We start from the raw sequence: 57,671 nt of genomic DNA on the forward strand, positions 1-57,671 counted from the left end.
CCTAAAGCTAATGACAGTGGGCTGTTTAGCGGTTATCGGCGCGTAAGCTATGGACGGAGCGGGGTTAAATCTATGTTATTTATGGCAGCTATGGCGGCCAGACGCTCTAACTCGTCATTGAAAACATTTTTTAATCAGCTTATTTCCGCTGGAAAGAAAAAAATGGTGGCATTAACTGCTTTAATGCGGAAAATCATTGTTATTGCTAATGCCAGAGTGAGAGATGCAGGAACGAAGTTAAATGTGTCAAATTAGGCAAATTTAAATCATTGAAAATATGTTCTGAAACATAGTTGATCTCCTGAAAACGGTATGGTACCAATATTTGGAGATCCTTCGCGCAAAAAGACGCGCTCAGGACGACGTGGAAGTCAGTTGTAATCCGCGGTCATCATCGCTTAATGGTATGCCATCACTGAGTAGCGCACCATGTTCTGTTTGCTCGCTTTGAACTTTTTGCTGGCGTACTGCCTGCCGGAACTCTGCTGTGCTATGTAAGGCTACAGGAACTGGCTCAGAAGCAGGGCCTGAGCCTGGATGTTCCGCTGCAAGCAAGGGTTCTCTTAATCGCTCTATCACGGGTTGGTCTATTCCAGGTAATTCTTGCACCGGCACTGGCTCATGTCGTTGCTCGCCTCTTTGCTGAGCATCAGGGATTTGTGGTGCTGCCGCATCAATACGATCAACTTTGACGTCAAGAATAGCGCGGTTAGCTGCATCTCTGATGTAATTGAGGCCGCTGGAGATCAGGTTGGTCAGCGGTTTTAAACCAAAACTGTTTTTAATTGCAAAACCTATTCCCTGGAGTGCGTAGGCTATGGCTGCGGCAAAATATTTTAGGGGATTGCAGCCCAAAGTGCCTAACATCTCATTTGCCCGACGCCCAATATCCTGAATGGCATGCCCTACGACGTATAATGCACTTCCGCCTACATGCCCCAGATTTCCGGCAAAGCTGATTGCTTCTTTTAACACGCTGAGAGTGGTATGAACCAGTGCAGACAATACCTCCCTCGTTAATCCTGGGTCTGAAACCTGATATCGGCGTCCATGTTTATTTAAGACCTTGCCTAACATGGGCACTAAATCAGAAGTGCTTGATGCTTTAAGCATTGCTATGAAGTGTTGCTCCAGTGCATCCAGAGCACGATGAAATTTTGTATTATCATCACCTGGATGATGGTTTACCAAACGCTGAATTTCATTGCGAATTTCTTTGGCGCGATCATATTCAGGCCTTTCACCTGCAAAGTTCGCTTCAGACTTATTTCTTTGATAATTAAAGGTGGCCCGGTACACATCCATTTCCAGTTGCGCTAATTTATTCATCTCTGGCGCGTATTGCCTGATCAGGTCGTTGGTTACCAAATTGGGGAACATTTGCTGAACTGTGGCGCAGGGTTCCAAAGAAGTCACTCCATTTGGTCCGATAACGCTGATTTGGTCTACCTGCTGAATCGGTCCTCTGGTCAGCTTCACATGGCCATCATCTACCAGTCGTTTGAATAATTTGGAATTGTCTCTTTTTAAAATAGCCAGTTCTGCTTCCACATCCTCTTTACTGCTGGCGCTGTCGTTGGGAAAGCGTAAATCAAAACGGTTTTTTTCGAATAAGTAATTAAACGCTTTAGGATAGGTAATTTTAAACAGTTCCCGTTCTAACTGATTGGTAAAAAAGTCAGAATTTTTAACATAAAAATGCAGGTGCTCGTTGATTGATCTCGGGGCTCTGGGAACCGGCATGCCATCAAAGAGTTTGGTTTTCATTCCTGATTTTAGAAAGTCAGCGCGCTGTTCATGGTTTTGGCTGAACAATTCAAGTAATTGCTGGGCTGATGGATTCGCAACCAAATCACTTGGAGCACCCTCACTGTAAACAATCTGGGGTTTGGCATCATCGGTAAAGCGAGTGCCGTGCTGAGTTAAAAACTGATGCAATGAGTGCCAGGCAATTTGTGGTCCGGCAGTCATGTCTTTATTTTTTATTTTAATTAAATCAGAATGATTGCCGTACATAGGCAGCATAGAGACTTTCGTTGTTTGTGGCGAGTCAATAACCAAACGGGTTATGTCCTGGGGTTTAAAATCACGTCGCATTTCATCCGTCTGAATCACGGTAACAACACTTTTAACATTGTCAGGAATGCGACGTCCATCCATTTTGCTTTTATCCGTCATACCAGCAACAGGATCCATAAGGAACAGGTTCAGGTTGATGTTTTGCAACTGGGTAAGGAGTTTTTTCTCTCCTGCGTCTAATTGCTTTCCTTCAAGCACTAATTGTTGTTCTTTCTCTGCCAGTTTTTTTTGTTCTTCTTTTAAATAATTCGCGATGTAAATAGAAGTAACTGAACCACGACTAAATCCCGCCAGATTGATGTTATGTGCATTGGCGTCTTGTCCTTTCAGCCATTCAATGATCTCATTAGCTCCTCTTCTGGCATTTGCTTCTACTTCAGTCCCTAAAAAGCCCGGGCCATCAATGTATGTTGATTCCCCTGGCCTGCAGGCCTTTGAAAATTGGGAAATGATATTATTGGTTTGAGCCTGACTTTCCCCGGTACCGTAACAAAAGACAGTGAAGGTTGCCATATTTTGTCCTAAGTAGTTACTTCATTTTATTATAGCCAAAATTTATGAAGGAAATATGACGTGTTTATGAAGGAATTATTACGTATTTTCCTTTCAACCTGGAGAGGTGCAACTCCGTAAATATAATGCGTCAAAATATGTACTATAATTTTGGTGAAAATCAAAAAAACGGAGATCTGGCATGTTCTGGAATCATGAAAAAGGAAATCCAGAGGATACTGAGTTGATTCATCAATATTACATGGACATTATTAACTGTGTCCCTGATATTGTTTATTGGGTTGATATTGATTGTAATTTGCTGGGATGCAATAACCATTTTGTAAAACTGCTGGGATTAAACGAATTACGCGATTTTAAAGGAACCCCTTATCAGCAAATGGAAAAACTGGCTCATTGGCCTCATGATCGGGTTGAGTCATTCAAACTGGATGACATGAATGCTCTTTTTTCTGGCAACGCCCGCTATGGTGTTGAAGAAAAACCGGTACAGAATAAAAATAAGAAAAACATTTATTTTAAAGCCAATCGCGTTCCCATTTACGACGAAAATAAAAAAATTGTTGGCCTGGTGGTGACTTTAACCGATATCAGTGCCACTAAAATGCAAGAGCAAAATGCAGTCCCCACCCTTATCGCAAAAGTAAACGAGATAACCAACACCGGGCATTTGCCTACGGTTTTAATGATAGAAGACAATGTTATTGCCCAAAATGTAGAGAAAGCACTGCTCACCGCTCTGAATTGTCAGGTAGATATCGCTGAATCAGGAGACAAGGCCTTGCAGTTATTTGGTCCTGGAAAATATGATTTGGTTTTAATGGATATTGGCCTGGAAGATACCTCTGGATATGTAGTTGCTAAACAATTGCGTAATATGGAAAAAGATACTGACCATCACGTTCCTATTATTGCCTTGACCGGTTATGAGGCCGATGTAGTTAAATACGATTGTGAGCAATATTTTATGGAAGGGGCAATTACCAAACCCTTAACCAGCGAACAGGCGGAACAAATCATAAAACATTATGTTTATCATATGGATATTCCGGTGAATGGTTTAAAAAGCAGTGTGTAAATCCAATTTCCTGTGCGCGGAAGTATGAAGTACAATTGAGTGTAAGCACAAAATAAGAACATTTACAAAGGATTACTATTTAAAAAGGATTACTAATGTACACACTATATACCTACGGTACCCCCAATGGTTTTAAACCGACCATTATGCTGGAAGAGTTGAAAGAACCTTATACGATTAAATTGATTGATATAACTCAAGGCGAACAATTCCAGCCGGATTTTCTCAGCATTTCACCAAATAATAAAATACCTGTTTTATATGATGCAAGTAATGATTTTTATCTGACCGAAAGTGTAGCTATTCTGCAGTATCTGGCAGAAAAGCACAGACAATTTTTACCAGAAGCATTAAAAGATAAATATGCGGTTGTCCAATGGTGCTATTTTCAGGCTGCACATATAGGTCCTATGCTGGGGCAGTTCGGATATTTTCATCGCTTTGCAACAGAGGATGTTCCCTTCGCCAAGAAACGTTATGCGGATGAAAGCCTGCGTCTTTTTGGGGTCTTGGAAAAACAACTGGCTAAAAATCCTTTTACGGGCGGCTCTGTTTATACCATTGCTGATATGGCAATCTGGCCATGGATTTGGTGCTTTCAGACCATCTATGAACAAACTGTCGATGCTGAATTGTTTCCCAATTTAATGGCCTGGTATAAGCGCGTGAATGAACGACCCGCCATTAAAGCGACTTTAGCAGCTTATGGCCGTTAATGGATTGTAGCCCGTATTAGCAGCAGTGTAATACGGGTTTAGCTTCATGGCAGTCCCCTTGTCCTTTGATTATTCTCAAATAAGATCCTATCATTATAAGTACAGTTTTGGTTCATTGTGGTCGCAAATAATCCATGATAGATAAGAAAGGAAAGTCCATGATGTCTATCCATTTAAATGATCAGCGATTGGATGTTGATCATTTAAATGAACATTATTATTTCGAACGCAAATTAATCAGTCGTCTGATAGAGTACTGTCATAATGATATTACGTTGCGTGAGCTGTGCCATTTTGCATTGGAGCAGCTGGCAAAGCATCCTTTATTAACCCATACTGCTACTGCTATTTGGCATTATGATGCATCCAATCTCAGTATTGTTGCCTCACATCATTTAAATTTCGATATTCAGGATGAGCTTAGCGAGCTGTCGACTTCATTAAAAGATTGGCCTTTATTAAAAATGAACTATGTATTGTTGGACGATTATTTTGTGGAGCACGTGAAAAGCCGTATTGATGTAAGTCTGGAATCATCACATGAAAGTCATTTTGCTGTCAGTTTCTGGCTTCATGCTACCGATCCTCCAATACACTTGTTAACTCCCTTTTTTAACGACTTTTTTGGCATTGTAACTTTATGTTTATCCAGATTAATCATTAAAAACAGAGAAAAATTGTTAAGCACAATTTTGGAACAAGCTGGTGATATTATTGAAATCACTAATGAAGAAGCTGTTATTCAGTACGTCAACCCGGCGTTTGAAAAAATTACCCTGTACAGTGCCTCAGAAGCAATCAACAAAACGGTTTCCTCTTTGTTACGCTCACCCAAAGAGAATATCAGATTATTTAGCCAAATCAGAGAGGATCTTGAGTCAGGAAAGACCTGGCGCGGCCAGATAAAATCAAAGAAAAAAGACGGTACGGACTGGATTGCTCAAACTACTGTAGTCCCCATAATGGACGAACAGGGTAATGTGATTCAGCATGTTGCCGTGAAACAGGATATTACAGAACAGGTTCAGCAATTTAACCAACTGAAAATCAGCGAAGAGCGTTATAGAAATCTGATGAATGCAGCAGCTGATGCAATTTTTATTCATGATTTACAAGGCCACTTTTTGGAAACAAACACGTCAGCCTGCCTGTCGCTGGGATATACCCGTGATGAAATTTGTAATTCCTATGTCTGGGATATTGAGATAGGGGCAACGCCGGATGCTTTAAATCAGATGTGGGCAGAGTTGCAGCATGGGCCCGTAAGGCTTGAGGGACGCCACAGGCGCAAAGATGGTTCTACCTTTCCCGTTGATGTACGTTTGGGTATATTTAATGCCACCGGCGAAAAGCTGGTATTGGCGATTGTCAGAAATATCACTCTCCAGAAACAATTTGAAGACACGATAAGAAAATTAACACGGGCACTGGAGCAAAGTCCGGTTTTAGTCATGATCACGGATAAATCGGGCACTATCGAATACGTTAATGCGAAAGTTCTTGAGCAAACCGGTTATTGTGCTGAAGAAATTCTCGGACAAAATACCCGTATTTTTCAATCGGGAAAAACACCAATAGATGTTTACAAAGCCATGTGGGATAAATTAAGTAATGGTCATGAATGGCGTGGTGAATTGCTGAATAAAAATAAAAATGGCGAACATTTCTGGGTATCTGCCATCATTTCTCCTATGCGTAACGATGATGATGAGACAACTCATTATTTAGCTGTAATGGAAGACGTGTCTCAGAAGAAAAGCTACGAAGAAATGCTTAAATATCAAGCAACTTATGATAACTTAACCAATTTACCCAATCGCGTTTTTGGCGTTAATAAGTTGGAACGTGCCATTTCAAAAGCTCATTTGGGAAAAAGGAAACTGGCTGTTTTGTTTCTGGATTTGGATGAGTTCAAGCAAATCAATGACTCGATGGGACATGCCGCTGGTGATTTATTATTGAAAGCCTTGTCTGAACGCTATCAGACTATTATCAGACAAACAGACACGCTGGCTCGTCTGGGAGGCGATGAATTCATGTTAATTGTGGAACATTTGAATCATACTGCTGATGCTGAGCGTATTGCGAAAAAATGTCAGGAAGCCTGCTTTAAACCATTCATGATTGAATCTCGAGAGTTATCTATTGCATCAAGTATAGGTATTGCTATTTTCCCGGATCATGGGCGTGATGCCAAAACGCTGATGCGTAACGCCGATACAGCCATGTATCAAAGTAAAATGAAAGGTAAAAACAGCTGGACTGTTTTTAACAATGCTATGGCTGGAGTGGCAACCAATCGTATTCGCATTAAATCAGAATTAAGGAATGTATTAAACCGTAATGAGTTGTCCTTGTATTACCAGCCCATTGTCGATGTGAAAAATAATAAAGTTATTGCTGCAGAAGCCTTGTTACGTTGGCATAGCTCTTCCTTAGGGTATGTCATGCCAGATCAGATTATTCCAATAGCTGAAGAAACCGGTTTGATTGTTCCTTTAGGTTACTGGATTTTGAAACACGTCTGTTCTCAGTTGAGGGAATGGCAAGCAGTCACAGGTAAGGATTTAAAGATTGCGATCAATATTTCTACGGTGCAATTGAAGCAAAGGGATTTTATCAATAAATTAAAATTGATTTTGCAAGAAGCAAAAATAGCACCGGAATCGCTTATTTTTGAAATCACGGAATCGGCATTCATCGATGATTCAAAATTGATTTTGTCTCAGCTTAATCAGCTTAATGAAATGAACATACATTGTTCTCTGGATGATTTTGGTATGAGTTATTCATCGCTGAGTTATATTCGTTCCTATCCCGTTAAAAGCTTAAAAATAGATCGTATCTTTATTCAAAGAATTAATTCGAATAATAATGATTTAAGTTTGATCAACAGTATTATCGCCATGTCCAGAAATTTGAAACTGTCGGTTATTGCCGAGGGAATAGAAACAGAAGAACAATTGGATTTGGTGCGTTCCATGAATTGTGACATGGTACAAGGATGGTATTTCTCCAAGGCTCTTCCCGGAGATGAATTTTTATCGTATCTGAATGATGAATAAGCTTATGGGTTGAATCCTCTCTTTGTTATACTCGCCCTTTTTATATAGGATTCTCTGAATGTATTCTCTAGACTGGCCGCGTATTTATGGCATTCCCAAATCAACTGCATGTTTCAAGCTTAGCCCAGAGGATTTTCAGGTTAATGAGTTTTTTGAGGGTGAATTCAGCGGGGAAGGGGAACATATCGTTATCAAAGTTGAAAAACGGGGTTTAACCACGGAGGAACTCATCAAGTCCCTTGCGCGTTTAGTTAACAAACCGATAAAGCTCATTAGTTATGCAGGATTAAAAGACCGGCAGGCATTAACTACTCAATGGCTGAGCATCCATGCCCCTGGAGAAGAAATAGCTGGGATAGAGACGCTTGAAGCACCAGGGTGGCGAGTTATTGAAAGCACGCGCCACAATAAGAAATTACGCCCCGGTTTTTTAACGGGCAATCATTTTATAATGAAATTAAGGGATATTTCTGATGAAGAGGATTTAGTCGCACGCATCGAGGCAATCAAGGTATCAGGCGTTCCTAATTATTTTGGCGAACAGCGATTTGGCCGTGAAGGCGGTAATTTGATAAAAGCCGAGGAAATGCTCGTTCAGGGGCGTAAAGTTAAAGACCGATTTTTGAAAGGGATGTATTGCTCCGCAGCACGTTCATGGCTGTATAATTTAATTTTATCAAAGCGGGTAATGAACCGGACATGGAATGTGCCAGTTGCTGGCGATGTTATGCAATTGGGTGGTTCTAATAGTATTTTTGTTATTGATGAAGTGGATGAGCACATACAGCAGCGCATCAAAGAAAGAGATATTTCACCTGCCAGTCCATTGCCAGGCAAGGGAAAAAATAGGGTGAAAGGAAAAGCCGCGGAGCTTATCAATGAGGTTTATGCTGACAGGATGCCGCTGATCAATGGCCTGATCCAGTTTGGCGTGGAGGAGGCCTGGCGATCTAATGTGCTCTATGCCGAAAATTTTGAATACACCATCAAAGATAAAGTAGCCGAATTGTCCTTCACCTTACCTGCCGGAGCCTACGCCACCGTAATTCTGCGCGAATTGACACTTTACTAACGCCATAACGCGTAGCCCGGTCTGCTTGCAGCCGGGATCGAAGTGGCAACGAACTTTAATATAAGCCCCGAGAGATTGTGCCAGCGTTACAACCCTGATCTTAAAAACTAAGATCAATCCCACCTATCGCGAAATATGGGGTAGTTACCTGAGCGCCATGATAGCACTCAAACAGAGGAATCCCCACTCCAAAGTAGGCTGATAGAGTAGATTTAACATTGGCTCTAATCCCGGGCATGATAAAAAGGGTTTTTCCTCCGCTATCGGGCTCAATGACTCCGTTTACTTTGTTGTACCCTGCAAATTCTCCAAGCAATTCAACGATGCCGTCTAAATTATAGCGTTCCTTTTTGTCGCTATAGACTTCAAGAGAAGCGGCAAAATTATAGTCAAATAATGCGCCTAATGTGGTTTGCTGTGATCCCTGTAAGGGGCGGGTATAAAGCAAATTACCGCCTAATAAAAATTTGTCCCAGCTTTTACTGACTATCAGGCCGCCAAAGGGAGTCCATCCCCCGGAACCCGGTTGATCTGCCGCAGATAAAAGCATGCCTTTTTTGTCACGTACTGTCGTTTTACCAGTCGGTGCATTGGTTCCTAACAATAAACCTGTAGAAAACAGTGATTGTTCCTCGCTCTTTATTTGTATTAATGAATACAACGTGGCATCACTGGTTCCAGAAACCCCTTGATTGAGAAAAGAGTAATCACTCATATCCTCAATATCAATTGCACGCAACCTGAACGTATAAGTGTAGGGAAGAGAAGCTCCCACTGTGATTTTTTCGCCCAGGCCGTAATTAACCATAAAATAATTAACAAAAGATCCCGTTTGGCTTTCTGCTGTAGGGTGCATGAGCAAGGTTAAATCGGATAGTGGTTTATTTGCATAATACTCAGATCGCTGGCTAACGCCCCATGTTCCTACGTCCATCACATCCGCTGTCGTGGTTGTAATCGGCGAGCCTACTCCTGTCGAGTAATTCAGTGACTGATGCTCCGGTGCTGCATAAACCTTGAAAAAGCAACAGCAGGTTAAACAGAGCAGGATTCTTGTTATTGTTTTCATTGCTGGCCTGAAACCCGGGCATTTTGATAAACCTGTCCCGACATATTAATCCGTAATCACTTGTTTATTCAAGGATATTGCCAAGGTCTTTTGACAGACACTGGATCACAGTGCTATTAAGTTAACGTGAGTTATGGAATTCCGCCGTCCCGCGGCTTGTCCGCGGGACGGCGGAGTAGCGCTTAACTTAATAGCAGTGACCTTAAATTACTCCCAGTTTTTTGGCATGAAAACGCAAATGGTCTTCAATAAAGGTAGCGATGAAATAATAATTATGGCCGTACTGTTCGTGCATTCTCAGTTGCAAAGGAACATGAGCCTCTTTACATGCTGCGACAAAAAGTTCAGGTTTTAATTGTTCCTCAAGGAAAGGATCGGCCATTCCCTGATCAATCAGAATTTCTCCATGTGGCCAGGGATGTTTTATTATGAGTTGACTGGCATCATAAACTCCCCAACCTTGTTCTTTATCACCTAAATATCCTTGAAATGCATTTTGTCCCCAGGGTGCCTGGGTTGGTGCGCAAATAGGTGAAAAGGCAGAAAGACTTCGGAATAATTCAGGATGCCTGATGCCTATGGTTAGTGCGCCGTGCCCCCCCATGGAGTGGCCAAAAATGCCCATCCTGTTTTTGTCTACTGGAAAATTTTCTGCAATAAAGTCAGGAAGTTCGCGACTAATATAGCTGTACATACGATAATGCTTTTTCCAGGGCATTTGGGTGGCATCCAGATAAAACCCGGCTCCTTCACCAAAATTGTCACGTTTTGAATCTTCCTGCTCAGTAACGCCGCGGGGGCTGGTATCTGGGGCAACAATGGCCAGACCAAGCTCTGCAGCCATGCGTTGCGCACCCGCTTTGGTTATAAAATTTTGTTCCGTACAGGTTAAACCAGATAACCAATAGAGCACTGGCACAGGTTTTTGTTCTGCTGCCGGTGGGAGATAAAGGGCAAAACGCATGTCACTCTGAGTTGATTCAGAAAAATGAGCATACACGTTTTGGTAGCCAGCGAAGCATCGATGCGTTTCTATCAGGCGAAATGACATAGGGTTTACTCCATGGTTTGTCTGGTTTAGAAGGTGAGAACAGAACGGATTGATTCACCTTTATGCATCAGGTCAAAAGCCTCATTGACCTGTTCTACAGGCATTACATGAGTGATCAGATCATCTATATTGATGCGGCCATCCATGTACCAGTCGACAATTTTGGGTACGTCAGTGCGTCCGCGGGCGCCACCAAATGCTGAACCTTGCCAGACACGCCCCGTAACCAGTTGAAATGGCCGTGTTGCAATTTCATGACCCGCTGGCGCTACGCCAATAATGGTTGATACACCCCAGCCTTTATGACAGGATTCCAGTGCCTGACGCATTAATTGCACGTTGCCAACACATTCAAAAGTATAATCAGCACCGCCATGAGTCAGTTCTATCAAATGGCCAACCAAATCTCCTTTTACTTCATCCGGATTAACAAAATCAGTCATACCCATTTTCATGGCCAGTTCTTTACGGCCAGGATTAATATCTACGCCTACAATTTGAGTGGCTCCAACCATGCGTGCACCCTGAATGACATTCAGTCCTATACCGCCCAGGCCAAAGACAATGACACGGCTTCCTGCTTCAACTTTTGCCGTAAAAAGTACTGCGCCAAGACCAGTTGTTACTCCACATCCGATGTAACAGACTTTCTCAAATGGAGCGTCGGGGCGTATTTTTGCCAGGGCAATTTCGGGTAATACGGTATAATTGGCAAAGGTTGAAGTGCCCATGTAATGATGGATGGGTTTACCTTGCAGACTGAATCGCGAAGTTCCATTAGGCATTAGACCTTTACCCTGAGTGCTGCGAATCGCCTGGCAAAGATTGGTTTTGCGTGAAAGGCAATACTCACATTGGCGACATTCCGGAGTATATAAGGGAATGACGTGATCGCCTGCTTTGAGGCTGGTTACCCCTTTGCCTGTTTCAACAACTATCCCAGCTCCTTCATGACCCAGTATGGTTGGAAAAAGACCTTCAGGATCCAGTCCTGATAAAGTATACGCGTCAGTATGACATACTCCTGTTGCCTTAATTTCAACCAAAACCTCTCCCTCTTGCGGACCTTCCAGATCTACGGTTTCAATTGCCAGCGGCTGTCCCGCGGCAAAGGCTACTGCTGCTTTAACTTGCATTGATTATCCTTAACATTAAGTAAGACATCTACGAAATAAGACAACTACATACCAAAATGAGACACCTACGTACCAAACATAAGACACCTACGTACCGCGGCTTGTCCGCGGTATCCAGTATTTTGTTAACTCTAATTCAGATGGCAAGAAAAATCATGCATTTTTGTATCTTTTTATAAAGGCAGAAAATAAAGCCGATCTTCACCGGCTTAAACTGTTACAGGCGGGCAATAGTGACACCAAAACAGGCTTCGGTAGCTGAATTCACATGATCCAATGCTGTTGCTGCGACACGGCTTGCTAAAAGTACGGGATTGAAAATCAGCGAGATTACTGCAGACAACAGGGCAACCGCACTCATTCCGGCAGCAACTATAGTATTGGCTGCAGCGACTTTGAAGCTGGCACAGGTTTTTTCACAGAGTTCTGAATTGGGTGCAATAAGGAGCAGGCCTAAAGCACAGGGGGCAAGGACGATGCTTGCTGCAGCATATAATACCGCCTTCAATAAAAAGCTCAGTGTGTTGACCGCTAGCCAAAGGGGTTTTTCTATGGGTCGAACCGCCAGAGTTGCGAAATCATCTATAGATTCAATGGGTCTGGTGTAATTTTTTGAAGGCACCGGGATTGCGTTTGAGTATTTATCGCGTAAATTTGAATAATAGAATTCATCCCAGGTATTGCCTACACGCGAAAAAAAAGAATTAGCCATGATACACCTCTTTGTTTTAATTTTGCGGGATAGTAAAAAAAAGGGCGGTGTTTGTAAATAATCACCAACAAATTGTAACCTTGATTTTGCCTTCGCCCTAGATCCATGGGGACGAGGAGCCGGGAATGGCAAAGTGTTGTAGCCCGTATTAGCGAAGCGTAATACGGGAAAGTGCCACTTCGATCCTGTATTACGCTCCGCTAATACAGGCTACAAACCCAAGTCTCGGTAGTAGGTATTTCTCGCAAACATTCACGAGGTACTTACCCCGAGGTTCTAATATTCAGAGGCTGAATCAATAGTTCATCTGCATCAGATGTTCCTTCAGGTTTCGCCAATGGACTTTCAAAGTGCTGTACTGGAAGTGCAGGCGCCTGTGCTGCTTCAGTTGATTGCTGCAGTGCTGCATGATGGGCAAAGCTGCTGGTTACAGGAGGGGCATTGTGTGCAACAACCGGTGATGAGGGAGTTGTCTCAGAAACAGAGTCTTCTGCTGCAGGAAAGTTATTTTGAATGGTTCGCAGATAATCCAGCCATGCAAATTGGCCGGGGTTTAAATTATATTGATGTATTTGTTCTGCTTGAAAACCATACATTTGTATTGCAAGGAGCATCTGATCGAGATCTTCTTTGCTGTCATCCAGGACATAAACCTGATCCATTTCCTTTGTCCAGAGTTGAGTTCGTAAATCCTGATTGACAGACTGAAATTTAAACCCTGAATCCAGGATCTCTAATTTAAAAATTTCTTCTGCAGTGAATCCCTGATAGTGCATCATAGCTTGAATATAGTCTTTACGATTTTTAGTGACAATTCGCACGTGTATTTTATCGTTCTTTAAAACCTGATGAAGGAAGGCAACTGCCTCAGGAGTGATGAGCATATCAACATCGGTTTGCTTATGATCAAAATTGGTATCATAAACCCCAAATTTTGCGGTAAATAATTGTTGCACCTCAGTTGCACTTTTAAGAGGAGAGATCTTGTAGTGTTGTGGTATTCCTGGTTTATACCCTTCCAGAAGCGATTGATAAAAGGGGCTGAAGACCGTGTTGTTACCCGCTCTTTGGGTTAGAGTGCCATCGAAATCGGAGTAAAACATAATGCCAGTCATTTTTGTCCCTTAATACTATTAAATTAGCGCCATTGTACAATGAATAAATTAAGAAACTATTAAAAGCAGATAAAAAGATGTTATGCATGAGCCTCAAAGTGTTCCGTATTAGCTTATCGCTAATACGGGCTAAGATTACAATAATCTACTTCAGGCCAAGCTCTGCTACAAAGGCTAGTCCCAGTCTGGTGAAATTGACCATATGATCCAGATTAATGATGTCCAGTTTGTCCCCGGTTGTGTGAATGTACGGGTTATCATCATCCAAAGTTGTAGCAGAAGGATAGAAGGTGCTAAACCCTTCCCGGAACCAGTTGGCATGGTCGCTGCAGGCATAGCCACAACGTGTATAGCCTACTGGAATTTTCACATAATGGGTTAATAGTTCGACAATAAATTGATTCAGTTTCGTGTCCACATAATCCGTTAATAACCAGATCGTATTGTCTTTGGGATTGGCCCTGTAACCTGCCTGATCCAGTTGCATTACTGCCTTTACCGGAATTTTTTCATTCAAAAAATGCTGGACAACATAACCTGAACCAACCAGTCCACGTTCTTCAGCAGCATAGGCAATGATATATACAGGCCTGTCCAATTTAAGCTTCGATGCGAGTAAAACCCGAGCCATTTCCATTGCTACTGAAATCCCGCTGGAGTCATCATCAGCTCCGGGCATATTCCCATCCAACGTATCAATATGGGCGCCAATAACCAGTGCATCAGCAGGATTGCCTTTGCCAATCAGGGTTACAACTGAGGGTTGGATGTATTTTTTTCCGGTTTGCACCAGATAACTGTCCACATCATCACGGCCGTATTCTCGTGCCAGGGTATCAAATTGCTGTTTAAACCAGGCTGCTGCAGCTACCCCTGTCTCTTTGGTTGCTGACCTGTTCATGTAGCTGGTTAAATGTTGATTCGTTTGCCAGATTTTATTGGGATCTACTTCTTTATAAAGTTGACCGACTTCCGCTTCATGGCTGATGGAGTAATCGGATGCAGATACCTGCTTTTTAATTTGCGTCCATTGGTCTAATTGCTGCCTGGCGTTGCCTTTTGCATCTGCGGTCTTCCAGGGTTCACTATTCAGAAATTTTCCACAACCAGATTTATTTTCATGTAACTGCACCAGTAAATCATCACTCATGCTTGCTTCGATTAAGCTGTACTGGCTGGATTGTTCAATCAGACGGACTTGTTGTTTTAATTGTTCGTATTTACAGTTGGAAACAATAAGCTGTTCTTTTGTTGCTTCAGACTGCGACATAGCCGGAAGGGTAAAACAGCTCAATAAAATCATTGATATGAGGCGCATAGTATAAACTCCATTTTTGAAATGGAGTTGAATATAGTCTATCTTATCCGCTTTTGGCTACTGTTTATCCGTTATTGACAACTTGCTGTACTTATCAGGTCGTAACTCCGGCGTTCTGCTTCAATCAAACGCTCAGCCCTTAAGTTTCTAGCCTTTACTGCAAAAAAATTACCGGCCAGGTAAGCACTGGTTCCGATAATTGCAGGAGCCTCTACCGGAAAATCCCCTTTGCTTTGAGATTGAAAAAAGACACCGCCGCCATAGGTTGTATTGGCTAATGCCTGAGCATCGACTTGCACGTCCACTTCAACTGGCATATGTATTATGGGCAGGTTTATTGTTTCATTTTGGGGCGCCAGATCGTATTTCAGGGGAATCATTTCATTGGTGACTGGTCCACTGTAATGCTCGCTGGTTATGTGCTGTTCGGACGAATGGGGAAAGGTAATTTTGGGTTTATAGTTGAGAAGGCCAGACCATTGAATAGCCCCGGCTGTTACTGCCGAACCCATAGACATAAAAGACAGTGAGCTGAATAATGATTGAGCATTCACGTAAAGGTATTCTCTGGCAGTAGGGCTAATTGCCTCAACCCGGAATCGTTCCTGTAGAAATTGTGAATCGTAGCGGCTTTGTTGCCAGGTTCTGAGATTAGCTCCCAGCAATCGCAATGCAGTTCCTGAGGCGCTTAGAATAACACTGGCTGTTCGAACCGTTTCCGGTAGAATGAGTTCTGTCAGGCTGTAAGTCAAACCGCCATCGTGTTGCAGATAATGATTGAATGGTACTGTGGTGTTAAATGTATAGTTATCGAATTTGGGCGCAACGCCCTGAAAAGTTACATTCCCTGTGATATTCCCTGAGGCATAGTAGGAGCCAGTAACGGTTTCATCCATTTCATAAGAAAGGCTAAATGCCACTCCTCCTGCTATACAAGCCAGAGAGCCTACCGACTCAAGGGTGCTTATTGTCGCGTTAATTGCTGTATTAACAACCGTCTTGCATGCCGACCAACAGGTATCAAACCATTTCATTTCATCACTTCTAATCTGGTAGTTATAAAATCATGAACTCTTCACTAATTGAGTAAGGATGAGTCAATATGCCTGATTCGCAGGGTAACACAGTTTAAATAAAAATCGAGCTTTTTTTATAAAATAATGAACCAAAATGAAACACAAGAGATCCAGATGGTTGTGATTCTATCTTTTATGTGCTTTACGAAAAGGCATCTATAATTGCAGAAAGAATATAATAAACAATTATTATGATAAATAAAGCGACTGAAATAAGAGGCAGAATTAGAGTAAAAATACGAATGAGCAGTGATGCAGTGGCGCTGGAACTGTGATTGGCAGAGCCCCAAAGTGCTTTCAAAAACCAAAGATAAAACACAGCCCCATACACGCAAAGCGCCAAAACCAAAATATTGTCAAAGGATAAAGGGGCTTTGCTGACCAGTACCGCGATAAACAATACATAAAACCCAATATAGGCAAGCCCACCGTCAAGCATAAAATTGCTGCCAGTTCCAAAGAGAACCTCGGAAAATCGAAGTTGGCCATGCCAGCCGCGTCTTAAATAATTAAACATAATAGTCATTAGCGATTGATTCATTTATATAATAGCAGGTTAAAACCTTTTGCATAATCAAACCTTGGTGAAGTGCGGCATTATTCCTCATTACGGACTAATATTCAGGCAATCTTTCTTTAAATTAAATCCCAGGACAAGATCATATCATTTTGAATAGATATTGAGACATGTTTATCGCTTAGTTCCTGTCATTCCCGCGTAGGCGGGAATCCATTTTTCAAAGTGGCACTTCACTTTGTCTGTCAGATGGATCCCCGCCTGCGCGGGGACGACACAGTTGGGATTTGTGATGAGCAAAGTATGCGTTTGCCCTGAATTAAATCTTTCATATTTGGACAAATGGGCTTATATCCATTAAGGTGGATCCTTTTGTGGATGGACATACACGTTTTGTTTCATTTGTAAGCATTTGATTTTGTTCATTTAAAAACAAATGCTATTGTATCATTCAGACAATAGCTCAATGAGCGGTATAGGGGGTAAGAGGGATGATTGAGGTAAACACAATCATTGCAGATTTAGCGTGGCCTATTGGTATTTTACTTGCCTGGTTTATCGGTGAACTGGGGTATCGATGGTTAAAAGTTCCTCATATCAGTATTTATGCTGTCGTTGGTTTTATCCTTGCCTATCCGCAATTGGGTTTATTACCGCAAACGCAACCTCTGCCGATTTTACTGTTGGCCAATATAGGTTTTGGCCTGATTCTCTTTGAAGCAGGATATCGCATGAACTTGCGGTGGATGTTTAATAATCCCTGGGTTGCTCTATCCAGTATCCTTGAAGCTACTCTGACCTTTATTCTGGTATTTTATTTGTTAAAACTTTATGGCCTGGCTTTTTCGACCTGCCTGATTTTGGCGGCCTTGTCCATGGCCACTTCTCCGGCCACAGTGATTCGTGTGATCAATGAGCAACGTAGTTCGGGGCAAGTTACCGAACGATTATTACATCTTTCTGTTTTAAACTGTGTCTGGACCGTATTTTTATTCAAAATAATCGTTGGTTTTGCCATGTTCCATTCATCAGAGAGCATTGGTCAGGCGACTTATACCAGTTTATATGTGCTGATGATTTCTACTCTGCTAGGTATTCTTTTCGGTGTAGTCATGCCACTTTTGCTGCGTATGATTAAAAGCAGTTGCAATGACAACACGCTGCCTTTCGCCATTGCGGTCATTTTGTTGGTGGCATTAACTTACAATTTAAAGCTGTCGCCAGTCCTGGCTACCTTAACCTTTGGCATGGTGTCGCGACACGGGCGCATGGTTTTTAATTCCTCCCTGCGTGGTTTCGGTACTCTTGGTGATCTTCTGTCTATGCTTTTATTCGTATTTATCGCGGCAACCATTGAGTGGCGGCAGGTGATGGCAGGAATGAGCGTTGGTTTATTGATTATTGCGGTAAGGCAATTTGCCAAAGTAGCGGGAATTACTGTATTTGCACATATCAGCGGCATTACCTGGAAAAAAGGATTTCTCACCGGAATGGCTATGGCACCTATGTCTGTATTTGTCATTTTGATTCTGGAACAAAGCCGTTATATAGGAATTAACTTTATTGACACTCTGGCTCCCCTGGCAATGGTGGCTTTAACTCTGGAGATTCTCGGTCCTATTATATTACAAAAGGCGTTAATTCTGGCGCATGAAATCCCTTTGAATAAGGAATAACACTATGCCTTTACCCCCTTTTAAATCATCGCAATCCTTGACTATGGGTGTGGAACTTGAACTGCAACTGATAAGCTTAAGTGATTTTGATTTAACAGATTCCAGTCCGGATATTTTTGAACTGCTAAAACGTAAACCCTTTCCCGGGAGTTTTACTCCGGAAATTACCGAAAGTATGCTGGAAATAGCTACGGATGTGCATGTAACTCATAGTGAGTTGCTGCAACAATTAGTAGCTATTCGCGATGAATTACTTGCTGCGGGAGATTTATTGAACATCGGCATTTGTGGGGGAGGGACTCATCCTTTTCAAATGTGGTCAGACCGAAGAATTTTTAACAAAACACGTTTTAAGGAAGTGACCGAGCTTTATGGTTATCTAAGCAAGCAATTTACTGTTTTTGGGCAACACGTCCATATTGGTTGTACGGATGGTAATCAGGCTTTGTTTTTACTTCATGCTTTAAATCGCTTTGTGCCTCATTTTATCGCACTGTCTGCTTCCTCTCCCTTTGTTCAGGGCAAAGACACCTGGTTTAATTCTGCACGTTTAAACTCGGTGTTTGCCTTTCCTCTGAGCGGGCGGGCACCTTTTATTCTGGATTGGGAAGTCTTTGAACAACAGTATTTTGCCAAAATGGAACATACCCGAATTGTTAAAAGCATGAAGGATTTCTATTGGGATATTCGCCCCAAACCTGAGTTTGGCACTATAGAATTGCGAGTTTGTGACACGCCTTTAACGGTACATCGTGCTGCAGCTTTAGCCTGTTATTTACAGGCATTGTGTGCTTATTTACTGGATAATAAAGGAGATTTTCCTGCAGAAGATGATTATCTGGTTTATAACTACAATCGCTTTCAGGCATGCCGCTTTGGTCTGGACGGTATTTTAGTGCACCCAAAAACCTACGATGATATTTTATTGCGTGAAGACATTCTCACAACATTACGTTTACTCACTCCATATGCGGAACAATTGGGTGGCAGCGCTGCCCTGGAACATCTTTACCGAATTACCCATGAAGGAAGTGATGCCAGTTATTTACGCCAAAAACATATTGATCAGTCCAGCCTTGAAAGCATGGTGAATGCGTCCATACGGCGATTTAGAAAAGGCTAGGGACATCAGACCCTGGATTTATATAAATAACATGAGTTATGGATGAGACGCTTGTTTTATCCAGTCGTTACTTCGATGCCGTTCGGGCTGAGGTATCCCCACGAAAATGATTTATTTATCAGCACTATCTCTTCTGTTTGCTTATGCTCTCATTACCTAAAGAAAACCGAGCCGCGACCGTGAGGGAGCGGAAATTTTGGATGTACACCTAATGAGTAATCAACCATGGAGTGCATCGAACTGTTCCGCTCCCTTACGGTCGCGGCTCGGTTTTCTTGGCATGATGCTCTTTTTGTACTCTTGATTAGCGAGTCACAATACAGGCTCAAGGGGAAATTTCGTGGGGATTCCTCAGCACCATGCCAAGGCTTCGAGACAGCGCTATCGCGCTTCCTCAGCCCGAACGGCATCGAAGTAACGACTGGATAAAACAAGCGTCTCATCGATAACGTTAAAATAATTGGCGATTGGCGGAAAGCTGCTATAGTTAGAATTAAAAACGTGATAAATCAGGATGATAAAATGACCCGGATCAAGAGTTGCTGTGTTTTATTCGTTTTCGCTTTCTTTTTACCGTCTCTTCACGCAGTGCCTTTGACCGTAGGTACTATTGCTTATAACCCCCCTTTTGAAACCATGGTAAGCGATAATAAAAGCCAGGATTTCTTTGGTTTTGATATTTCCATTGTGAAAGAATTATGCAAGCGCATGAAACGTGAATGCCATTTCAAAAGGGTGCTATTTCATGAAATTCCCGACTTGATTAATAGCGGGGAAATTGATCTGGCAATTGGTGCCATCATCATTACTCCGGAACGGCGGATGGATTTTTTATTTAGCCTTCCCTACAAAGAAAGTACCTTACAATACATGGTTTTAAAGAATACCGATATTCCTGATATCAAGGCATTACAAGGCAAAATTCTTGGCATATACAGAGGCTCGCCTTCTGAGTATTTTGTGCTAAAACAATTTAATGACAACGTTCAGCTTGAATCATTTGAAAATTCAATGGATTTGATTTATGCCCTGGATAAAAAGCAAGTGAGTGCCATTATTACAAACCGACCCCAGGCGGATTACTGGATAGCGAATAATCAAAACTCATATAAATTGCTGGGTCCTGAGTTTCCCATAGGTGAGGGTTATGGCATTGTGGCCAAATTAGGGAATACAGACCTTATGAATACAATTAACAAGACTTTAGTGACCATGGAAAAGGATGGGACTTATATTAGCCTCTATGAGAGTTCCTTTTAATAGAGGCAATTAGAACCAAAGATCTGACCTAAGCAACTTGTTAGGAGTAGCGCTTTAGATAAATTATGCGTCATATGATTGAATGAGACCAATAATTGCTTTTATTCTCGCTGATGCATGGTCTGGCTTACTTTTGGTATTCATTAAAAGAGCCGCATTCTTTATATCTCAGGTGTTGGTAATATGGGCGAGATTCTTTTGAGGTGTGCACAACACTAAGGTGATACCCCAACTCTTTTGAGCGCTGTAAACAATATTCTTGCAGGGCTTTAGCATAACCCTTTCGACGCTCGGCAGGTGTAGTTGTAAGTAAATAAAGTCCTGAAATTTGGGCAAAATAACAGCATGACGCACAGGCTACAGGTGTCCCATTAATATATCCCACATAAAATTCCAGCGGATCATCCTCAGTTAAAATCGCCGCTATCCGAGCGAAACAGATTTGAAAAGCCATACCATCACATGCAAGCACTGAGGCAAAATCCTTTAATGTCTGTTCATCAGTCGCAGCAACAATATCAAGTTTCATTTGGGAAGGAGACGGCTTGTCCCATGCATCCAAATCAAGGTACATTGCGAACGTATTCCGGGTGTTTTTATAGCCATGATGTTCCAGATGGGCGGCTAAATCTTCGGGTTGGTCAAGAGGGCTTATCCACCATGAAAAGGGACTCTTTTTGCGGGTGAAATAATCAGTTACTTCTGCAATTTTTTGATGAGCATTTTCTGATGAAAAATCAGCATCCAGCACATAATTCAAAGAGCTGTTCGCCAATCCGGAATGCACAAGAGTGAAACCCGGAACCCTGACCAATTCAATTTCTGCACTGTATTGGGCGAAATGAGTCATATAAACATTAAAATTGGCTCCTATTGCCTGTAATAACTTTTCCTGGGGCCAGTATTTAGCGTGTATTCCTGTGTTGGGTGGCAAGTACTCTTTTTTTCTTCCCGGCCAAAGCTTGGCTTTGGCATCAATTTCCTGCACCAGCTTATCTTTTCCAGAAACATAAGAATAAATATCATAGCCAAATTGAGCCGCCAGCTGAGTTTTAAGTTTGGCGTAATCGCGGGCTATCTCAGGATGGTGAATAAGATAATCCCTGAAATTAACATGACGATTGATTTGAGGACTTCCCCGCTCATGCAAATGCAAATGAAAGCGAATTGTTTCATCTTGCCGTTTGGTAACAAAACTCACATGAGGAATGATTTGGCGTCGGATGGGATCATAATTGAGTTGGCTCAATTGTTCCCTTATAAACCCTGTCTCATCCAAATTATCAATAACCAGCATCATATCAATAACAGGCTTCGCCGGCATATGGGGAATACTGGTACTGCCTATATGATAAATTGCAGCAAGAGAAGTACCCAACACCTTTTGAATGCGCTTCGCCTCATCCTCAAACAGATTAGGCCAACGTATGTCATAAGGGATGAGTTGTACTTTGTATGAGTTAGCTACATTCATTTACCAGGCCCATTCTTAAAATTCAGACTAAAGAAATTATAGATTAAGTTAACTTAATGGCAGTATCAAGCTGCCAACTGAACAGCGTTTTAAAAATATATGTCTCTTTGGGAATCAAATTGTGTATCATGCCATGGCAGGAGAATGATAATGAAATGAATGGTAGTTGGGTGTAATCTATTCGCAGACGTATATAAATTAGAGAGCCTATACTTATTAAAAAATGGCGCACCATTACAGGAAAATAAAAATGTCATTGAGGCATCGCCTGGCTCTGGAACTGGATCCAGGTTTGAAACACACTCCAGGCTTATCTATTCTCAATAAGATTATTATTGTCGTTATTCTTTGCTCCCTTCTTTTGGCAATTATAGAAACCGAGCGTACCATTTACCTTCATCATGAACGGATTTTTATGATAGCTGAATGGGTTTTTACCACCGTTTTTGCTATTGAATATATTGCCCGTGTTTGGGTAAGTATTGAGAATCCGAAATATGTAAGCCGCTTTCGCTTTATGCTTACGCCAGCGACTATTTTAGATCTTTTGACTGTCCTGTTAATTTTACTTACCACAATGGGTACAGAAGGTTTTATTCTGAGGTTGGCTCGTCTGCTAAGAGTGTTAAGAATTGCCAAATTAGGGCGTTATTCTGTAGCAATGCAAAATATTGGTCATGCGATTTATCTTAGACGCTTTGAATTAATTATCAGTTTTGGGATAGGGGTGTGCGCATTGATTATATCGTCTTCACTATTATATATCGTTGAGGGTGACATGCAGCCGGAGTATTTTGGCAGCATACCCCGAGCCATGTGGTGGTCTGTTGCCACATTAACAACGGTAGGCTATGGAGATGTTTATCCCGTTACCGCTTTAGGCAGATTTTTTGCTGCAATTACAGCCGTTGTAGGTATCGGCTTAATAGCTATGCCTACGGGGATACTTGCGGCTTCTTTTAGCGATGCGATTCAAACCATTAAGAAAAATCATTCAGAGAAAGAGTAATATTCCATAAAATAAATACTAAACACGTAGATTTTGACTACACTGTGTTCAAATGTTTGATTAGAGGAAAATCCCCTAAGATAGCTCCTACATATTCAGGTTCGCCGCTTGCAACAAAACCATTTCTTTCATAAAAATTTTTTGCGGTTATTGTACTGATAACCGAAAGTGTTTTAATTCCAGATGACTTTGCAATGTGTTCTACTCCTTTTAACAGGACTTTACCAACACCTTTATAGATATGAGAAGGAAGAACATAATTTAATAATATTTCCCCATCTTTTTTCATTAAGACAAAACCTGCAAATTTACCTTCAAAAGTATCAAGAGCAGCTAAAGATATGTTGTTGGGTGAGTTAATCCATTGAGCAACATTTATCGGAGTTTTATTGTCCAGCCATTCTTTCATTATCTGTGGGTCATTATTGTAATCGGCTGTACAATTTACAGTAATAGATTCTATTAATAAATCGCATAGTTCTTTACTGTGTTCTGCAGATGGAGTAATCACTTCTAAATTGTCTATCATGTCAGCACTCGTTACCATTTGCGTATCTGTAATCAATGATTTACTGTGACTTGCCCCGCAGGTCAATTTCCCAAATATCTTCAATTACTCCATTATTGGCAATATAAAATTTATCAAAGAGATTAATTGTTGGATCACAATGAGGAACGATAAGTTCTATAAGCTCTCCATTTTTGGGAAGTTCACTGTCCTTATCTGCAGTAATTTTTCCATGTTCATCACCAAAGCCACCCCAGCCATAATGTAATCCTTTATGACTGATAATTTCAGGTTTGTTTTTGATATCGAAATAAATGGATTTTGTTCCGCTATCAACGGTGACATGTTCTTTTCTGTTGCTGCTAATAACCGTTGTTAGAAGAGTCATTGCAGGTTTAAACGTGGTGAATGAGGTGCTATTGGTTTTAGAGCCTATGATGCTGTATTCAACATCCATAACCGTATACGATCCTGGCTGAATTTCGGTGACTTCTGAGGCATCAACATCTATATCGTAAGTACCTGTTCCGGTACCTGTTAGTATTGGGCAAGGTATTCCTGCTGCTTTGAATTGTTTAACTACATTACTTGCCATCTCCATGACCTGCAATGAACGATTTTTTCTCTCTTCATAGGAGCTTATATGTTGAAGATTACCTGCATAGCATTGAATACCCATAAGATTCAGCCATTTTAACTGGCTTATTTTCAAAGCAAAATTTAATGCATCTTCAGATTTGATGCCTGTTCTGCCTATTCCGGGATCCAGGTCAATCAAGACATTGATCCTGGATTGAATTGCCTGGCCTGCCTCATTTAAATCATGCAAATTTCTTTCATTATCTACAACGACCAGGGTTTCAGGGACTTTTTTCAGACATGAGATGAAACGCTGTATTTTATTTGTAGTGATTACAGGAGAGGTAATTAAAATATTATTTATTCCCGCATGAATAAGAGCTTCCGCTTCAGACACTTTTGCAGCACTTATACCTATTGCGCCATATTCTATCTGCAGCTTAGCCAATTTTGAGCATTTATGAGTTTTTACATGGGGGCGAATGTCCACTTTGGTATTTTGCGAATGTTGACGCATTACATTTAAATTAAACTCCAATGCGCTTTTCTCAATAACCAGACATGGTGTATCAAGTTCCATTTTATTCATTTGGTTCAGGATTTTTGACATAGGATTATTTGATTCCATTCCGAATAAATTGATTGATTTTTGAGTAAGAACAGTAGCGGATGGTCATGTACTGTGCTATGAAGTGTGTATATCAGTTTTGTTTTTTTTGAGCAAGAAAAAAATGAAAAATAATTAAGGCTTTTGATAAGTCCATTAGCCCAGATGAAGGTGACTCCAGTTTTGTATACGAATGCAGAAAATAGCCGAGTCCATCACTTTGGGAATTTCTACGTCACTGCACATGGATTACAGTGACGCAGTTACTCATTAATTTATGTATTTGCAGGTTGAATTTAAATTAAAAGACTGTATTGGTGGTACTTATTTTAGTCCAAAAAATTTCAGTCCTTCGTTGAGATGGCAGGTTATGTTGACGTTGTTCATTATTTTTTTATTAGTTTCTATATCAAAAAAGGCCAAAACAATTTGTGCGTTTCCTTGTCTATCAACTAAAATGGTTCCTCGTTGCATGACGCCAGCTGCTGTTAAGGGGGCTCTGCCATGAGCATATTTACTCCCATCAACTGAAATGAGTTCATCGTTAAAGGTAATGACTTGTGGGTTTATCTGCCATTTGGCAACATGTATTTTAATTTCATTCGGATCATCAATAGAGCACTGAGTTAAATCAATTAGAAGACTTGCTTTGTTACCCTTCGAAAGATGCTGGGTAATTTTGTCAAAAGAGGGCAACACTTGGGCGTTTAAGATTTGAGAGAAGAAAACTAATATACATCCATAAAGTATTTTTTTCATTTTAAATCCTTGTCACTTGTGAGCATCACTAATACCTTTCAGGCTCTACCCCAAACTTAGACATGTAAAATTTTATATTTTGATAAGAGAGATGAAAAACCTTGCTGGAGTTGGCTCCCTGGGACGGGCTCGAACCGCCGACCTAATGATTAACAGTCATCCGCTCTACCGACTGAGCTACCAGGGAATGAGGCGGAATCTTAAAACGATTTTGCGTGAGAAGCAAGTATATTTTATATATTTTTTTTAACGTCGGTTTATGTTTTGCCAGATTGTGTAAACAGTGTGGTTTTTGGTCTTAAAAGAGTGGGAGTTAAACTGTTTTGTAGCCCGTATTAGGCGTAGCCGTAATACGGGAATGAGTTGATTGCCACTTCGCTCAGGACGATATGGATCAGAGATTCATTTTGGAAAATTCCCGTATTACGCTTCGCTAATACGGGCTACGGATCGGTGCGTAAACTCTAATTACAAAAACGTTGTAATCGGTTCAGAGCGTCCTTCAGAGTATCTATTCCTGTTGCAAAAGAAAGACGGATGCAGCCTTCGGTGCCGAAGGCTGAGCCGGGTACTAAGGCCACGCCTACTTCATTCAATAAACGCTCAGAAAACTCAATGTCATTGGCGTAACCACGTTTTTCTATGATTGCCTGTACGCTGGGGAAGATGTAAAAGGTACCATCAGCGGGAATTACTTCAATTCCAGGTATACTTTGTAAGCGATCTGCCACGTAATCGTGTCGTTGGTGAAAGGCGTTAACCATTTCATTGACGCTGTCATTACTGCCGCTTAATGCGGCCACAGCTGCTCTCTGAGCAATTGAGCAAGGATTTGATGTAGACTGTGATTGAATGGTTTTCATGGCATTCATTAAAGGCAATGGGCCTGCTGCGTAACCTATTCTCCAGCCAGTCATGGCGTAAGCTTTGGAAACGCCATTGAGCACTATAGTTCTGTCATATAATTCGGGACATGCATTTAAAATATTGGCAAAAGGCTGGCTCCACAGGATGTGTTCGTACATGTCATCAGTGGCAATCAGGATCTGAGGGTGTTTTTTTAATACCTCTCCTAAAGCTTTTAATTCATCCAGTGTATAAGCAATTCCAGAGGGATTAGACGGGCTGTTCAGAAAAATCATTTTGGTTTTGGGCGTAATAGCCTGTTCCAATTGCTGAGCATTTATTTTATAGCGTTGTGCCGGAGTAGTTTCAATAATTACGGGTGCACCATCAGCAAGCAAGACCATATCTGGATAAGATACCCAATAAGGAGCCGGGATGATCACCTCATCGCCAGCATTAAGAAAAGCCTGGCATAAGTTGTAACAACTTTGCTTGCCACCTACAGAAACCAGAATCTGATTCAGTTGATAATCCAGGTCATTATCTCTTTTGAATTTGTTTTGTACTGCTTCTTTTAATTCAGGTATGCCGTCAACAGCAGTGTATTTGGTATCGCCAGCTTCAATAGCTGAGATGGCAGCCAGCTTAATATGTTGGGGTGTGTCAAAATCAGGCTCGCCTGTACCCAAACCAATAATATCAAGTCCCTGAGCTTTCATTTGGGCAGCTTTTGCTGCTACAGCCAAGGTAGGTGAGGGCTTTACTTTCTGCACACGCTTCGCCAATGCGATATCCATCGTTTACTCCTGTGAATTAAGGGTGTCCTAGCATATAATATAGAATATGAAAGACTTATTTAAAATTTATTCAAATTACCAGCCTGCTGGTGATCAGCCTACTGCAATAGCTTCATTAATTGACGGCCTGGAATCCGGCTTGGCCAAACAAACACTATTAGGTGTAACCGGCTCCGGTAAAACCTTTACTATAGCTCATGTTATTCAGGCCATGAAAAGGCCTACTTTAATCATGGCGCCCAATAAAACGCTTGCGGCCCAACTCTATGGCGAGTTTAAAGCCTTCTTTCCCGACAATGCAGTAGAATATTTCGTGTCCTATTACGATTATTACCAGCCTGAAGCGTATGTCCCTTCTTCAGATACCTTTATAGAAAAAGATTCATCCATTAATGAACATATAGAGCAGATGCGTTTATCTGCGACTAAAGCACTCATTGAGCGTAAAGACGCGATTATTGTTGCTACCGTTTCTGCAATCTATGGTCTGGGTGATCCCGATTCCTATCTACGTATGGTATTACATCTATCCCGTGGAGAACAATCAGGGCAGCGTAAAATTTTAAAGCGTCTTGCGGAAATGCAATACACCCGCAGTACTATGAGCCTGGAGCGTGGTCAGTTCAGAGTGCATGGTGATGTGATTGATATTTTTCCAGCTGATTCAGAAAAAGAAGCGATACGGGTAGAGTTATTTGATGATGAAATCGAAAACATTGCCCGCTTTGATCCTTTGACAGGTGAAATCCTGCATCGCCTGCCCCGTGTTACCATTTTCCCTAAAACTCACTTTGTGACCCCGCGCGAGCGCATTTTAGAGACGGTGGATTTGGTAAAAGATGAATTGCAGCACAGGCTTGAAGAGTTTAACAGACAAAACAAACTGGTCGAAGCGCAACGTCTGGAACAACGTACTTATTTTGATATAGAAATGATGTTGGAACTGGGATATTGCTCGGGCATTGAAAATTACTCGCGTTATTTATCTGGCCGCCAGGAAGGGGAGCCACCGCCGACCTTATTTGATTATTTGCCGCCCGAAGCCTTGCTCATCATTGATGAATCACATGTTACTGTACCGCAGATTGGTGGAATGTATAAAGGCGACCGCTCACGGAAAGAAACCCTGGTAAATTATGGTTTTCGTCTGCCCTCCGCTCTGGATAACCGCCCCATGCGCTTTGAAGAATTTGAAGGCCGCTCGCCGCAAACCATTTACATTTCTGCAACTCCTGGTCCTTATGAACAGGATCATTCTGACAATGTTGCAGAACAGGTCGTCAGACCTACCGGTTTGATTGATCCTGAAGTAGAAATCAGACCCGTCAGAACTCAGGTTGATGATTTGATGTCTGAAATTCGCCAGGTAATCAAAGACGGCGGACGTGTTTTGGTGACCACTTTAACAAAACGAATGGCTGAGGATTTAACCGATTATCTGACTGAACATGGTGTTAAAGTGCGATATCTCCATTCTGACGTGGATACGGTAGAGCGTGTAGAAATCATTCGCGATTTGCGTCTGGGAGAGTTTGATGTTTTAGTAGGCATTAACTTGTTGCGCGAAGGACTGGATATGCCTGAAGTTGCTCTGGTTGCTATCCTTGATGCGGATAAGGAAGGATTTTTACGCTCCGATCGTTCCCTGATTCAGACTATTGGCCGAGCTGCCCGTAATGTGAAGGGTCGGGCTATACTTTATGCAGATAAGATTACGGGTTCCATGAAACGCGCATTGGATGAAACACAACGGCGCCGCGAAAAGCAAAAAGCTTTTAATGAGCAACATGGCATTACTCCTATAGGAATTAACAAATCAGTTGCTGATATTCTGGAAGGTGCATACATAGGTAAACGTAAGACGACCGTAGCTGAAAAAACACCGGAGTACATGCACTGGTCGCAACAGGAATTGGTCAAGCAAATCAATGTTCTGGAAAAGCAAATGTATGTACATGCCAAAAATATGGAGTTTGAGCTGGCAGCGAAAGTAAGGGATGAATACCTTTTAATGAAAGAGCAATTACTTAAGATATAACCCGACAGCATCGATTTTGAACCCTGAGGTTCAAGTGGGGGGCGGATGAATCGGTTCAGGCTTCCCACTGCAGGGTGGGCTTGCACAACGCCAATTTCAGGATGCTCCCCTGTCTGTGAGTGTTGGTTCTAAAATCACTCGCCAGCGGGTTATAGTTAGAGTATATACCCATGACGGTGTAAATTGTACTCTTTAGGCAAATTGATTTTTTTATAGCCCGTATTCGCGCATGGACATCAAGAGTACAGGGGGGAGTAGTGCCGCTTCCCCCAGATCCACGTCGTCCTGAGCGCGGCATGGTACCAAGATGTGGAGCTCCTTCGCGCAAAAAGATGTACCCAGGACCTGAAGTATCTCCACGAAAATGATTTATTTATGAGTCCTGCATTTCCTGTTTGCTTATGCGCTCATTACCTAAAGAAAACCGAGCCGCGACCGTAAGGGAGCGGAAATTTTGGATGTACACCTAATGAGAAATCAATCATGGAGTGCATCGAACTGTTCCGCTTCCTCACGGTCGCGGCTCGGTTTTCTTGGCATGATGCTCTTTTGTATTCTTGATTAGCGAGTCACAATACAGGTTCAGGGGGAAATTTCGTGGGGATTCCTCAGCTCAGGACAACGAGAGCTTAAAGAAGAGACGTGACGGTTGATTATGCAAACTTATTTTTTGTGAGACACTTTTTTAGACAATAATCGTTTAAAATCGGTAGCTGTTACTGCGCGGGAAAAATAAAAGCCCTGTCCATAAGTGCAGCCGAGTTCTTTTAATTGTTCCAGAGTAGCTTCGTCTGCAATACCATCAGCCATAGCTTCTAATCCTAAAGTCTGGGCCAATTTAATAATGGCTTCTACAATTTTTGCCTTTTTGGCATCTTTCGTCATTTTTAATACATAAGATTTTTCAATTTTAATGTCATCAATAGGATAATTGGTTAAATAAATAAAGGAAGAATAACCACTGCAAAAATCATCTATGGATAATTTAATGCCCATAGTAGATAACTGCTCCAATACTTCTTTTGTTGTAGCCTGATCGGTTAAACATGCCCTTTCTGTAAACTCCAGTTTCAAAAATTCAGGGGCAACTTCATAATCACGCAATAATTTTTCAATAAATCCTGGCAATTCCCTGTCAGAAGCATCCTTTACAGATAAATTAACAGAGGCAGACAGCATATAGCCGGCTTCATGCCAGCTTGCAATTTGCTTAATAACCCCTTTAAGCATAAAGGCAGTCAAAAGATGAATTAAACTGGTTCCCTCAACCAAAGGGATAAATTTTTCTGCACTCAGGATACCATAAACAGGGTGTTCGAAACGGACCAATGATTCAGCGCCAACGATTTTTCCGCTGGCCAGCTCAACCAGAGGTTGGTAATAAATTTCCAGATCATTGTTTTCTATAGAGCGTTTCAACTCATTAAGCATGATTTTATTTTGGGTGAAATCCTCTTCCATCCCGGTATTGTAAAGGGTGTAAGGGCGGCCTTCTTTGCGCGCATGGTGGACCGCAATACTCGCATTATGCAGTAATGTTTCTGCCTCCTCTCCGTGGGCAGGATAAATAGCCATTCCAGAGGTAGTCGTGATGTTAATGTTAATACCATCAATCATCAGGTTGGCGGTGATTAATTTTAGCAAGGAAGATAACAATTCATCGGCATTAAAATCCTTTTTCAGGCGCGGCAGTAACAGGGCAAATTCATCGCTGTGCAGACGTGCCACTATATTGATGCCAAGTGATACTTGTAACATATAAGGATCGATTAAAATCCCTTTTAATTTCTCGGCAAACTGAATTATAACAGTATTGGCATTGAAGGTACCGAAGTTATAATTAATATTCTGGAAGTCATTGATTTTTATGACAATGACAGCAAGCTGGCCTTGATTTCCCAATTGTTGGATATCATGATCGATTTGTTCTGTAAACATGCGTGCGTTGGGTAAATTAGTCAGGCTGTCGTGATTGCTTTCATATTTAAGTTTTAATTCGAGGTTATTGCTGATATTCAGAAACTCTTTGGTTCTGTCACCAAGAAAAGACTGGGCTTTGTCAACCAGACCTTCACAAAAGGCCTGTCCCCAATACCCAAACATAAAAGGAGTTAAATTCAAAATCCAGATTGCCGGATTGGACTTCTGGGCCAGGATAAACCCTGCCAGGCTCACTTCACCAGTCATCTGATAAGAAACAACGAGGCTTGCAATCAGAATACTGCTTAATGCAATGGCTAAGCCTAAAAACGTATAACGGTTTACATGGCTTTTAAGGATAATGCTACTTGGTGTGATGTTATTTTTAATGTTCATTATTGATAACAATTCCATTTAATTATTAGGATCTGTTGACAGACTCTGGACAGCAGAAACTCCCTATTAAATTATGAGTTTCGGATAAGAAAGTTGTTTGAGCCAGTGTTTACCTCGATCGGCTGAGGAAGCGCGATAGCGCTGTCTCGAAGCCTTGGCACGGTGCTAAGGCTTCGAGACGAGGCTACCGCCTCTCCTCAGCCCGAACGGCATCGAAGTAACGACTGGATAAAACAAGCTTCTTATCCGAAAACTCACGTTAAATTAAGTATAGCTGATCAAATTTCAATTGAACCCATAGGATCGTTACCTTGGTGTTAAAATGTATCAGGGTCGGCCTTATCCCACCAGATTTTGAGGTATTCAGGAATATTGGTTCCCAACAATTGTCCTGGCGAAAGATATTCATAGATTTCATCAAATGACCGCACTTGATCCACATCAATACGACGCATGATGTGGCTGGGATTTAAATCGCTGGGATTATCCAGGCCCAAGGCTCCCACCATTTCCAAAAAGCTTTTCATAGTGTTTTTATGGAAATTTGCTATATGATGTTTCTTTTCATCGACTACCAGACCATATTGCAGGCGTTCATTTTGTGTGGCGACCCCTGTGGGGCAGGTATTGGCATTGCATTGTCTCGACTGAATGCATCCCGCTGCCATCATCATGGCGCGCGCTGAATTACACATGTCAGCACCGAGAGCAATATTGGTTACCATATCAAAACCATTAGCCACTTTGCCGCTGCAGATGATACGAATTTTATCGCGAACGTTTATGCCTACCAAAGCATTGTGGACAAACACCAGGCCTGCCTCTAAAGGGGTGCCTATAAAATTAACGTATTCTACCGGTGCTGCCCCTGTACCCCCTTCGGCACCATCAACGGTAATAAAATCGGGTAAAATATTGGTTTTTAGCATGGCTTTGCAAATTGCGAAAAACTCATCTCTGCGTCCAAGGCATAATTTGAAACCAACTGGTTTTCCTCCAGAAAGCTCCCGTAGCTTTTGCAGAAAATGGAGCAAACCGGTGGGGGTATCAAAAGCGGTGTGTGCTATGGGGGATAATACATCTTTACCCATTTTAACTTTTCTTACTTTGGCTATTTCTTCGGTTAATTTAGCAGCAGGCAATATGCCTCCGTGCGATGGCTTGGCACCCTGCGACAACTTGACTTCAATCATTTTCACTTCATCGCGATTGGCTTCTATTGCAAATTCCTTATCATCAAAGTTACCGTCTTCGTCGCGGCAACCAAAATAGGCAGTGCCTATCTGGAAAATGATATCGCCTCCCTGCAGATGGTGCTGGCTTAAACCACCTTCACCCGTATTATGGGCAAAGCCGCCTATCATTGCGCCACGATTAAGCGCCATCAGGGCATTGGCGGATAACGCACCGAAGCTCATTGCTGAAATATTGAGGCGTGAGGCACTGTAAGGCTTTTTACAATCAGGCCCGCCGACTAAAATACGCTCCTCAACCTCGGATGCATGTTTGGGAACCAGGGAATGCAAGGCCCAGGTATAACCGACACTCAAAATATCCCTGCCCGTACCAAAAGGTATGGTATCGCGCAGGTTTTTAGCGCGCTGATACACCAGAGAGCGTGTTTCACGGCTAAAAGGCAATTCACTTTCATCGGTTGCAATAAAATATTGTTGAATCTCCGGGCGAAGAAACTCAAGAAAATAACGCACATGTCCCAAAACTGGAAAGTTGCGTAATAAAGTATGCTTTTTCTGAGTGATATCATAGATCCAAAGGATGATGACGGGAATCATGAAACCGATAAACCATTTTACATCGTGAAGCATGGCAAAGAAGGCCAGCAGGACTAATAATACTACCCCAAATCCAATGTACCATTGGCGTCTCATGATTAAGTCCTTTTAATTTTTATTATTAACTAAGAGTATAGAACGATCTTAATCCGTTTGGGGTAAATCATCATCTCCACCAACGGTTTTATTTATTTTACTTTCCAGCGAAGTAATAAACTGGGTTACTTGCAGCCGCTGTTGTTCCTGTTCATTTTTGGAAATGACCAGTTCATGGCTTATATCCAGAGCAGCAAGCAATAAAATCTGGAAATTATCCAGCTTTTTGAATTTGTTTTTGTTGGACAGCATTTTTTCATTAAGTCTGTCAGCCGCCAGTGATAAATTGCTTTCTTCGCCTTCGGGGCATTTGATTTCGTATGATTTATTCAACAATTTAACTTTACAGGGTTTGATATTAGTCATTATTATGCCTTGCCTTTTCCCATTAGTGGAAATAGTAACAATTTTGAATGAATGCAGCAAATAATGGTGCTGTAGGTGAACACTTTTTGTAAATCGGTTATCATTAAATCTTTTTTTAGCTGAGCGAATTATGTCTGCAGAAAATACCCCTTTGCATTTGCCAGAGTATGACTCTTTTGTTGAAACCATTGACGTATTAGCCCTTGAAATTTCAGGGAGCGAGTTGCATGGAATGATGTGCGGTTACCTGTGTGCAGGAGCAGACAGTCAGGGTGAGGCTTATTTGCGTGCCTTGTTAAATAATAAAAAGGATGAAGCGAGCAGAAGCGCGCTCTTGGCCATGTTTGCTGTGTTTTCCGTAAGCCAGCAGCAGATTAATAATTTTGATTTTGAATTTGAAATGCTGCTTCCTGATGAGGATGAAGCCTTAATCGATCGTGCCCAGGCTTTTGCTGACTGGTGCGATGGTTTTACCCAAGGCTTAACCATGGCTGGTGTAGGCATGGATCAATTCTACGAAGAGGAAGCTCAGGAAGCGTTGCAACACATCATCGAATTTGCAGAACTTGATTGCACTACTCTGGATGTTGACGAAGAAGATGAAAAAGCATTAATGGAAGTGAGTGAATACGCACGTCTGGCTGTAATCCGCCTGCATGGTGATTTGGTCATGAATGAGAGGGAGCGCGGCGGCGCAGGAACAACTCATTAGCAATTCGGTTTATTTAAAAGGACATTGATATGATTAGCCAAGAAGAATATAAGGCGCGAAGAAAAAAACTGGCGCAACAATTACCTGAAGACAGTGTGGCAATTATTCCTGCTGCCCATGAATTATTACGCAATGGCGACACGCACTACCGGTTTCGCCAGGACAGTGATTTTTATTATTTGACTGGATTTAATGAACCGGATGCCTTATTGGTCATCACTGGTGGTAAAGACAGTAAAAGCATCTTGTTTAATCGTGCCCGCAATCCTGCTGAAGAGCAATGGACCGGAAAACGTCTGGGACAAGATGGCGCTGAAAACCAGTTGGGCATGCATGCGGCATTTCCAGTAAACACTATCAAAGAAAAATTGCCTGAATTACTCGCTGGATCTGCAGCGATTTATTACGCCCTTGGTCGTAATCCTTCATTAGAAAAACAAGTGATACAGGCTTTAAGAGCGGTGAAAGCCCAGGTGCGCCGAGGAGTCAAAGCGCCTGAATCCCTATGCGATCTGGAGCCAATTTTAAGTGAAATGCGTTTGTTTAAGAGCGAGGCGGAACTTGACTTAATGCGTCGTGCAGCCAGCATTTCTGTGGATGCCCATAAACGGGCCATGCAAGCATGCAAAAACCTGGAGCATGAGTATCAGCTGGAAGCTGAGCTGATTCATGAATTCAGTCGCCATGGGTGTCGCAGCGTGGCTTATGATCCCATAGTGGGTGGTGGTGAAAACGCCTGCATCCTGCATTATACAGATAATGATCAGCCTCTACGCAGCGGCGATCTGGTACTTATTGATGCCGGGGGCGAATACGGTAATTATGCGGCGGACATCACACGTACTTTTCCTGTTAATGGTAAGTTCAGCCCAGAACAAAAAAGCATCTATGAATTGGTACTTAAGTCACAAAAAGCAGGAATTGCAGCCATCAAACCGGGCTTGCCCTGGAATGGCGTGCAACAGATTATAGTGCGTATTCTTACTGAAGGCCTGTGCGAATTAGGACTTTTACACGGCTCAGTTGATGAGCTGATTGCCAAAGAAGCGTATAAACCCTTCTACATGCATAATTCAGGACATTGGTTAGGTCTGGACGTGCACGATAGCGGGCGCTACAAAGTAAATAATGAATGGCGGCCTTTAGAAGCTGGAATGGTATTAACCGTTGAACCCGGCTTATACATCAGTGCTGGCACGCCGGGTGTTGATAAGCGTTGGTGGAATATCGGTGTCCGGATTGAAGATGACGTACTGGTCACCAAGACCGGGCATGAAGTGTTAACTGCGGCTTTGCCCGTTGATGTAGATGAAATTGAGGCTTTAATGCGTGGCTGACAGACAGGTAGATGTACTTATAGTTGGTGGTGGTTTAACAGGCGCTGCCCTTATGCTTGCTTTGCAAGGTTTGGGCTATAGCGCTTTATTAGTGGAAAGCAGGGCATTTTCCGATAAGGTAAATCCTGATTTTGATGCCCGCTCCCTGGCCTTATCTCCAGCCAGCCAGCGCATTTTAAGCAGTATAGGTGTTTGGGATATTCTTAAACAATACGCGATGGGCATTCACCGGATTCATGTGTCCGACCAATATCGTTTTGGGGCATCCCGTTTGCAGGGTGATGAGCAAAATCCCTTAGGCTATGTTGTGGAAATGCACTACATCAGCATGGCGTTACACCAAGTTCTGAACAGCAATCAGGTTTTAGCTCCGGCCACACTGAACTCCCTGAACTTAAACAATAATACCGCCACCATAATGATGGCAGATGGTGAAATAAAGGTTACAGCGCAGCTCATCGTTGCTGCTGATGGTACTGATTCTGCGGTACGTAAATTCTGTGATCTATCCGCAACTACTAAAGAATATAACCAACATGCGATTGTCACCAATATTGGTTTAAGCAAACCTCATGAGCATCAGGCTTATGAGCGTTTTACTGCCCATGGTCCCTTGGCGCTCTTGCCTTTACCTGAGAAACGCATGTCATTGGTTTGGGCTATGACACCTGAAAAAGCAAGGCAAGCAATGAGCTTGGATGATGCTGCCTTCCTTAAAGAATTACAGCAAGCTTTTGGTTACAGGCTAGGGCGCTTTGCCAAAACTGGAAAACGGGTTTCTTTTCCCTTAAGACAGGTATTGATGCAAAGGCAGGCTCAATGGCCTGTGGTTTTTGTTGGCAATGCGGCTCATACCTTACACCCTGTCGCAGGGCAAGGCTTCAATTTGGGTTTGCGTGATGTGGCAACTTTGGCGCAGTGCATTGCCAAACAAGGTTTGAACGCTGCGATGCTTGATGACTATCTGCAGTTAAGAAACCACGATCAACAGATCATTACTCGTTTTACCGATGGCTTGGTTCAGTTATTTTCCAGCCGTATTCCCGGCGTAGGTTTAGCTCGCGACTTGGGTTTAATTGTTCTGGATAATTGTGCCCCTTTAAAAAATTTACTGGCGCGTTATGCCCGTGGTTTTGGCGGTGTTATTCCCGATTTGGTTTGTGATATTGCGTTAAATTCCGGAGAAGTAAAATGACCCAGCAATTTGATGTGCTTGTCGCAGGTGGTGGTATTGTCGGTTTAACTTCTGCCCTGGCCATGGCACAACGCAACTATTCGGTAGCAGTGATTGATGCGGGCTCTTTGACCGTTACTGCAGACAAACAGGATTTACGCGTTTATGCAATCAATAAAGCCTCACAATCTTTATTAACCCAATTGGGTGTGTGGCAGCATTTGGATGGCTCCCGTATTTCTCCTTACAGGCAAATGCATGTTTGGGATGGTGTTAATGGTGCGTATATTGATTTTGATTCGCGGATGATAGCCGCGCAAAATCTGGGCTTTATTATTGAAGAATCTGTTTTGAAACAGGCCTTGTTAGAGCACATTGGCAATGAACCGCGAATCCACTTGTTTGCTCAGTCCTCTGTTGAAGACGTAGTGAACCAGGATTCGGGTATCAGGATTAGCAGTAAAGATTGTGTCTGGGATGGGCAATTGCTTATGGTGGCCGATGGTGCCAATTCGCCCAGCCGTCAAAAGCTTGATGTTGCATTAACCAGCTGGCCTTATGAACAACATGCCATAGTAGCCATGGTGAAGACAGAAAAAGCACATCAGTCCACAGCCTATCAGGTGTTTAATCCGGATGGTCCCTTGGCGTTGCTGCCATTAACCGATCCGCATCATTGCTCCATAGTCTGGTCAACAGACTCGGAACGTAGTCATAACTTGATGGCATTAGATGAAGAACAGTTTAATACCGCATTAACTCGGGCTTTTGCTCATCAATTAGGGACTATTGAATTGTTAAGCACTCGTCACCAATTCCCCTTGCACATGAGGCATGTAAAACAATACGCAGGCAGTCATTGGCTGCTTCTGGGAGATGCCGCACATACCATTCATCCTCTTGCCGGACTTGGATTAAACCTGGGGTTGGCCGATATTAGCTCATGGCTCAAATGCCTGGATACAAGCAAAAACACGTTGGTATCTGGTAAAATTCTGGGTGCATATCAAAGAGAGCGCAAACATGCAGTCTGGCAAACGATTATGCTGATGGAAGGTTTTAAACGATTATTTGGTAATTCCCAGGCTCCAGTCATTTCCCTGCGAGGATTGGGTTTGCGTTTCTGCAATGACTTTTCCCCCATCAAGCGTTTGTTCATTCAGCATGCTGCTGGCGCTTAAGGTATTACAAGACTCATTGCTACCACGCTAAGAGAGTTAATTTAAAAAAGCGTAGCCTTGATTACGCTATCGCTCTGAGTGATCCTCTCATAATTTTAACCTGTAAAAAGATGCAAATAAGCAGGATGATCAGCGCAAGTAGCCCCTCCACCTCCGGGGGAGGGTGCCCGACAGGGCGGGTGGGGGGATCAAAAAGAGAACTCATTTAAGGTAGAAAGCTCTAAAACAAAATGGTCTATTTGATAGAAACTCCTTTTTTGATCCCCCCATCCGCCCTGTCGGGCACCTTCCCCGGAGAGGGAAAGGCGATCCTGCATAGTTCTGAGTGATACTCAATATGAGAGGATCACTCAGCGCTATCGCTGCATCAAGGCTACAGCTTTTTATGGCAGTAGAAGTGATTCGCTCTTCAACGCGCAAAATGTTCACGGCAAAACGCTACTTTATCTGCGGTTGATTCGGTCAGGTTATCTTTAAAACGGGATTCTATAGCGCGATAACGCTTTAAACCGCCTTCTCTGTTGGCGATTTGAATGTTTAAGCCTGGCCGTGCATTGAGCTCGAGCATTAAAGGGCCTTGGTCTTTATCGAGAACAATATCCACACCAAGATAACCTAATCCTGTCAAATCATAACAACTGGAGGCAATTTCAAGGATTTGATTCCAGTAAGGTACTTCAATGCCTACTATGGAGTTGAGGGTATCAGGATGATAATCAATCGTGTCGTTTTGAAACACACCACCCAGAGTTTTGCCTGTAGCAAGATCCACTCCGACACCAATAGCACCCTGATGTAAGTTGGCTTTACCACCGGAAAGGCGGGTAGGCAGCCGTACCATGGCCATGGCCGGGTACCCTAATAAGGTAATGATCCTGATGTCGGGAATACCTTCATAACTGACTTCAGCAAAAACGGGATCGACTACTACGCGTTTTTCTATAATGGCGTAATCAGAAGAGCCGCCAAGGCTGTATGCACCTGATAACAGGCAAGACAAATGGTAGCTGAGCTCCTGAGCGGTTGTTAATTTGCCATTGATCTGGCGATAACGGCCATGGACTTTATCTTTGAATACCAGGATTCCATCTCCCCCCGAACCTCGAGCAGGTTTCACCACAAAGTCATTATAAGGGGCAAAACGTTCTTCAATGCTTTTAATTTGTTGCTCCGTCTCTATGATGTCATAAAGTGGCGGAACAGCAATTCCTGCCTTTAAGGCCAGTTTCTTGGTCTTGAGCTTATCGTCTACCAAAGGAAATAACTTTCTGGGATTATAACGCAGGACAAAATCAGTATTCCTTTGGTTAATACTCAAAATCCCATGGCTTTTCAGGCGGCGAAACAGGCTAATCATTCTATGGCACTCGCTAATGCTTTAAAGCGTTTTAATTCAAATAAGCGGTAGCCACGGTATTGACCAAACCACAGGATAAAGCCTAAAAGAATCAACAAGAGTTCAGGGAAGGCGAAGACCAGATATTGAACGGGTTCATAACTCATAGCCCAATACGAGATGACCGCCGCTGCCAGGCTGCCGATTCCTGATTTAATTGCTTCAGATGCGCCGCGCTCATCCCAGGTAATGCACATGCGTTCTATAGTCATAGTCAGAATGACCATGGGGAATAAGGCCACCGATAATCCCGAATCCAATCCCAGATTTTGGCTGACGACACTGATGAATATCATCAGCAAGATGACTACCGTGAGAATGGCGGCAAGCCTGGGCACCAGAAGCAGCCGCAATTGATCGAGATAAAAGCGGGCCAACAAACCAAAGGACACAATAATGACAAAGAGGCTAATACCCCATATCACATGGGTTTCTCTGAATGCCAAAGCAATCAATACTGGCATAAAGGTACCAAAGGTTTTTATTCCGACAAAATTACGCAAGAGTAAAATAATAAATGCGCCAATGGGTACAGTAAGCAAGATCTTATAAGTTTCCTGTACATTGACCGGAAGTTGCAATAAGGAAAAGCGTAAGAGTTGTGAGTCTGAAAGCAGGCCTCTCGATTTGGCAACACTCAGCGCATTAATAGGCGTTGGCGATACCGTAAGCGAAAACTGGGCTTTATTGCCACCAATCACATCAAAGAGCGGATCATTACCGTATTGCCAGATGAGAAAATCTTTAGGCAAGCCCGCACCACCTGTTCTGGGGTTAATATAAATCCAGTTTTTACCATTAAAGACTGCTAAAAAGGATTTGAAATCTGTTTTATTCTGCTGGTTTAAATAAATTCCTTTGACCGGCATGGCAAAAATTTTGGATTGGTTCAGCAAAAGGACGGTCGCATTGATAATGCTTTCATCGGTAAATTCATTACCAACAAGTAATTTGGCATTGCCATCTTTTTTATTCAATTCCTTGATCGTGCTTTGAGCAAAGGTTTGAATGTCCGCGGAGGATTGTCTGACCTGATTGGTAATGGTTTCAACAGCAGATTTCTGATTTTCAGCCAGCGGTTGTGATTTTATTACTGAGGGTTTGGGTAGTGAGGATTCATCACCGTCTGTCTGGCGAAAAATGGCTCTGTAATAAAGTGACTGTAACCCATGGCCGCGTCTTATAGACCAGACTGTTTCACGGTTATAACCATTTAAATTAGTAGTTACCCCATAGCTTCTGGAAACAAAGTATTCATCCAGTATGGCAAAGTGAGGGGGTAAATAGGGGATGCTAAAGCTCGCTTTTATTGGCGTATTGTTATCGGCAACAAAGCGTAAATTGGATTCCACCATCCAGCTGTTTATTGTTTCTGTGTCAGTTAAAGGAACATCTAAAACAATATGCCTGTATAAAAAAATTCCTGACCCCAGGAGAAATAAGGTAAGGATCAGTCCGTAAACATGGCGCGAGTTATTTTTCATTATTTCTTAAGGCTCTTTGGGTTTAATGTAAAAGTAAGGGCAGGATCGACTGCTCCATCAAAATCAATAATTGCATCTCTCCCCAATAAAAGTGGATAGATAAAGCGTTTTCGGTTGGTTAAATTCACCTGAATTGCCCGAACCTTGTCGCCCAGTTTAACATTCAGCAGTACAACGGGGCGTTTAATGGGGGCGGAGCTCGCAACTCCCGGGTTGCCTTCATTGGCTCTGACTTTAATCTTAACTTTACCTATGTATTCGCATTCAAAAACGTAATCACCCTCTTTGGTTGGAACGGTAAAACGCAGGTAAGGTATGCCTTTAACATCAATTTCGGTAATATTGGTTGCGTTTAATGATGCTGATTTGGCACCTGTATCCAATTTGGCTGATAAAGTAAGGTTTTTATCAATCAATGTTGCCTTTTCAACATAACCATAAGTTTGCGCTAAACTTTTTGCCATAAGTGATCCAGTCAATAGTGACGTAAAAATTAAGAGAGCAAGTCTTGATCTCATCTAGTCCTCATACTGAGTTGATTGTATTTTAGTGCAATATCCTAGCAGATTTGCGCCTTAAGTCACAGTCTGTCAACGCGTTTAGTGAAATAAATTTGCAATATTGTTCCATTTTTCCTGTTTGGTTGTGTTAGAATTGCAGGTTGCCGGATTATTTTTGTATTTTTTTAAATCAGGATGAAAAGTTAATTGACATCAAGAACAATAATACATAAAATACGCGCAATCTTAGCTGCCGGCCCAAATGTATCCCAATGCCTCCTGAGAGCGATGAGAATCAAGATAAGCCAATAGATTTGGTCTTTCTTCTAGCAATTGCTGGTCGTATTGACGCGCAAGGCAGAATATTGGCCCAGGAACTTGATAAAAACCGCGGAATTTATTATGCCTACGCGGCCTTAGATTCCTTGAGTTCCTCTTACAGCATGTTCAAATATTTCTTTGACGTGTTTCTCGCAAATAATGATCCCAATACCATGCACGATATCATGATGACCCCCGGTGGAATCATTGGTATCACGATTGAAACGGTCTTCCTGGTTACTTTTTCTGTCTTGGCAACTCACTATGATGGTGAAAAAAACGACGACTTTAAAAAATTCATTGCGGCAGCATGGCCTTATTTTCGTGATGTGATGAAGGGCTTGAAAAATGCTTATAAAGGATGGCGTAGTGCAGTAGTTGCGATTGCACTGTTAGGCGGGACAAACCTTAACTATCTTATTGCTCCAGTCGGTCTGGTTCTCGGTGTTCTTGCCGCAGCCAATCGATTTTGGTTGCGCAGCATGGTTGAAGCGCGTAAGGTGATGATGACCGCTAACGCAGAGCTGCTCCTGGAAATCAAAAAATTACCCTCCTTGTCGCTTGAAGAAAGTAAAACTTATTTACGCCAGATACAAAACCAGTCTACCGCATCGCGTGTTATGGCCTATATTTCAGTTGCAGCCGGTGGGCTGATTGATGGTTTGTATCTTTACGTTGGTGTGTTGGGGCTTGCGGTTCTTTCGCATCCTGTGTTTATGGCAATGGCGAGCATTTGTGCGATTTACACCGTTGCCTGCATTGTGACTCGTCTTTATGAAGAATACGATTTCCAGCAACGCCTGTTAATCACTCAGACTAAATGTGAGATTGCTTTACTCAGTAAATTGGTTGAAACCAGTTACGCACAATTATTATTTTTAAGAGACAAGGCGAATAAAACACTACATGATTTAATGGCAATAAAGCAATTGGAAGAAGACGTCTGCCAATATATTAAGGATTTTGCAGAGAAGCGACAAGTATTGATGGATCAATCATCAAGGAGTTATTTTTCAGCGGTATTATTTGGTATCAAGAATGGATTGTACGCTTACAGTGCTTTAGCCAGCCTGCTATTCCTGGTGGGAACAATTCTTGTGTTGACGGGGACTGCTTTTCCCCCCGCTCTTATGGTGACTTGTGTGCTGTTAGGATTGGCGCTGATGATTGGTTTTGCAATTCACTCAGTGGTTACAACCTATTTGTATAACAATAAAGACGAAGTTGAAGAAGAGCGTCCTTATCTCCATCTGGATGAGATGCGAAGAGGTATTCTGGAAGGGGATTATGATTGTTATCTGGACGGTGAGTCTTTTCATGCATCGATTAAAGATGGTTTAACTCTTGATCCCTCTCCGCAGTTTTTTTACCAGGAATGGTTTGAAGTGTTCCGTTCTTTGTTTTCCGGTTTTGGAAAAGGACAAAAATTTGTTGATTTTGCTGGAAACCCTCTACAGGAACTCGATGATATGGGACATTATCAGGACTCGCCCATTATGTATATTTTGTCTGTCTTCAGCGCTCTAACCTTTGGTGGTGTTTTGGCTCTCAGGGCTTTGGCGCGTGGGTTCGGACGCTCTCAGCTGGGACAAGTCGATTTGGCCGCGGACGAGGTTGAAGTACAGCCTGCCAATATGAAGCAAACAGCCGAGGTAGTTGTGAAAGCGGAAGGCTCCAGAGAATCAAGCCAACCCGTTAAATCCCGACCTGATTCTCTACCTCGCTCCAGTTCTCTTCTCTCTTCTCTAGGCCTCTTCGAAACAGAATCAAAACGTAAAGAAACCCTACCCCATTCGGTTAGTGAGCCTGATTTAACCGCTCTTAGCCCCGCGAGCGATATAATTCAGGGTTTAAGCTAGGATCATTGTACATTTTGAATTGGTGGTACACCCGGAAGGTGCGCCTTTTTTGTTGTATCTCATCTAATAGTTGCTGCAGGCACAATGATAATTGCTCTAATTGCTGGTGTATGGTTGCCAATTTCAGGCTACAGGCTTTTCGGTGTTCTTCATTAACATCCTGGCGTTCTGTCTGCAAAGCCATATGATATGACTTTAATGACAGGATGGACAGCCGGTCAATTATCATACCGGGTGATTCAGAGTTTACAGGGCAATCAGTCGGTTTGGCCGGTTGTAATGTGTTATAGATCCACTCATCCATCGCTTCCATACGATTGTTTCTTTGCTGGTTAAACGAATCTATTTCCCGTTTCGCCTTATATACAAATTCAAAACCCATATCATCACGGCGTGCCCTGTCTTCAGCGTGCCAGAGTTGATAATTAAAGGCATGGTTTTCTTCAACCAGTTTCTGGAATTGAGTGTGCTGGTAGCTAACACCATTGGCTTTCCATTGCACGATGCATTTGCTGTGAAGTTCGGTAATAAGAGTGGGATCAATGTGGTGAGGCATCTTTTATCCTGCAGAATAACAAAGCTCATAGTGTAACCCGGCACCAGATGTACTGGCAACCGACTTTACCTTCATATTTGATTACCAAAATATTGCTTATAAATCTCTAAATAGGTACCGTCTTCTTCAAGGCTCAAGAGCGCAGAATTAATTTGTTTAATCAATGCAGCATTTTTTTGCAGGGCTAAAATGCCATAACCTTCACCGACAGGAATTTTGTTCCCCACTAATCTGAAGCTATTTACATTATTGTTGATAAGATAATGGGCCACACTGTAGTTCATAATGATGACATCTACATCTTTATTAACGAGTCCGGTCATCATATCCTCAAAGGCGCCATATTGGGTAATGGTACTGTCTGAAGCATGATTGGTTCGCAATAATGAATCATAAAGTGTATTTTTCAAAACCCCTATACGTTTTCCTGTAACATCCTGGGCGCTATTGATGCTTTTATTGGCATCCAAAGTTAAAAACTGGCCATCACTGGCTAGATAGGGAAGACTGAACAAATAGTCATTATTACTCAAAACGGTAATGGGTTGGGGAGTAAAAACTACGTCAACGGTACCCTGGTTTAGTAAAGACAGTTGAGAGTTTACGGGTGCCGCTTTATAAACACATTCCATGTTAATGCGTTTGCAAATCTGGCTCATTAAATCTATGGCAAATCCAAAGTAATTATCACCTGACCCAGACTTTGATGAAAAGGGCGGTGCATAGGGAACAACGCCTACAATGACAGGACTTCCATGAACCAGGAAATTGCACAGGAAAAGAATAATGAAAACAAAGCGTTTCATGCTGTCATGTCCATGTAGAGTATAAACAAACTCTAGGAGTGAAGCACATTTTTGTCAAATCGTAAGATCCACGTCGTCCTAACGTGGATTTGCGAGGAAGACACAGTTTCGTAGCCCGTATTAGCGAAGCGTAATACGGGATCGAAGTATTCATGGACCTTGATATTCCCCGTATTACGCTTCGCTAATACGGGCTACGAATCTATGAATCAAATAAAATTCTTGACTACTCATCAACCTATTTTTTAGCCAAACAACGATCCAAAGTATTAGCAAAAGCCGTTTTTTCCTTAATGCTTAACGCCGCTGGCCCGCCAACCCGTTCTCCGGTTGAGCGCAATTGTTCATTCATATCCCTGATATTCAATCGCTGCCTGATGTTGTTTTCTGTATAAAGTTCACCACGAGGATTTATCGCCAAAGCATTCTTTGCGACCACTTCTGCGGCGAGAGGAATATCTGCAGTAATCACCAAATCATTGGCATGCACCTGGCTGACTATATAATGGTCTGCCCGGTCAAAGCCCTTTTCCACTTGCACGGCGCGGATGAAAGGAGAACCTGGATAACCGAGCGCTGCGTTTGCTACCAGAGTCAACGGGGTTTTTGTGCGTATTGCTGCCCGAAACAATATCTCTTTTATGACTTTAGGACAGGCATCAGCATCCACCCAGATATGCATTTTAGTAATCCTTGGATTGAAAGAAAAGATCATAGCAGTTCCTGGAGTGCAATAGAAAGTGCCTTGATCCTATTTTGTCGTTTTCAAATCATCAGATTAATTGTATATTGAGTCAGGGAGTGATGGCAGCAATCTACCCGTTTTTGCAAGATTTAAGGAAGAGCTTTAATGATGCGGTTTGTAGAAATCATAAAAGAACAGATACAGCAATTAGATATTCCTGAATTAAGAATTTGGTTGTTAAGCCATTTTAATGAGCAGGCGAACCATTTAACTGAATTGTTTTGCCGTGAAATACATCATTCTTCTGCCTCCCAATTACATTATGCTGTTTCAGTGATTCAATTTCCTCCACATTTATCAGTCTTGTCCCTTGCTTATATTTACCTCCCACTACCATTGCGAGAGGAATTGGCTGAGAAACTGCAGAATTATGCTCCATGGCCTGAAGTAAGCGATGTGCAACATCTTATTGGTCTGGGCGAGCAGTTCAATGAGCAATTGACCGACTATCAGACTGCATGGCCAATTATTGATGCATTACAAAAGCAGGGGATTAATTACCTCATCAGGGTTTTGGATAAAGCGGATGAACAGTCGTTAAAGGCTTTTGCCCGTCTGAATAAAGGTCGTGATTTAAATCTTTTGATTGAAACCTTTCTGGTCAACAATAGCCGCGATTTGGAGGCTGTAAACAGAAACAAGTTAATTCAGTTTTTACGCCAACCTGATTTTTCGGGAATCATGCACCGATGCCTTGATGCGCTTGCCAACCAGGCATCTATAGCCTTGTCTGTGAAATTATTATCCTTTCTTTCTGCACCATGTTCTAACCATTTAGAACAATTGCTGGAATTAAAAAAGCATGTTGCCAGTTACCATTGTCCTGTAGATTTGCAAGTCCTTCTGGCCATATGCAATGTGTATCAGCATTACTTGCAGCAGCACAGCTCAGATGAGGGAGACGCTTTTATTTCTTTAGTTCATGATGTACTCCATGGAATGAATGCGACAGCAAAAATTGAGTTTATCAAGAAGCTTGGCCCGGATCGTGCAAAACTGGTTATTGAATATTGTCTCAAACGAAGTGCAGAGGAGATGGGGCAGAGACACATTTACAGTGATGTACTCGATTTATTTTGTTCCTCAATTAATCTGCTTGACGATCATTATTTACGCATAATAAGGGAAAGCCTTGGCCGACACGATTTACATTTGTTTGGTTCAGCTTCCTTATATGAACTGGCAAAAGATGTTCTTGCAGAAACCAAAAGCACGGTCAAGACGTCATTGGGCGGTGAATGGATAGGCCAGCTTCTCGCGTCACCAAGATTTATTGCGGCTAGTACGCCCCAGATTGTAAAACGGTTAAGCGAACGCTACAGGCTTTTGCGTTTTACTTTGAGCCCTCTTGAAAATGCCAGTTTGCTGGCTTCATTGCAGGGACAGGATTTTTATGCAGAAGAAATACAGGAACAGATGCATAATCTGGCCCAGAAAGGATTGAACCATGATGAACCTGATTCAGAATTAATAGTGAAACAAAATAAGCTATTAAAATTCAGCATTGAACGCAGTCTCAGTGCATTCATGTTCCAGATGGAAACACAATGCGACTTACTACAAGATGAGGATCCGGAGACAGCAAAAAAAGCTTTGGCAGTTCTTTATCAATACTACAAACAGATTTATCCTGATTTTCGTAGTGATTTATTGCGGTATTGGCAGAAGCTCTGTTCCCCGGAATTCGATGCAGACCAAAAAATAGCACGCAAGAACGGAGTGTATCTGTTCGATTCTGCAGGACAAAAAATTGGCTTTCTTAATGAATCGAATCAGGCTGTGACTTTTGTTGATGAAGAACTTGTACTGCTTATTCATACAGGTTCTGTTCAGGTTAATGAATGTGTATATGATAAGGATGGTGCTACCATTGGTTTGTTTACCGAATCAGGCCATCTCCGCTCTGTTGATGAGGCAACTCAAAATGCCAGTGCCCAGATAATCCGCGGGCTTTCTGAAAAAGAGTTGCAGCTACCTGCTGCAGGGCTTGATGTATTACTACACAATGTCCTTTTTGAAAATTCTATTGGGGTTCTTTATGGTGAAGACTCTATCCAAAAGCCATGGCTGGATCGACGGCTTGCAGATGTGCTGCAGAGGACTGAGAAAAAAGTTGCCACAGAAACGCTGAGTTCCTTTCTAGATAATGCAAATGATGAGTCCATTTTTATCTTATTGGGCAAGATTCAGCATCAAGAAAATGCTTTAGCACTGTTTCATGAACTCCTGAATAACGACAAAACGCGCGCCTTATTATTTAGTGGTTTATATGAATCAGATTTCCAGCATTTTCTGGATCGCCATGGTTCCGCCTTATGTCTTGCTGACTATATGATGCATTTTCATGATACACCCTGGTTTGCCGAAGGCTTGATGCATTTTGCTTATTACGGCAAAAAGCGTAAAACAAAACATTTGCTTAGCGATTCCCTGGCCTTACTTTTTGATGAAAAGGAACAGAATACAGACGCAATGGTGACAGGTGATGCCATTCTTCGGCAACTTCTTGATTCGGAGGCCTGTGCTACTGTCGTGCTAAAGGAGTTTTTTAACGATCGCAATAGATTGGCCCCACAAAATGAAGCTGAAGCTCAGATAAATAATGCTGAAATCGATAAAGTGATGGGGTATTTTCAGAAAAAGCACATCATTCATGCTTTGCGCCATTTAAATAGCACTCCTTATTGGCAAGAAAAATCACAATATAAATTTTTTCTTTATATTCTTGATAAACAACATGATGTTTTGTTTGCGGCAAACCAGAATTGGCAAAGCAATGAATTAAATGATTTAACGCGTTTTGTTAACCGCCATTTAAGTAAAAAGCGTGCGTTTGACCATGATTTTATTATCGGGCATCGTGTTTTAGGGGAGTTGATTTTCAGGAGCGCTCGTCTTGGGCAAATCTCTTTATTTTATGCGGGTAAAAAATTTAATACTTCCCTTGCCCGTTTGTCATTTGGACGTAATTTTTTAGAACGTCTGGTGACTAAATTCTGGATTCCCGAGGGTGTCAAGGAACAAATTGTCGATGAGGTATCTCGCATCAAAACCCTGTTTCAGGATCCGTCCTTATTACATAATGAATTCAGGGAAGATCAGGTCGTTCAGGATTGGCGGCATCTGGTGCATCAGACCTGGCGGGAAATTAATAAAAAGAAACTGCCCATGATTTGTGCTTATTTATTAAATTATTCGGGGCAAAAAAAAGCTTTAGTACATTTATTGAACGATTATTTTAATTCCTTTCAACATACAATGAATTATATTTATCCGGTCACGAAATTGTTAAAAGACTTTCCCGAGCGTGATGTGAGTGCGGTTATTTTTGATGTATTGGAAGCCTTTCTGATAAAAAATCCGCATCTTCTGGACAGCAATACCTTAAGTGATATGGCCTGTTATTTTGCTAAAAAGACGAATCAGGACGTTAAATCCCCGCAGGCGGAATTAAATGTTTTGATCTATCTGGGACAATGCAAACACTACGCCCTGGTTAAAAAAGGATGTGACGAGTTAGCCCGTGATTGTGAGAATATGGAACTGCGGCAGCGATTATTAAGAGGGGCAAATGAAGCAGAAGTTGAACGTGATTTAAGTACCCGACTTGGCCGTTTCTATTTTGGTTTGCTCAAATTGATTAAGCGATGGTGGAACTATGGCTTTAATGCCAAAGAAAACAGATCGCGGATAGTGAAGTTCTGTGATGACGACTCACCCAATCCTCAACGTGATAAAGCTTTGAACGATGTAAAGATTCCAGCAAAGAGTGCACGTGAATCAGGTACTTATCCTGGCTTTGCAATAAAAAGAAAACAATTAATCAACCTTTTGGATACGGTGAAACGCAGTAGTGTAAGCAAGTCATTTGCAACCCTCCCTGTCCACGGTAAGCAATCTCTGTTTGGTGCTACTGCATATGTACCTGCCGAAAAACAAAATAACAGAGTCAAGGCAGATGAATTATCTGTAAGCGCTATTTAGACCCAGGGAAATCCGAATTACGAAATGGACCATTCCTGGATCACGTCGTCCTGAGCGCGTCTTTTTGCGCGAAGGATCTCCCCGATTTGGCATGGTGCGCATTGCAGATTGTGTAGCCGTAATACGGAGATTAGCTCATTGCCACTTCGATCCCGGCTGCGAGCAGACCGGGCTACGCACTGTGCCCATTGCCATTAAGTTAAGCGCTACTCCACCGTACCGCGGCTTGTCCGCGGTATCCAGAGATCTAAGTTCGGAGTGAGATTCCTGGATCCCGCGGACAAGCCGCGGGACGGCGGAACTCCTTAACTTAATGGCAGTGCGCACTGTGCCATTCCGGAGCAACTTCTTCCCGAATCCACGTCGTCTTGAGCGCGTCTTTTGGCGTCAAGCTAAGGCTCGAATAATGCCTACCCCTACTGTTTGATCAGAAAAAGTGATAAAGTCTACCTCAAACGGCTTATTCCGTAACTTATCCTGGATAACCTTAAAATAACTTTTGGAGTGCATTATGAAATGCTTACTGACTGTTTGTTTACTGCTGAGCTCTTCCATGCTGTTTGCAGAGTCAACCTTACCTGCGGGTTGCCAGGCTGTTACGGTGCAAGGAGAGTCTGTTACTTTAAAATCGAAGAACAGTAAATTGGTATTCATCCATAATCTGACCACTGCTGATTTATGGATTACCCATCCAGTAACCAATCCAGGAGCAAGTGCGGGATGGACTACCCGGATTCAGGCTGGTAATTGGTCGGCACTGGCAGTAGACAAGCCTCCGTTTGAATTAACCTGTATTGAGTCTCGGCCAGGTCATGAACAACAAGTTCCTTGTGAAGGTGCTATCGCAGTATGCCAATGGAAAGGGGTAAAAATTCCCTCCGGGCAAGAAGGTACTTTCTGGGCAGGAGAAGATATGTCTCTAGATGCATTGACTGCAGCGCTCGGTGGACGAGGTTTTGTTCTCCCGACAGCGAAGTAAACCTGGTTTGATGCTTACTGTCTCCCGCTGACTTTCTTGCTACTTAAATAGATAAGTGGTAGAACAGAGAAAAATATGTTTAAGTAATGCTTAAACATAACCTATAAATAAATACATACACGTGGTGAACGGTGAGCAAAAAATCTAAAGATCCTTTTTTTAAACGCGAAAGTGAAAAATACGCAGATCCTATTCCCAGTCGTGAGTTCATCATGGAAATTCTTGATGAATACGGCAGACCCATGTCACGCAATCAATTGTTTGACAAATTGCATCTGAACGAAGAAAGCAAACAAGAGGCACTCGGCTTCAGGCTGAAGGCCATGCTGCGCGATGGACAAATCATGCAAGACAGGCGCGGGCGTTTCTGCCTGTTGCAAAAAATTAATTTACGTCGAGGTACCGTCCAGGGGCATCCCGATGGTTTTGGTTTTTTTGTTCCCGATGAAGGCGGGGAAGACATGGTTCTTTCCGCCAAAGAGATGCGGGCGGTCATGCATGGGGATGTGGTTCTTGCCTACCAGGCGGGTGTTGACCGGCGCGGTAGACCGGAAGGTAAAATTCATGAAGTTCTGGAACATGCCAATGCTTCCGTTGTCGGTCGTTTCTTTACTGACCATGGGGTCAATTTTGTTTTGCCAGACAGTAAACGCCTGACTCAGGATATTTCTATTCCTCAAGAGCTTTCTGGTGGCGCTAAAAACGGACAAATGGTTTTGGTAGAGCTCATCGCCTATCCCAATAAACGGACCCAGGCTATAGGAAAAGTGATCCATATATTAGGCGATCACATGGCTCCTGGCATGGAAATTCAGGTGGCTATACATGCTCACGGCATACCCTTTGAATGGCCAGATGATGTATTGGCAGAAGTAGCCAAAATTCCCCAACAAGTCACTGAAGAGCAATTAAAAGGCCGTACTGATCTGCGCAAACTTCCTTTCGTGACCATTGATGGCGAAGATGCCAAAGATTTTGATGATGCGGTTTATTGCTATAAAAAGCCCAAAGGCGGTTTTCAATTGTATGTTGCCATCGCGGATGTCAGCAATTATGTGGCACAAGATTCAGCTTTGGATAAAGAGGCTTCTCGACGTGGTAATTCAGTGTATTTCCCCGGAAAAGTTGTGCCCATGCTGCCCGAAGCTTTGTCCAATGGTTTATGCTCTTTAAATCCGCACGTGGATCGTTTGTGCATGGTTGCAGAAATGTCCATTAGCAATGACGGTAAAATATCGCGTTCACGATTTTATCGTGCAGTGATCCATTCCAATGCCCGCTTGACTTATACTCAGGTTGGCACCTGGCTTGGAGAGGGTAAAACGGATGAAAAACATCAACCATTATGGCCTGTGCTGCAAGACCTCTACGAGCTGTACCATGTTTTGTTAACGACTCGCAAAGCGCGCGGCGCTATGGATTTTGAAACGACTGAAACGCGCATTGAGTTTGATGAACATAAAAAAATCCAATGCATAGTGCCGGTCATTCGCAACGACGCACATAAGTTAATTGAAGAATGCATGCTGGCAGCAAACGTGGCCACTGCAAAGTTTCTGGAAAAAGCAGAAATTCCTACTTTATATCGGGTACATGCTGCTCCCGAAGAGGATAAAATTACTGCGCTCAGACAGTTTTTAGGTGAATTAGGCTTGCAGCTAGGTGGTGGCAAAAAGCCAACTCCCAAAGATTTTCAGCGCACTATGAGCGTCATTGGCGACCGACCTGAAAAGCATCTCATTGAAACAGTAATGCTTCGTTCTTTAAAACAAGCTCAATACGTGGAAGCCAATGAAGGGCATTTTGGCCTGGCTTATTCAGCGTATACTCATTTTACTTCGCCTATCAGACGTTATCCTGATTTGTTAATTCATCGTGCCATAGGCCATTTACTGGATAATCATCCGGTTTATGAATTCAGTTATTCTCATGATGACATGAATCGTCTGGGTAAACATTCTTCCATGACCGAGCGACGCGCCGATGAAGCCACCCGCGAAGTAGTTACCTGGCTGAAATGCGAATACATGCAGGACAAATTGGGACAAGTCTTTAAAGGACGTATTTCTGCTGTAACCAGTTTTGGTATTTTTGTTGAACTGGATGAAATCTATGTTGAAGGTTTAGTGCATGTCACGTCTTTGAAGAATGACTATTATACTTTTGATTCAGTGAAACATCGTTTAATTGGTACTCGTGGCGGACAGGTATATCGTTTAGGTGATAAAATGACGGTTTTGGTGGCGCGAGTTGATCTCGATGAGCGTAAAATAGATTTTGAGCCTGCAGAGGAAGAAGTTAGCAATGAGTGAGCAGTTTGTATATGGGGTGCATGCAGTATCGGCTTTATTGGACAATCCCCATAGAGTTATAAATAAGCTCTTTGTAAGTCAAGACAGAATAGATAAAAGACTGCAAGAAGTACTGGATAAGGCAGAGAAAGCACAGCTAAGCGTTGAAAAACTTAGCGCCCAAAAAATGAATCAGCGCTTTGCCGATTTTACCCATCAGGGCGTGGTTGCTGTTGCAAAACCATTACCTGATTATGGTGAGTCTGATTTAATTTCATTATTAGAATCCTGTAAAAAACCAGGCCTCATTCTTATTCTCGATGGAGTTACCGATCCACATAATCTGGGTGCCTGTCTGAGAACCGCAGATGCAACCGGTGTCGATTTTGTAATGATTCCCAAAGACAAAAGTGCCAGTATTACCCCTGTTGTCAGCAAAGTTGCTTGTGGTGCCGCAGAGTCTGTCCCTTTAGTACGGGTTACCAATTTAGTCAGGGCCATGGAGATTTTAAAAGAGCAGGGCGTCTGGATTTATGGGGCAGCAGGAGAAGCAGATGGCACGCTTTATCAAATCGATTGCTCAGGAACCGTTGCTATTGCCATGGGCGCAGAAGGAGAGGGTTTAAGGCGTTTGACGCGTGAACACTGCGATGGATTGTTTTCTCTACCTATGGCAGGCACTGTAGACAGTTTGAATGTTTCAGTGGCCACGGGTGTTTCATTGTATGAAGTCATACGGCAAAGACAAAAAGGGTAAGCCATGAGTGAATTAAAAATTAAAGCTGCAAAAGCCGCCCTGGCCTATGTAGAAGACGATATGGTTGTAGGCGTAGGTACGGGATCCACCGTAAATTTTTTTATAAAAGAACTGGCCACTATAAAACATAAAATTGACGTCTGCGTTGCAAGTTCAAAGGCGACAGAAGCCTTGTTGCGTGCAGAGGGAATCCCCATACTTGATTTAAATTCAGTATCCGATTTGCCCATTTACATTGATGGAGCCGATGAAGTCACTTCCCGCGGCGCCATGATTAAAGGCGGTGGCGGCGCCTTGACCCGTGAAAAAATTGTAGCAAATGTGGCACAACAGTTCATCTGCATAGTGGATGAATCGAAGTTAGTCACTCATTTAGGTGCTTTTCCTGTTGCTGTGGAGGTGATTCCAATGGCTCGGAGTTTTGTTGCCAGGCAATTGGTCAAATTAGGTGGTGATCCTGAATACAGGGAAGGATTTATTACCGACAACGGCAATATTATTCTCGATGTATTTAACCTGGAAATGACCAGTTCCATACCTCTGGAAGACAGTATCAATCTGATTCCCGGTGTCGTGGAAAATGGTGTATTTGCCCATCGTATTGCTGACAAAATATTGGTCGCAGGGCAAGACGGCGTTAAAGAAATTAAATAAGAATTGTCAGAAACCAGGATTGGAATACGATGAGTACACATAAAGTTTTTGTAAATCGAATTATCAATATGAAAAAAATCAAGATGATAGGTCTGGATATGGATCATACTTTAATTCGATATAATGCAGAGAATTTCGAATCTTTGGTGTATCAGTTAATCAAAGAAAAACTGGTAGATATCAAACATTATCCCGAAGAAATTAAAGATCTTGAATTTAACTTTCATGATGCCATCCGTGGTTTGGTCATAGACAGCAAAAACGGCAATATTTTGAAACTGAGCCGCTATGGCGCCATCAGGCAAAGTTATCACGGTACTCAGCCTATCAGTTTTAGTGAACAGAAAAAAATCTACCGCAGTATCTATGTGGATTTGGGTGATCCGAATTATATGGCCATAGATACTTCATTCTCCATTGCCTTTTGCGTTCTCTATGGTCAATTAATTGATTTAAAAGATGCCCGTCCAGATGATATGCCTAATTATCACAACATAGCGCTGGACGTTCAGTATTGTGTGGATAAAGTACATTCAGACGGCAGCCTGAAAGAGATCATCAGTAAAGATTTAAAAAAATACGTGATCAAAGAAAAGGAAGTGGTGGAAGGATTAAAACATTTTATTCGCCACGGCAAGAAAATTTTTATTCTCACCAATTCTGAATACACCTACACCAAATTATTACTGGATTATGCTATTAGTCCTTTTTTAAATGCTGGTGAAACCTGGGGCGATTTATTTGAATTCGTCATTACTCTGGCGAATAAACCCCGCTTTTTTTATGATAATTTACGCTTTTTAGCTGTAGATCCTGAAAAAGGGACGATGACCAATGTTTTGGGGCCTATCACTCCCGGAGTCTATCAAGGGGGAAATGCCAAGAAATTTACTGAGGATTTGGCCATTGCTGGTGATGAAATTCTTTATATTGGCGATCATATTTACGGCGATATTTTACGATTGAAAAAAGACTGTAACTGGCGCACTGCCCTGGTTGTTGATGAGCTTGGACAAGAAATTGCAGCACAAATTAGGGCATTACCTATAGAGAAAAAAATTGTTGAAACCATGGAGCGGAAAAAGGCTCTGGAGCAACAATACATTACTTTTTGCACTCAAAGCATTGATGAAGAGTCCGATCAATACGCCACGCAAATTCATGATCTGCAAGCACAAATCTCTGAACTGGATTTACAAATCACCAAATTGCTGCAAGAGCAAAGTACCTTTTATAATCCTAAATGGGAGCGTGTTTTCCGTGCAGGAGCAGAAGAAAGCTATTTTGCCTATCAGGTAGATCGCTTTGCCTGTATTTATATGGAAAAACTGGCAGATTTTCTGGAACATTCACCGATTAGCTATTTTCGCGCGAACAGGCGTTTATTGGCTCATGACTTGGATATTTAACCCACAAAAAGAATAAAAAAAACCTTGTTGATCATTATTGATATTTTGTGTTCATTTATTGTATAATGGCATTCTTTTTAATGTTGAGGAACATACTATGCCTATGCCAGGTGCTTTTAATGATAATGATAATGATCTAGATACAGCGTTTGATAATCTGATACAAGAATTGGAAGATGGTGTTAATGAATATTTGAATTACAGAACAGGCTTTTTTACTCCCTATCGTTCTGTAAGTGATTTTGCTTCTACTCTGGTTTCACCAGTTGTTGAACCAATTGTAGACAGCATCGCTTTTGCCGCAGCATCTGCACTTTCCTTGACAGCAGTGGCTGCAAGTGCCTTTTTTGCCGGCGTTGCAGGTATTTCCGCTCTTGGTGGTTCTGAAGACGGGGTTGTTACCGGACTGGCATTATCCGCGCTGTCTATCCTTACGGCTGCAGTTTCAGCTGCTATTGCCTTAGTTGCATTATTAGCTGCAGTAGTATCTATTCCTGCTAATTGCATCAGCATAGTAACACGCAGCCTTGCTACAGTTGCGGATGCCATTTGTGGTGATGAATCTCAAGACTATGACTATGATTATGGATACGGTTGTTAATAGTTTCTTACAAGCCAGGGAAGGCTTCTCTTATTCAAACACTTATCTGTTTATTTCTTTATCGTTCAACATTTAATTCTTAAGTTTTTCTTAAGGTTTACCCTTTATACTCATGGCCAGAGAAATAGGGAGCAGTGATGCGTGTATTAATTGTCGAAGACAATGCTTTTAATGCCTTTTGTTTACGCCGTTTATTAGAATCAGTGGTCGCATCCATTGGGGTGACTATAGCCAATAACAGTCAGGCCGCAATGACTCATATTAATAACACTTCTTTTGATATGGTAGTTATTGATGGTGATCTGGGGGCTGTATCCGATAGTGCGTATTGCAATGGCCCTGAGTTGGCGCATATTATCCTGCAAAAAAATCCTCATCTTCCCATCATTGCCTGGTCTGATTCAGAATCCATGCGCGATGCTTTTGCTCTTGTTTTTAAACATTATGACCGTCTTTATAATGAATACAATTGCTGGACTAAAGTAATCAGCCTGGAGCGCATCTGCAAAACCTGGGCTTATTATTTTGGTGAGTTCATGGGTGGGCAAAGTGCCGCATTCCTCACGCCTTCCAGAATCAGTTATTGCCAATGAATCGTAGCCCGTATTAGCGAAACGTAATGCGGGATCGAAATACGCACTCAGGATGACGTGGTCTCTGGAGCGCCGTAGATTGCACAACAATGATCTGTTATCTTTTATAAATCTATTCATTCACCATTTCAAAAATTCCGCTTCCTTACGGTCGCGACTCGGTCAGGCACAGGAGAACAAATGCGATCAGGGACTCTTTATCGTGCGATTACTCATAATCCAGCATATGCCCGTATGCTGTTCATCGCTTTAATTGTCTTCTCCCTTACTCTTATTGTCTTATTTACACCAAGAATCCCACAATGGCCTGACTACCATCATTTTGCTGATACCCGAACCTTTTGGGGAATTCCAAATTTCTGGAATGTCATATCGAATCTGCCTTTTATTCTGATAAGCATACTCGGGTTTATTTCATTAAAAAAACAGGCGGACTATTTAAATAAAAAGGAACGCATTGTTTTTTTCATCCTGTTCCTTGGTGCCTTTTTTATAGGTTTGGGATCCTCTTATTACCATTGGGCTCCAGATAATAACACTTTGGTATGGGATAGAATTCCCATGACTG

At 42.2% G+C, this 57,671-nt stretch carries 46 protein-coding genes, 1 tRNA gene, 1 other RNA gene and 1 pseudogene (1 of these 49 running past the window's edge); 24 read left to right on the forward strand and 25 right to left on the reverse strand.

Features of this window, described 5'->3' with window-relative positions:
- Positions 1 to 255: pseudogene (locus B094_RS0110925) on the forward strand (IS110 family transposase); the annotation flags it as partial.
- Positions 256 to 354: 99 nt separating this feature from the next.
- Here the strand turns inward: B094_RS0110925 and B094_RS0110930 are convergent.
- On the reverse strand, positions 355 to 2,592 hold the full coding sequence (locus B094_RS0110930) for a DUF5621 domain-containing protein (RefSeq protein WP_018577849.1): 2,238 nt from the start codon (positions 2,590 to 2,592) through the stop codon (positions 355 to 357).
- A gap of 181 nt (positions 2,593 to 2,773) precedes the next feature.
- Between B094_RS0110930 and B094_RS0110935 the strand changes: the two genes are divergently transcribed.
- The 4 genes from B094_RS0110935 to truD all read left to right on the forward strand — a co-directional run bounded on the left by B094_RS0110935 (position 2,774) and on the right by truD (position 8,523).
- Positions 2,774 to 3,670 (forward strand): response regulator, encoded by an 897-nt coding sequence (locus B094_RS0110935; RefSeq protein ID WP_018577850.1) that lies wholly within the window; start codon positions 2,774 to 2,776, stop codon positions 3,668 to 3,670.
- 95 nt (positions 3,671 to 3,765) lie between these two features.
- The gene (locus B094_RS0110940; RefSeq protein ID WP_018577851.1) at positions 3,766 to 4,386 is read left to right on the forward strand and encodes a glutathione S-transferase family protein; all 621 of its coding nucleotides are present in this window, start codon (positions 3,766 to 3,768) and stop codon (positions 4,384 to 4,386) included.
- A 158-nt stretch (positions 4,387 to 4,544) separates the two neighbouring features.
- Positions 4,545 to 7,451: a sensor domain-containing protein gene (locus B094_RS0110945; protein ID WP_018577852.1), complete on the forward strand. Its 2,907-nt coding sequence runs from the start codon at positions 4,545 to 4,547 to the stop codon at positions 7,449 to 7,451.
- Positions 7,452 to 7,509: 58 nt separating this feature from the next.
- On the forward strand, positions 7,510 to 8,523 hold the full coding sequence (gene truD, locus B094_RS0110950; RefSeq protein WP_018577853.1) for a tRNA pseudouridine(13) synthase TruD: 1,014 nt from the start codon (positions 7,510 to 7,512) through the stop codon (positions 8,521 to 8,523).
- Between the two features lie 100 nt (positions 8,524 to 8,623).
- Here truD and B094_RS0110955 read toward each other — a convergent pair whose 3' ends face one another.
- The 8 genes from B094_RS0110955 to B094_RS0110990 all read right to left on the reverse strand — a co-directional run bounded on the left by B094_RS0110955 (position 8,624) and on the right by B094_RS0110990 (position 16,526).
- Positions 8,624 to 9,592: a transporter gene (locus B094_RS0110955; protein WP_026253992.1), complete on the reverse strand. Its 969-nt coding sequence runs from the start codon at positions 9,590 to 9,592 to the stop codon at positions 8,624 to 8,626.
- A 202-nt stretch (positions 9,593 to 9,794) separates the two neighbouring features.
- Positions 9,795 to 10,643, reverse strand: coding sequence for an S-formylglutathione hydrolase (gene fghA / locus B094_RS0110960; protein ID WP_018577855.1), 849 nt, complete (start codon positions 10,641 to 10,643; stop codon positions 9,795 to 9,797).
- 26 nt (positions 10,644 to 10,669) lie between these two features.
- A complete protein-coding gene (locus B094_RS0110965) occupies positions 10,670 to 11,779 on the reverse strand; it encodes an S-(hydroxymethyl)glutathione dehydrogenase/class III alcohol dehydrogenase (protein ID WP_018577856.1) in 1,110 nt (369 codons plus the stop codon).
- 217 nt (positions 11,780 to 11,996) lie between these two features.
- Positions 11,997 to 12,491, reverse strand: a complete 495-nt coding sequence (locus B094_RS0110970) for a hypothetical protein (RefSeq protein WP_018577857.1) — start codon at positions 12,489 to 12,491, stop codon at positions 11,997 to 11,999.
- 263 nt (positions 12,492 to 12,754) lie between these two features.
- Positions 12,755 to 13,606 (reverse strand): hypothetical protein, encoded by an 852-nt coding sequence (locus tag B094_RS16110; RefSeq protein WP_018577858.1) that lies wholly within the window; start codon positions 13,604 to 13,606, stop codon positions 12,755 to 12,757.
- A 145-nt stretch (positions 13,607 to 13,751) separates the two neighbouring features.
- Positions 13,752 to 14,924 carry a M20/M25/M40 family metallo-hydrolase gene (locus B094_RS0110980; RefSeq protein WP_018577859.1) on the reverse strand — a complete coding sequence of 391 codons (1,173 nt, stop codon included), beginning with the start codon at positions 14,922 to 14,924 and terminating at the stop codon, positions 13,752 to 13,754.
- 71 nt (positions 14,925 to 14,995) lie between these two features.
- Positions 14,996 to 15,958: a hypothetical protein gene (locus tag B094_RS0110985; protein WP_155823832.1), complete on the reverse strand. Its 963-nt coding sequence runs from the start codon at positions 15,956 to 15,958 to the stop codon at positions 14,996 to 14,998.
- Between the two features lie 184 nt (positions 15,959 to 16,142).
- The gene (locus B094_RS0110990; protein ID WP_018577861.1) at positions 16,143 to 16,526 is read right to left on the reverse strand and encodes a hypothetical protein; all 384 of its coding nucleotides are present in this window, start codon (positions 16,524 to 16,526) and stop codon (positions 16,143 to 16,145) included.
- A 482-nt stretch (positions 16,527 to 17,008) separates the two neighbouring features.
- On the opposite strand from B094_RS0110990, the gene B094_RS0110995 reads away from it, so the two are divergent.
- From B094_RS0110995 to B094_RS0111005, 3 genes are all read left to right on the forward strand, one after another.
- Entirely contained in the window at positions 17,009 to 18,193 is a 1,185-nt protein-coding gene (locus B094_RS0110995) for a cation:proton antiporter (protein WP_018577862.1), read from the forward strand.
- A gap of 4 nt (positions 18,194 to 18,197) precedes the next feature.
- Positions 18,198 to 19,316, forward strand: a complete 1,119-nt coding sequence (locus tag B094_RS0111000) for a YbdK family carboxylate-amine ligase (RefSeq protein ID WP_018577863.1) — start codon at positions 18,198 to 18,200, stop codon at positions 19,314 to 19,316.
- A gap of 522 nt (positions 19,317 to 19,838) precedes the next feature.
- Positions 19,839 to 20,576, forward strand: a complete 738-nt coding sequence (locus B094_RS0111005) for a transporter substrate-binding domain-containing protein (protein ID WP_018577864.1) — start codon at positions 19,839 to 19,841, stop codon at positions 20,574 to 20,576.
- A 127-nt stretch (positions 20,577 to 20,703) separates the two neighbouring features.
- On the opposite strand, the gene B094_RS16535 is transcribed toward B094_RS0111005, so the two are convergent.
- Positions 20,704 to 22,050, reverse strand: coding sequence for a GNAT family N-acetyltransferase (locus B094_RS16535; RefSeq protein ID WP_018577865.1), 1,347 nt, complete (start codon positions 22,048 to 22,050; stop codon positions 20,704 to 20,706).
- A gap of 250 nt (positions 22,051 to 22,300) precedes the next feature.
- Between B094_RS16535 and B094_RS0111015 the strand changes: the two genes are divergently transcribed.
- Entirely contained in the window at positions 22,301 to 23,059 is a 759-nt protein-coding gene (locus tag B094_RS0111015; RefSeq protein WP_018577866.1) for a potassium channel family protein, read from the forward strand.
- A gap of 37 nt (positions 23,060 to 23,096) precedes the next feature.
- Here the strand turns inward: B094_RS0111015 and B094_RS16120 are convergent, their stop codons facing one another.
- The 5 genes from B094_RS16120 to B094_RS0111040 all read right to left on the reverse strand — a co-directional run bounded on the left by B094_RS16120 (position 23,097) and on the right by B094_RS0111040 (position 27,155).
- Positions 23,097 to 23,588 (reverse strand): GNAT family N-acetyltransferase, encoded by a 492-nt coding sequence (locus B094_RS16120; RefSeq protein ID WP_051078216.1) that lies wholly within the window; start codon positions 23,586 to 23,588, stop codon positions 23,097 to 23,099.
- Positions 23,589 to 23,628: 40 nt separating this feature from the next.
- Positions 23,629 to 24,756: a DSD1 family PLP-dependent enzyme gene (locus B094_RS0111025; RefSeq protein WP_018577868.1), complete on the reverse strand. Its 1,128-nt coding sequence runs from the start codon at positions 24,754 to 24,756 to the stop codon at positions 23,629 to 23,631.
- 321 nt (positions 24,757 to 25,077) lie between these two features.
- The gene (locus B094_RS0111030) at positions 25,078 to 25,512 is read right to left on the reverse strand and encodes a hypothetical protein (protein WP_018577869.1); all 435 of its coding nucleotides are present in this window, start codon (positions 25,510 to 25,512) and stop codon (positions 25,078 to 25,080) included.
- A 111-nt stretch (positions 25,513 to 25,623) separates the two neighbouring features.
- Positions 25,624 to 25,699: transfer RNA gene (locus B094_RS0111035), tRNA-Asn, on the reverse strand.
- A gap of 277 nt (positions 25,700 to 25,976) precedes the next feature.
- Positions 25,977 to 27,155: a pyridoxal phosphate-dependent aminotransferase gene (locus B094_RS0111040; RefSeq protein WP_018577870.1), complete on the reverse strand. Its 1,179-nt coding sequence runs from the start codon at positions 27,153 to 27,155 to the stop codon at positions 25,977 to 25,979.
- A gap of 46 nt (positions 27,156 to 27,201) precedes the next feature.
- On the opposite strand from B094_RS0111040, the gene uvrB reads away from it, so the two are divergent.
- Entirely contained in the window at positions 27,202 to 29,193 is a 1,992-nt protein-coding gene (uvrB, locus tag B094_RS0111045) for an excinuclease ABC subunit UvrB (RefSeq protein ID WP_018577871.1), read from the forward strand.
- On the opposite strand, the gene ssrS is transcribed toward uvrB, so the two are convergent.
- The 4 genes from ssrS to B094_RS0111060 form a co-directional block, all read right to left on the reverse strand.
- Positions 29,188 to 29,347, reverse strand: a non-coding RNA gene (ssrS, locus tag B094_RS16995) — 6S RNA. The two genes, uvrB and ssrS, sit on opposite strands and share 6 nt — an antisense overlap.
- A 509-nt stretch (positions 29,348 to 29,856) precedes the next feature.
- Positions 29,857 to 31,509 carry a putative bifunctional diguanylate cyclase/phosphodiesterase gene (locus B094_RS0111050; protein ID WP_018577872.1) on the reverse strand — a complete coding sequence of 551 codons (1,653 nt, stop codon included), beginning with the start codon at positions 31,507 to 31,509 and terminating at the stop codon, positions 29,857 to 29,859.
- A gap of 317 nt (positions 31,510 to 31,826) precedes the next feature.
- A complete protein-coding gene (locus B094_RS0111055) occupies positions 31,827 to 33,398 on the reverse strand; it encodes an FMN-binding glutamate synthase family protein (RefSeq protein WP_018577873.1) in 1,572 nt (523 codons plus the stop codon).
- Between the two features lie 48 nt (positions 33,399 to 33,446).
- Entirely contained in the window at positions 33,447 to 33,764 is a 318-nt protein-coding gene (locus B094_RS0111060) for a cell division protein ZapA (RefSeq protein ID WP_018577874.1), read from the reverse strand.
- A gap of 130 nt (positions 33,765 to 33,894) precedes the next feature.
- Between B094_RS0111060 and B094_RS0111065 the strand changes: the two genes are divergently transcribed.
- From B094_RS0111065 to B094_RS0111080, 4 genes are read left to right on the forward strand one after another with little or no spacing between them, the layout of a single operon-like run.
- Positions 33,895 to 34,476 (forward strand): UPF0149 family protein, encoded by a 582-nt coding sequence (locus B094_RS0111065; RefSeq protein ID WP_018577875.1) that lies wholly within the window; start codon positions 33,895 to 33,897, stop codon positions 34,474 to 34,476.
- Between the two features lie 29 nt (positions 34,477 to 34,505).
- A complete protein-coding gene (gene pepP, locus B094_RS0111070) occupies positions 34,506 to 35,813 on the forward strand; it encodes a Xaa-Pro aminopeptidase (protein WP_018577876.1) in 1,308 nt (435 codons plus the stop codon).
- Entirely contained in the window at positions 35,806 to 37,008 is a 1,203-nt protein-coding gene (gene ubiH / locus B094_RS0111075) for a 2-octaprenyl-6-methoxyphenyl hydroxylase (RefSeq protein WP_018577877.1), read from the forward strand. Before pepP ends, ubiH begins: the two co-directional genes overlap by 8 nt.
- The gene (locus B094_RS0111080) at positions 37,005 to 38,168 is read left to right on the forward strand and encodes an FAD-dependent monooxygenase (RefSeq protein WP_018577878.1); all 1,164 of its coding nucleotides are present in this window, start codon (positions 37,005 to 37,007) and stop codon (positions 38,166 to 38,168) included. Before ubiH ends, B094_RS0111080 begins: the two co-directional genes overlap by 4 nt.
- 409 nt (positions 38,169 to 38,577) lie before the next feature.
- Here B094_RS0111080 and B094_RS0111085 read toward each other — a convergent pair whose 3' ends face one another.
- Genes B094_RS0111085 through B094_RS0111095 form a run of 3 tightly spaced genes read right to left on the reverse strand, consistent with a single transcriptional unit; the run spans position 38,578 to position 41,512 of the window.
- Positions 38,578 to 39,525: an alpha-L-glutamate ligase-like protein gene (locus tag B094_RS0111085; RefSeq protein WP_018577879.1), complete on the reverse strand. Its 948-nt coding sequence runs from the start codon at positions 39,523 to 39,525 to the stop codon at positions 38,578 to 38,580.
- On the reverse strand, positions 39,522 to 41,048 hold the full coding sequence (locus B094_RS0111090; RefSeq protein ID WP_018577880.1) for an inactive transglutaminase family protein: 1,527 nt from the start codon (positions 41,046 to 41,048) through the stop codon (positions 39,522 to 39,524). Before B094_RS0111090 ends, B094_RS0111085 begins: the two co-directional genes overlap by 4 nt.
- Complete coding sequence (locus B094_RS0111095) at positions 41,048 to 41,512, reverse strand: ATP-dependent zinc protease family protein (RefSeq protein ID WP_018577881.1); 465 nt, start codon at positions 41,510 to 41,512, stop codon at positions 41,048 to 41,050. The genes B094_RS0111090 and B094_RS0111095 overlap by 1 nt, the downstream gene beginning before the upstream one ends.
- Positions 41,513 to 41,820: 308 nt before the next feature.
- Between B094_RS0111095 and B094_RS0111100 the strand changes: the two genes are divergently transcribed.
- On the forward strand, positions 41,821 to 43,728 hold the full coding sequence (locus tag B094_RS0111100; RefSeq protein ID WP_018577882.1) for a hypothetical protein: 1,908 nt from the start codon (positions 41,821 to 41,823) through the stop codon (positions 43,726 to 43,728).
- Here B094_RS0111100 and B094_RS0111105 read toward each other — a convergent pair.
- The 3 genes from B094_RS0111105 to B094_RS0111115 all read right to left on the reverse strand — a co-directional run bounded on the left by B094_RS0111105 (position 43,691) and on the right by B094_RS0111115 (position 45,772).
- The gene (locus B094_RS0111105) at positions 43,691 to 44,284 is read right to left on the reverse strand and encodes a DUF4254 domain-containing protein (protein WP_018577883.1); all 594 of its coding nucleotides are present in this window, start codon (positions 44,282 to 44,284) and stop codon (positions 43,691 to 43,693) included. The two genes, B094_RS0111100 and B094_RS0111105, sit on opposite strands and share 38 nt — an antisense overlap.
- Positions 44,285 to 44,355: 71 nt before the next feature.
- Positions 44,356 to 45,090 carry a transporter substrate-binding domain-containing protein gene (locus B094_RS0111110; protein ID WP_018577884.1) on the reverse strand — a complete coding sequence of 245 codons (735 nt, stop codon included), beginning with the start codon at positions 45,088 to 45,090 and terminating at the stop codon, positions 44,356 to 44,358.
- A 238-nt stretch (positions 45,091 to 45,328) separates the two neighbouring features.
- Positions 45,329 to 45,772, reverse strand: coding sequence for a YaiI/YqxD family protein (locus tag B094_RS0111115; protein WP_018577885.1), 444 nt, complete (start codon positions 45,770 to 45,772; stop codon positions 45,329 to 45,331).
- Positions 45,773 to 45,940: 168 nt separating this feature from the next.
- On the opposite strand from B094_RS0111115, the gene B094_RS16125 reads away from it, so the two are divergent.
- From B094_RS16125 to B094_RS16130, 9 genes are all read left to right on the forward strand, one after another.
- Positions 45,941 to 49,819, forward strand: coding sequence for a hypothetical protein (locus tag B094_RS16125; protein ID WP_018577886.1), 3,879 nt, complete (start codon positions 45,941 to 45,943; stop codon positions 49,817 to 49,819).
- Between the two features lie 511 nt (positions 49,820 to 50,330).
- Positions 50,331 to 50,798 carry a hypothetical protein gene (locus tag B094_RS0111125; RefSeq protein ID WP_018577887.1) on the forward strand — a complete coding sequence of 156 codons (468 nt, stop codon included), beginning with the start codon at positions 50,331 to 50,333 and terminating at the stop codon, positions 50,796 to 50,798.
- A gap of 131 nt (positions 50,799 to 50,929) precedes the next feature.
- The gene (gene rnr / locus B094_RS0111130; protein ID WP_018577888.1) at positions 50,930 to 53,110 is read left to right on the forward strand and encodes a ribonuclease R; all 2,181 of its coding nucleotides are present in this window, start codon (positions 50,930 to 50,932) and stop codon (positions 53,108 to 53,110) included.
- Positions 53,103 to 53,846, forward strand: a complete 744-nt coding sequence (rlmB, locus tag B094_RS0111135) for a 23S rRNA (guanosine(2251)-2'-O)-methyltransferase RlmB (RefSeq protein ID WP_018577889.1) — start codon at positions 53,103 to 53,105, stop codon at positions 53,844 to 53,846. The genes rnr and rlmB overlap by 8 nt, the downstream gene beginning before the upstream one ends.
- A 3-nt stretch (positions 53,847 to 53,849) precedes the next feature.
- Entirely contained in the window at positions 53,850 to 54,500 is a 651-nt protein-coding gene (gene rpiA, locus B094_RS0111140; RefSeq protein WP_018577890.1) for a ribose-5-phosphate isomerase RpiA, read from the forward strand.
- Between the two features lie 29 nt (positions 54,501 to 54,529).
- Complete coding sequence (locus B094_RS0111145; RefSeq protein WP_018577891.1) at positions 54,530 to 55,909, forward strand: HAD-IG family 5'-nucleotidase; 1,380 nt, start codon at positions 54,530 to 54,532, stop codon at positions 55,907 to 55,909.
- 97 nt (positions 55,910 to 56,006) lie between these two features.
- On the forward strand, positions 56,007 to 56,510 hold the full coding sequence (locus tag B094_RS0111150; RefSeq protein ID WP_018577892.1) for a hypothetical protein: 504 nt from the start codon (positions 56,007 to 56,009) through the stop codon (positions 56,508 to 56,510).
- 137 nt (positions 56,511 to 56,647) lie between these two features.
- Positions 56,648 to 57,103, forward strand: coding sequence for a response regulator (locus B094_RS0111155; RefSeq protein ID WP_018577893.1), 456 nt, complete (start codon positions 56,648 to 56,650; stop codon positions 57,101 to 57,103).
- A gap of 180 nt (positions 57,104 to 57,283) precedes the next feature.
- Positions 57,284 to 57,671, forward strand: the beginning of a protein-coding gene (locus B094_RS16130) for a ceramidase domain-containing protein (RefSeq protein ID WP_018577894.1). 419 nt of this gene lie beyond the right edge of the window; only the first 388 of its 807 coding nucleotides appear in the window; its start codon is at positions 57,284 to 57,286; the stop codon falls past the right edge of the window.

Source organism: Legionella shakespearei DSM 23087 (assembly GCF_000373765.1).
Classification (GTDB): domain Bacteria; phylum Pseudomonadota; class Gammaproteobacteria; order Legionellales; family Legionellaceae; genus Legionella; species Legionella shakespearei.

Coding starts and splice junctions, on each gene's coding strand:
- B094_RS0110945 (WP_018577852.1), top strand. CDS start 4,545: ATGATGTCTATCCATTTAAATGATCAGCGATTGGATGTTGATCATTTA.
- truD (WP_018577853.1), top strand. CDS start 7,510: ATGTATTCTCTAGACTGGCCGCGTATTTATGGCATTCCCAAATCAACT.
- fghA (WP_018577855.1), bottom strand. CDS start 10,643: ATGTCATTTCGCCTGATAGAAACGCATCGATGCTTCGCTGGCTACCAA.
- B094_RS0110940 (WP_018577851.1), top strand. CDS start 3,766: ATGTACACACTATATACCTACGGTACCCCCAATGGTTTTAAACCGACC.
- B094_RS16535 (WP_018577865.1), bottom strand. CDS start 22,050: ATGAATGTAGCTAACTCATACAAAGTACAACTCATCCCTTATGACATA.
- B094_RS16110 (WP_018577858.1), bottom strand. CDS start 13,606: ATGACTGGCATTATGTTTTACTCCGATTTCGATGGCACTCTAACCCAA.
- B094_RS0110935 (WP_018577850.1), top strand. CDS start 2,774: ATGTTCTGGAATCATGAAAAAGGAAATCCAGAGGATACTGAGTTGATT.
- B094_RS0111085 (WP_018577879.1), bottom strand. CDS start 39,525: ATGATTAGCCTGTTTCGCCGCCTGAAAAGCCATGGGATTTTGAGTATT.
- B094_RS0110965 (WP_018577856.1), bottom strand. CDS start 11,779: ATGCAAGTTAAAGCAGCAGTAGCCTTTGCCGCGGGACAGCCGCTGGCA.
- B094_RS0111040 (WP_018577870.1), bottom strand. CDS start 27,155: ATGGATATCGCATTGGCGAAGCGTGTGCAGAAAGTAAAGCCCTCACCT.
- uvrB (WP_018577871.1), top strand. CDS start 27,202: ATGAAAGACTTATTTAAAATTTATTCAAATTACCAGCCTGCTGGTGAT.
- B094_RS0111060 (WP_018577874.1), bottom strand. CDS start 33,764: ATGACTAATATCAAACCCTGTAAAGTTAAATTGTTGAATAAATCATAC.
- B094_RS0111080 (WP_018577878.1), top strand. CDS start 37,005: ATGACCCAGCAATTTGATGTGCTTGTCGCAGGTGGTGGTATTGTCGGT.
- B094_RS0111155 (WP_018577893.1), top strand. CDS start 56,648: ATGCGTGTATTAATTGTCGAAGACAATGCTTTTAATGCCTTTTGTTTA.
- B094_RS0111090 (WP_018577880.1), bottom strand. CDS start 41,048: ATGAAAAATAACTCGCGCCATGTTTACGGACTGATCCTTACCTTATTT.
- B094_RS0111105 (WP_018577883.1), bottom strand. CDS start 44,284: ATGCCTCACCACATTGATCCCACTCTTATTACCGAACTTCACAGCAAA.
- B094_RS0111115 (WP_018577885.1), bottom strand. CDS start 45,772: ATGCATATCTGGGTGGATGCTGATGCCTGTCCTAAAGTCATAAAAGAG.
- B094_RS0110930 (WP_018577849.1), bottom strand. CDS start 2,592: ATGGCAACCTTCACTGTCTTTTGTTACGGTACCGGGGAAAGTCAGGCT.
- rpiA (WP_018577890.1), top strand. CDS start 53,850: ATGAGTGAATTAAAAATTAAAGCTGCAAAAGCCGCCCTGGCCTATGTA.
- B094_RS0111065 (WP_018577875.1), top strand. CDS start 33,895: ATGTCTGCAGAAAATACCCCTTTGCATTTGCCAGAGTATGACTCTTTT.
- B094_RS0110990 (WP_018577861.1), bottom strand. CDS start 16,526: ATGACTATTATGTTTAATTATTTAAGACGCGGCTGGCATGGCCAACTT.
- B094_RS0110980 (WP_018577859.1), bottom strand. CDS start 14,924: ATGCGCCTCATATCAATGATTTTATTGAGCTGTTTTACCCTTCCGGCT.
- B094_RS0110985 (WP_155823832.1), bottom strand. CDS start 15,958: ATGAAATGGTTTGATACCTGTTGGTCGGCATGCAAGACGGTTGTTAAT.
- B094_RS0111015 (WP_018577866.1), top strand. CDS start 22,301: ATGTCATTGAGGCATCGCCTGGCTCTGGAACTGGATCCAGGTTTGAAA.
- B094_RS0111125 (WP_018577887.1), top strand. CDS start 50,331: ATGAAATGCTTACTGACTGTTTGTTTACTGCTGAGCTCTTCCATGCTG.
- B094_RS0111050 (WP_018577872.1), bottom strand. CDS start 31,509: ATGAACATTAAAAATAACATCACACCAAGTAGCATTATCCTTAAAAGC.
- B094_RS0111005 (WP_018577864.1), top strand. CDS start 19,839: ATGACCCGGATCAAGAGTTGCTGTGTTTTATTCGTTTTCGCTTTCTTT.
- B094_RS0111110 (WP_018577884.1), bottom strand. CDS start 45,090: ATGAAACGCTTTGTTTTCATTATTCTTTTCCTGTGCAATTTCCTGGTT.
- B094_RS0111095 (WP_018577881.1), bottom strand. CDS start 41,512: ATGGCAAAAAGTTTAGCGCAAACTTATGGTTATGTTGAAAAGGCAACA.
- B094_RS0111025 (WP_018577868.1), bottom strand. CDS start 24,756: ATGTCAAAAATCCTGAACCAAATGAATAAAATGGAACTTGATACACCA.
- B094_RS0110955 (WP_026253992.1), bottom strand. CDS start 9,592: ATGAAAACAATAACAAGAATCCTGCTCTGTTTAACCTGCTGTTGCTTT.
- pepP (WP_018577876.1), top strand. CDS start 34,506: ATGATTAGCCAAGAAGAATATAAGGCGCGAAGAAAAAAACTGGCGCAA.
- B094_RS0110995 (WP_018577862.1), top strand. CDS start 17,009: ATGATTGAGGTAAACACAATCATTGCAGATTTAGCGTGGCCTATTGGT.
- B094_RS0111100 (WP_018577882.1), top strand. CDS start 41,821: ATGCCTCCTGAGAGCGATGAGAATCAAGATAAGCCAATAGATTTGGTC.
- B094_RS16120 (WP_051078216.1), bottom strand. CDS start 23,588: ATGATAGACAATTTAGAAGTGATTACTCCATCTGCAGAACACAGTAAA.
- B094_RS0111030 (WP_018577869.1), bottom strand. CDS start 25,512: ATGAAAAAAATACTTTATGGATGTATATTAGTTTTCTTCTCTCAAATC.
- rlmB (WP_018577889.1), top strand. CDS start 53,103: ATGAGTGAGCAGTTTGTATATGGGGTGCATGCAGTATCGGCTTTATTG.
- B094_RS0111150 (WP_018577892.1), top strand. CDS start 56,007: ATGCCTATGCCAGGTGCTTTTAATGATAATGATAATGATCTAGATACA.
- B094_RS0111145 (WP_018577891.1), top strand. CDS start 54,530: ATGAGTACACATAAAGTTTTTGTAAATCGAATTATCAATATGAAAAAA.
- B094_RS16125 (WP_018577886.1), top strand. CDS start 45,941: ATGATGCGGTTTGTAGAAATCATAAAAGAACAGATACAGCAATTAGAT.
- B094_RS0110970 (WP_018577857.1), bottom strand. CDS start 12,491: ATGGCTAATTCTTTTTTTTCGCGTGTAGGCAATACCTGGGATGAATTC.
- B094_RS0111000 (WP_018577863.1), top strand. CDS start 18,198: ATGCCTTTACCCCCTTTTAAATCATCGCAATCCTTGACTATGGGTGTG.
- B094_RS0111055 (WP_018577873.1), bottom strand. CDS start 33,398: ATGAGACGCCAATGGTACATTGGATTTGGGGTAGTATTATTAGTCCTG.